Source organism: Neobacillus drentensis (genome assembly GCF_036965425.1).
Classification (GTDB): Bacteria; Bacillota; Bacilli; order Bacillales; family Cytobacillaceae; genus Neobacillus; species Neobacillus drentensis_F.
This window is the reverse complement of sequence record NZ_JBALPP010000017.1, coordinates 1-57,671: the sequence shown is the minus strand read 5'-3', so window position 1 is coordinate 57,671 and position 57,671 is coordinate 1. Positions and strand designations below refer to the sequence as shown.

At 40.5% G+C, this 57,671-nt stretch carries 54 protein-coding genes, 1 riboswitch and 1 other annotated feature (1 of these 56 running past the window's edge); of the genes, 12 read left to right on the top strand and 42 right to left on the bottom strand.

Annotated elements, in window-relative coordinates:
- Positions 1-140: the start of a phosphomethylpyrimidine synthase ThiC gene (gene thiC / locus V7161_RS04600; protein WP_335442637.1), read on the bottom strand. Its footprint begins 1,618 nt before the window's first position; only the first 140 of its 1,758 coding nucleotides appear in the window; its start codon is at positions 138-140; the stop codon falls past the left edge of the window.
- Positions 141-316: 176 nt separating this feature from the next.
- Positions 317-430: riboswitch (TPP riboswitch) on the bottom strand.
- A 164-nt stretch (positions 431-594) separates the two neighbouring features.
- Here thiC and V7161_RS04595 point away from each other — a divergent pair.
- Both V7161_RS04595 and V7161_RS04590 read left to right on the top strand, forming a co-directional pair.
- Complete coding sequence (locus tag V7161_RS04595; RefSeq protein ID WP_223590187.1) at positions 595-774, top strand: small acid-soluble spore protein H; 180 nt, start codon at positions 595-597, stop codon at positions 772-774.
- 327 nt (positions 775-1,101) lie between these two features.
- Positions 1,102-1,842, top strand: a complete 741-nt coding sequence (locus V7161_RS04590; RefSeq protein ID WP_335442635.1) for a spore coat protein — start codon at positions 1,102-1,104, stop codon at positions 1,840-1,842.
- A 68-nt stretch (positions 1,843-1,910) separates the two neighbouring features.
- Here the strand turns inward: V7161_RS04590 and V7161_RS04585 are convergent, their stop codons facing one another.
- From V7161_RS04585 to V7161_RS04570, 4 genes are all read right to left on the bottom strand, one after another.
- Positions 1,911-2,636, bottom strand: a complete 726-nt coding sequence (locus V7161_RS04585) for a TerC family protein (RefSeq protein WP_335442633.1) — start codon at positions 2,634-2,636, stop codon at positions 1,911-1,913.
- Between the two features lie 147 nt (positions 2,637-2,783).
- Positions 2,784-3,992: an MFS transporter gene (locus V7161_RS04580; RefSeq protein WP_335442632.1), complete on the bottom strand. Its 1,209-nt coding sequence runs from the start codon at positions 3,990-3,992 to the stop codon at positions 2,784-2,786.
- Between the two features lie 151 nt (positions 3,993-4,143).
- Positions 4,144-4,617, bottom strand: coding sequence for a hypothetical protein (locus tag V7161_RS04575; protein WP_335442631.1), 474 nt, complete (start codon positions 4,615-4,617; stop codon positions 4,144-4,146).
- 231 nt (positions 4,618-4,848) lie between these two features.
- Entirely contained in the window at positions 4,849-5,814 is a 966-nt protein-coding gene (locus tag V7161_RS04570) for a helix-turn-helix domain-containing protein (RefSeq protein ID WP_335442629.1), read from the bottom strand.
- Positions 5,815-5,997: 183 nt separating this feature from the next.
- Here V7161_RS04570 and V7161_RS04565 point away from each other — a divergent pair, with 183 nt between their 5' ends.
- Together V7161_RS04565 and V7161_RS04560 are read left to right on the top strand one after the other, a co-directional pair.
- Positions 5,998-7,305 carry a M20/M25/M40 family metallo-hydrolase gene (locus V7161_RS04565; RefSeq protein ID WP_335442627.1) on the top strand — a complete coding sequence of 436 codons (1,308 nt, stop codon included), beginning with the start codon at positions 5,998-6,000 and terminating at the stop codon, positions 7,303-7,305.
- Between the two features lie 83 nt (positions 7,306-7,388).
- Entirely contained in the window at positions 7,389-7,934 is a 546-nt protein-coding gene (locus V7161_RS04560; RefSeq protein ID WP_335442626.1) for a flavodoxin family protein, read from the top strand.
- Between the two features lie 42 nt (positions 7,935-7,976).
- Here V7161_RS04560 and V7161_RS04555 read toward each other — a convergent pair whose 3' ends face one another.
- From V7161_RS04555 to V7161_RS04545, 3 genes are read right to left on the bottom strand one after another with little or no spacing between them, the layout of a single operon-like run.
- Positions 7,977-8,303 carry an antibiotic biosynthesis monooxygenase family protein gene (locus V7161_RS04555; RefSeq protein WP_335442624.1) on the bottom strand — a complete coding sequence of 109 codons (327 nt, stop codon included), beginning with the start codon at positions 8,301-8,303 and terminating at the stop codon, positions 7,977-7,979.
- 28 nt (positions 8,304-8,331) lie between these two features.
- Positions 8,332-8,856 carry a DinB family protein gene (locus V7161_RS04550; RefSeq protein ID WP_335442623.1) on the bottom strand — a complete coding sequence of 175 codons (525 nt, stop codon included), beginning with the start codon at positions 8,854-8,856 and terminating at the stop codon, positions 8,332-8,334.
- Between the two features lie 59 nt (positions 8,857-8,915).
- Positions 8,916-11,279, bottom strand: coding sequence for a polyprenyl synthetase family protein (locus V7161_RS04545; RefSeq protein WP_335442621.1), 2,364 nt, complete (start codon positions 11,277-11,279; stop codon positions 8,916-8,918).
- Between the two features lie 148 nt (positions 11,280-11,427).
- On the opposite strand from V7161_RS04545, the gene V7161_RS04540 reads away from it, so the two are divergent.
- Positions 11,428-11,973, top strand: a complete 546-nt coding sequence (locus V7161_RS04540) for a GNAT family N-acetyltransferase (protein WP_335442619.1) — start codon at positions 11,428-11,430, stop codon at positions 11,971-11,973.
- 38 nt (positions 11,974-12,011) lie between these two features.
- On the opposite strand, the gene V7161_RS04535 is transcribed toward V7161_RS04540, so the two are convergent.
- Positions 12,012-12,800, bottom strand: a complete 789-nt coding sequence (locus V7161_RS04535; RefSeq protein WP_335442617.1) for a hypothetical protein — start codon at positions 12,798-12,800, stop codon at positions 12,012-12,014.
- Between the two features lie 297 nt (positions 12,801-13,097).
- Complete coding sequence (locus V7161_RS04530; RefSeq protein ID WP_335442615.1) at positions 13,098-13,967, bottom strand: cation diffusion facilitator family transporter; 870 nt, start codon at positions 13,965-13,967, stop codon at positions 13,098-13,100.
- Between the two features lie 245 nt (positions 13,968-14,212).
- Here V7161_RS04530 and V7161_RS04525 point away from each other — a divergent pair, with 245 nt between their 5' ends.
- Positions 14,213-14,653: a YaiI/YqxD family protein gene (locus tag V7161_RS04525; protein ID WP_335442613.1), complete on the top strand. Its 441-nt coding sequence runs from the start codon at positions 14,213-14,215 to the stop codon at positions 14,651-14,653.
- Positions 14,654-14,729: 76 nt separating this feature from the next.
- Here V7161_RS04525 and V7161_RS04520 read toward each other — a convergent pair whose 3' ends face one another.
- The 13 genes from V7161_RS04520 to V7161_RS04460 form a co-directional block, all read right to left on the bottom strand.
- The gene (locus V7161_RS04520; RefSeq protein WP_335442611.1) at positions 14,730-15,056 is read right to left on the bottom strand and encodes a YciI family protein; all 327 of its coding nucleotides are present in this window, start codon (positions 15,054-15,056) and stop codon (positions 14,730-14,732) included.
- A gap of 81 nt (positions 15,057-15,137) precedes the next feature.
- On the bottom strand, positions 15,138-15,527 hold the full coding sequence (locus tag V7161_RS04515; protein WP_335442610.1) for a cupredoxin domain-containing protein: 390 nt from the start codon (positions 15,525-15,527) through the stop codon (positions 15,138-15,140).
- Positions 15,528-15,690: 163 nt separating this feature from the next.
- Positions 15,691-16,518, bottom strand: coding sequence for an enoyl-CoA hydratase-related protein (locus V7161_RS04510; RefSeq protein WP_335442608.1), 828 nt, complete (start codon positions 16,516-16,518; stop codon positions 15,691-15,693).
- A gap of 38 nt (positions 16,519-16,556) precedes the next feature.
- Positions 16,557-17,732, bottom strand: coding sequence for an acetyl-CoA C-acetyltransferase (locus V7161_RS04505; protein ID WP_335442607.1), 1,176 nt, complete (start codon positions 17,730-17,732; stop codon positions 16,557-16,559).
- 104 nt (positions 17,733-17,836) lie between these two features.
- Positions 17,837-19,567: a CocE/NonD family hydrolase gene (locus V7161_RS04500; RefSeq protein ID WP_335442605.1), complete on the bottom strand. Its 1,731-nt coding sequence runs from the start codon at positions 19,565-19,567 to the stop codon at positions 17,837-17,839.
- Positions 19,568-19,577: 10 nt separating this feature from the next.
- Positions 19,578-21,008, bottom strand: a complete 1,431-nt coding sequence (locus V7161_RS04495) for an amidase (protein WP_335442604.1) — start codon at positions 21,006-21,008, stop codon at positions 19,578-19,580.
- Positions 21,009-21,183: 175 nt separating this feature from the next.
- Positions 21,184-22,368, bottom strand: coding sequence for a M20 family metallopeptidase (locus V7161_RS04490; RefSeq protein ID WP_335442602.1), 1,185 nt, complete (start codon positions 22,366-22,368; stop codon positions 21,184-21,186).
- 68 nt (positions 22,369-22,436) lie between these two features.
- Positions 22,437-23,474, bottom strand: a complete 1,038-nt coding sequence (locus tag V7161_RS04485; RefSeq protein ID WP_335442601.1) for an alpha/beta fold hydrolase — start codon at positions 23,472-23,474, stop codon at positions 22,437-22,439.
- 20 nt (positions 23,475-23,494) lie between these two features.
- Positions 23,495-24,046 (bottom strand): polyhydroxyalkanoate biosynthesis repressor PhaR, encoded by a 552-nt coding sequence (locus V7161_RS04480; RefSeq protein ID WP_335442599.1) that lies wholly within the window; start codon positions 24,044-24,046, stop codon positions 23,495-23,497.
- Positions 24,047-24,094: 48 nt separating this feature from the next.
- Positions 24,095-25,420, bottom strand: a complete 1,326-nt coding sequence (locus V7161_RS04475) for an MFS transporter (RefSeq protein WP_335442597.1) — start codon at positions 25,418-25,420, stop codon at positions 24,095-24,097.
- A 30-nt stretch (positions 25,421-25,450) separates the two neighbouring features.
- Positions 25,451-27,040 carry a class I adenylate-forming enzyme family protein gene (locus tag V7161_RS04470; RefSeq protein ID WP_335442595.1) on the bottom strand — a complete coding sequence of 530 codons (1,590 nt, stop codon included), beginning with the start codon at positions 27,038-27,040 and terminating at the stop codon, positions 25,451-25,453.
- 25 nt (positions 27,041-27,065) lie between these two features.
- The gene (locus tag V7161_RS04465; protein ID WP_335442594.1) at positions 27,066-27,830 is read right to left on the bottom strand and encodes an SDR family NAD(P)-dependent oxidoreductase; all 765 of its coding nucleotides are present in this window, start codon (positions 27,828-27,830) and stop codon (positions 27,066-27,068) included.
- A gap of 253 nt (positions 27,831-28,083) precedes the next feature.
- Positions 28,084-29,520 (bottom strand): sigma-54 interaction domain-containing protein, encoded by a 1,437-nt coding sequence (locus tag V7161_RS04460; RefSeq protein WP_335442593.1) that lies wholly within the window; start codon positions 29,518-29,520, stop codon positions 28,084-28,086.
- Between the two features lie 262 nt (positions 29,521-29,782).
- On the opposite strand from V7161_RS04460, the gene V7161_RS04455 reads away from it, so the two are divergent.
- Positions 29,783-30,610: a GNAT family N-acetyltransferase gene (locus V7161_RS04455; RefSeq protein ID WP_335442591.1), complete on the top strand. Its 828-nt coding sequence runs from the start codon at positions 29,783-29,785 to the stop codon at positions 30,608-30,610.
- 251 nt (positions 30,611-30,861) lie between these two features.
- On the top strand, positions 30,862-31,503 hold the full coding sequence (locus V7161_RS04450) for a cell wall hydrolase (protein ID WP_335442589.1): 642 nt from the start codon (positions 30,862-30,864) through the stop codon (positions 31,501-31,503).
- 47 nt (positions 31,504-31,550) lie between these two features.
- On the opposite strand, the gene V7161_RS04445 is transcribed toward V7161_RS04450, so the two are convergent.
- The 5 genes from V7161_RS04445 to V7161_RS04425 form a co-directional block, all read right to left on the bottom strand.
- Positions 31,551-31,919 (bottom strand): hypothetical protein, encoded by a 369-nt coding sequence (locus V7161_RS04445; protein ID WP_335442588.1) that lies wholly within the window; start codon positions 31,917-31,919, stop codon positions 31,551-31,553.
- Positions 31,920-32,112: 193 nt separating this feature from the next.
- Entirely contained in the window at positions 32,113-33,108 is a 996-nt protein-coding gene (locus V7161_RS04440) for an HD-GYP domain-containing protein (RefSeq protein WP_335442587.1), read from the bottom strand.
- A gap of 168 nt (positions 33,109-33,276) precedes the next feature.
- Entirely contained in the window at positions 33,277-34,980 is a 1,704-nt protein-coding gene (locus tag V7161_RS04435) for a 2-isopropylmalate synthase (protein ID WP_335442585.1), read from the bottom strand.
- Positions 34,981-35,030: 50 nt separating this feature from the next.
- Positions 35,031-35,251, bottom strand: a binding site (T-box leader).
- A gap of 162 nt (positions 35,252-35,413) precedes the next feature.
- Positions 35,414-36,184, bottom strand: coding sequence for a cyclase family protein (locus V7161_RS04430; RefSeq protein WP_335442583.1), 771 nt, complete (start codon positions 36,182-36,184; stop codon positions 35,414-35,416).
- A 309-nt stretch (positions 36,185-36,493) separates the two neighbouring features.
- The gene (locus tag V7161_RS04425; protein ID WP_335442582.1) at positions 36,494-37,438 is read right to left on the bottom strand and encodes a phosphotriesterase family protein; all 945 of its coding nucleotides are present in this window, start codon (positions 37,436-37,438) and stop codon (positions 36,494-36,496) included.
- A gap of 196 nt (positions 37,439-37,634) precedes the next feature.
- On the opposite strand from V7161_RS04425, the gene V7161_RS04420 reads away from it, so the two are divergent.
- Entirely contained in the window at positions 37,635-38,861 is a 1,227-nt protein-coding gene (locus tag V7161_RS04420; RefSeq protein WP_335442580.1) for a multidrug effflux MFS transporter, read from the top strand.
- 51 nt (positions 38,862-38,912) lie between these two features.
- On the opposite strand, the gene V7161_RS04415 is transcribed toward V7161_RS04420, so the two are convergent.
- The 14 genes from V7161_RS04415 to V7161_RS04350 all read right to left on the bottom strand — a co-directional run bounded on the left by V7161_RS04415 (position 38,913) and on the right by V7161_RS04350 (position 56,414).
- Entirely contained in the window at positions 38,913-40,607 is a 1,695-nt protein-coding gene (locus tag V7161_RS04415) for an L-lactate permease (protein ID WP_335442578.1), read from the bottom strand.
- 372 nt (positions 40,608-40,979) lie between these two features.
- The gene (locus tag V7161_RS04410) at positions 40,980-41,756 is read right to left on the bottom strand and encodes an IclR family transcriptional regulator (protein WP_335442576.1); all 777 of its coding nucleotides are present in this window, start codon (positions 41,754-41,756) and stop codon (positions 40,980-40,982) included.
- 77 nt (positions 41,757-41,833) lie between these two features.
- Positions 41,834-42,610 carry a fumarylacetoacetate hydrolase family protein gene (locus V7161_RS04405; protein ID WP_335442574.1) on the bottom strand — a complete coding sequence of 259 codons (777 nt, stop codon included), beginning with the start codon at positions 42,608-42,610 and terminating at the stop codon, positions 41,834-41,836.
- Between the two features lie 91 nt (positions 42,611-42,701).
- The gene (locus tag V7161_RS04400; protein ID WP_335442746.1) at positions 42,702-44,882 is read right to left on the bottom strand and encodes a malate synthase G; all 2,181 of its coding nucleotides are present in this window, start codon (positions 44,880-44,882) and stop codon (positions 42,702-42,704) included.
- A 454-nt stretch (positions 44,883-45,336) separates the two neighbouring features.
- Complete coding sequence (locus V7161_RS04395; protein ID WP_335442572.1) at positions 45,337-46,791, bottom strand: FAD-linked oxidase C-terminal domain-containing protein; 1,455 nt, start codon at positions 46,789-46,791, stop codon at positions 45,337-45,339.
- Positions 46,791-48,143 (bottom strand): (Fe-S)-binding protein, encoded by a 1,353-nt coding sequence (locus V7161_RS04390; protein ID WP_335442744.1) that lies wholly within the window; start codon positions 48,141-48,143, stop codon positions 46,791-46,793. The genes V7161_RS04395 and V7161_RS04390 overlap by 1 nt, the downstream gene beginning before the upstream one ends.
- A gap of 2 nt (positions 48,144-48,145) precedes the next feature.
- Complete coding sequence (locus V7161_RS04385) at positions 48,146-49,465, bottom strand: FAD-binding oxidoreductase (RefSeq protein ID WP_335442570.1); 1,320 nt, start codon at positions 49,463-49,465, stop codon at positions 48,146-48,148.
- 71 nt (positions 49,466-49,536) lie between these two features.
- Positions 49,537-50,241 carry a FadR/GntR family transcriptional regulator gene (locus V7161_RS04380; RefSeq protein ID WP_335442568.1) on the bottom strand — a complete coding sequence of 235 codons (705 nt, stop codon included), beginning with the start codon at positions 50,239-50,241 and terminating at the stop codon, positions 49,537-49,539.
- 142 nt (positions 50,242-50,383) lie between these two features.
- Positions 50,384-51,277, bottom strand: a complete 894-nt coding sequence (locus tag V7161_RS04375; protein WP_335442566.1) for an NAD(P)-dependent oxidoreductase — start codon at positions 51,275-51,277, stop codon at positions 50,384-50,386.
- A 4-nt stretch (positions 51,278-51,281) separates the two neighbouring features.
- Positions 51,282-52,061, bottom strand: a complete 780-nt coding sequence (locus tag V7161_RS04370) for a hydroxypyruvate isomerase family protein (protein ID WP_335442564.1) — start codon at positions 52,059-52,061, stop codon at positions 51,282-51,284.
- 22 nt (positions 52,062-52,083) lie between these two features.
- Positions 52,084-52,854 (bottom strand): sulfite exporter TauE/SafE family protein, encoded by a 771-nt coding sequence (locus V7161_RS04365; protein ID WP_335442562.1) that lies wholly within the window; start codon positions 52,852-52,854, stop codon positions 52,084-52,086.
- An 11-nt stretch (positions 52,855-52,865) separates the two neighbouring features.
- Entirely contained in the window at positions 52,866-53,912 is a 1,047-nt protein-coding gene (locus V7161_RS04360) for a beta-carotene 15,15'-monooxygenase (protein WP_335442560.1), read from the bottom strand.
- 149 nt (positions 53,913-54,061) lie between these two features.
- The gene (locus tag V7161_RS04355; protein ID WP_335442558.1) at positions 54,062-55,615 is read right to left on the bottom strand and encodes a class I adenylate-forming enzyme family protein; all 1,554 of its coding nucleotides are present in this window, start codon (positions 55,613-55,615) and stop codon (positions 54,062-54,064) included.
- A gap of 31 nt (positions 55,616-55,646) precedes the next feature.
- Positions 55,647-56,414, bottom strand: a complete 768-nt coding sequence (locus V7161_RS04350) for a crotonase/enoyl-CoA hydratase family protein (protein WP_335442556.1) — start codon at positions 56,412-56,414, stop codon at positions 55,647-55,649.
- 259 nt (positions 56,415-56,673) lie between these two features.
- Here V7161_RS04350 and V7161_RS04345 point away from each other — a divergent pair, with 259 nt between their 5' ends.
- From V7161_RS04345 to V7161_RS04335, 3 genes are read left to right on the top strand one after another with little or no spacing between them, the layout of a single operon-like run.
- Complete coding sequence (locus V7161_RS04345) at positions 56,674-56,829, top strand: hypothetical protein (RefSeq protein ID WP_335442555.1); 156 nt, start codon at positions 56,674-56,676, stop codon at positions 56,827-56,829.
- 49 nt (positions 56,830-56,878) lie between these two features.
- Positions 56,879-57,079 (top strand): heavy-metal-associated domain-containing protein, encoded by a 201-nt coding sequence (locus tag V7161_RS04340; RefSeq protein WP_335442743.1) that lies wholly within the window; start codon positions 56,879-56,881, stop codon positions 57,077-57,079.
- A 56-nt stretch (positions 57,080-57,135) separates the two neighbouring features.
- Positions 57,136-57,492: a hypothetical protein gene (locus tag V7161_RS04335; RefSeq protein WP_335442742.1), complete on the top strand. Its 357-nt coding sequence runs from the start codon at positions 57,136-57,138 to the stop codon at positions 57,490-57,492.
- Positions 57,493-57,671: the final 179 nt, after the last annotated feature.

Below are 57,671 nucleotides of genomic sequence, written 5' to 3'. Positions count from 1 at the left end.
CCATATGTAGTAACCGTTCGTGTCAACCGGATTTCTCTCATCGGGACTTTAATGTCAGATCTCGATCCCTCAAGATAAACTTTTCTGCTCCCGGTAAATGGTGATTGTAATTCGATGTTTACGTTTGCTTCCTTTTGCATTGTAACTTCCTCCTAAAAATGATAGATTTTGCAATCTAGAAGTTACAGCATAGTCCATTATATGTTGAGTCCATAGACAGACATATAAATAGATGACAATAAAAAAAGGCTCTGTTTGAAAACAGAACCTGATTAAACGTCAAAAAGTAGCGGCGCAAAATCGAGAAACTCGAGTGACGCCTTCGAAACTACTTCCCTACGCTGGTATGATCCAGATCAGGTTCAAAGGGTCAAAGGATTTTATGCATCCTTCTCTCAGTCCGAGCCATCGGACCCCCCTAGTAGAACTAACAACAATGTATTGTTATATAACTTACATATAATTAATAACATAATTTTAACCGTAAATAAAGCTTTTTACATTAATCAACAATATTTTGTTCCATGCAATAAGAATAAACCCTTCGTTTATGACAAATACTTTTGTAGTAAAAAACGAAAGGAGGTTACTCATATGGATGCACAACGCGCACAGGAAATATGTAATTCACCACAAATGGAAAACGTGACCTATAACGGTACCCGTATATATATTGAGCATGTGGATCAACAAAGTGGAAAAGCAACCATCCATCCGCTGGACGAACCAAACAATAAACAAAGTGTTTCTGTTACCAACCTAGTAGAACAATGATGAAACGAAAAGCAGTAAAAAGGTTTACTGCTTTTTTATTTACCTCCCCAACATTCCTATTAGATTCTCGCCTAACACCTTCATTTTTTTCAACCTCAAGCTGAACGATTACCTGTAAAAAATTTTTTAAAAGCCGATTTGAAAGCAGGATACAAGCACAAACAAAGTATGTCCATCTGGGTCCTGGTCTTGTATCATACTCTATCATCTGCCTATTTTCTCTTAATCTTAAAAAAAAAGGCTAATTTATTAGGACAACGTCATTGCGTGACACATATAGATGCAGTGTTAATATAATTTATAAAATTTACAGGGGGAAAACTTATTATGCATAATGACATCATGAAATACTTTATTGGGAAAGTAATAAAGGTCAATCGAGGCGGCTCTGAATCCAGAATTGGCAAGTTAATGCATGCCAGTGAGGATCATCTTGCTCTTTTCACGGAAGACGACGGTCTCGTTTATTACAATACCCAGCATATTAAAAGCTTTACCGATAATATGAAGGGCCAAATGGAATTTAACATCGTGGTTCCAAATGATATTCAATATAAAAAAGCAGATAACTTCTATAGCTTACTGGAATCATTGAAATTTCAATGGGTCAAAATTAATCGCGGGGGCCCGGAGAAGCTTGAAGGCGTATTAAGTGACATCCATCATGATTATGTATCCTTGATTAACAAAGAGGAAATCGTCCGGCTATCAATGTTCCATATCAAAAATATTAGCTATGGCCTTAAAGTTGAAAATGCCCAAGATCAAAAATCGAATAACCAGGCTTCAAATCAATCGAAGCAATCTAACAAACAAGAGGTTTACCGATCCTCAAAATCAGAGAAACAAAACCTCTCTCAATATGAAGCCGAAAAACAATCATATAAATCAGATTCCGATAGGAAGAAATCACGTCAACGTGTTCAGTATCAAGAGGAACCTTTAACATTTGAGGAGCCTTATGCAGAGGAAGTTATGATGGAAAGAGCGGATGATGATGATGTATCTTTATCTGAATTACTGTCCTCAATGGAGAAGTATTTACGAAAGGTCGCTAAGAAGGAGTAACAACTATACCAATTGATTAACAAATCAATTAAAAGCAGGGTAATTGCTACCCTGCTCCATTTTTGAAATTAGATCGTTCTTTCCGAATTGCCACGGAAAAAATGAACGATAAAGGTTCCCATAAATACTGCTATTAAAATACTAAAGAAAATTAATTCATCGAGATGGAATCCGAAAGCAGCAGCAATCATTTTAATGGCAATAATCGCTATTAAAATAAAGGCTGTCGTTTCCAATTCCGGTACTTTTTCAATTAAGGTTAGGAATAATTGAGCGACACCACGCATCATTAAGATTCCTAACATACCTCCTAATAAGAGCACCCAAACATGATTCGAGACACCGAATGCGGCAATAATACTGTCAAAGCTAAAGGCAATGTCCATAAGCTCAACGGTTATCACGGTTCTCCAAAAGCCCATTCTTCTTCCCTGGATTTCGCCATCATCTTCATTTTTCTTAATAAAATTTTGAAAAACCATCCAAAGGAGATAATGACCGCAGACAATTTTGATCCAAGCAATATTAATTAAGGAGACTCCTAACCCTATCGCGATAACACGAAAAAAATAAGCACCAAAGATCCCATAGAATAGAGCTTTCTTTCGCTGATGTTTTGGCAGATGCTTCACCATAACGGCTAAGACTAAGGCGTTATCAGCCGAAAGCAGCCCCTCCAAAATGATAAGAGTTCCAATAATCCCCCAGCTTGCTGGATTAGAAAAGACCGATTTTAATGCATCTAGTGATAAAAAGGTATGATAACTATTAAATATTTCATGTAAGAAACCCATCCGCTTGTCCTTCTCCTTTATGTCTAGTTATTTTCAAAAAAAATTTGGACTTATAATCTAAATGTATGTCCACCCATTGATTATATGAACCAAAAAAAATCCCCGGATCCATAAAATGGACCCAGGGATTTTTTAATAAATTACGTACTATTTACTTGATACAGCCTTTCTTTTCAGGGTACTATTCAGCTCATTGCTATTCCAATAAGCCATTACCATTGCAACTAATAATAAAAGACCCGTTAACATAAATACACTTTGTACAGGGAAAATGCCTCCTATTAATCCACCGATCAACGGTCCCGTCACCCCGCCTATTTGGGTAGCTGTTTGGTTTAAACCGAAGGCTCTTCCACGGAAATCCTCTGTTGTAGACTTCACAACCAAGCCATTTAAAGCTGGGAAAACCGCACAGAAGAAGATTCCAGACACAAAGCGGATCAGCGAAAATCCCCATAAATGAGTGAATAGAACCTGGCCGATGGTGAAAATTCCGCCACCGAGCAGTCCTATGAAAAGAACTTTCTGAAATCCAACTTTATCTGCCCATTTTCCCCATAAAGGAGCAAACAGCGCACTTGCAATCCCAGGCAGGGAGAAGACAATTCCTGCCAGTAATGAAGTGTTATCGGCAGAACCGCTCAGTTTGACGATATACAAGGGCAACACCGGTTCTATCGTCAGCACCGAACAGGCAGTAATGACGGTTAAAATTAAAACAAGCATGAAAGGACGGTTCTCCAAGGCTGTTTTAAAATCATTTTTGACAGAGCCGCGCTTCTTGCTTGGTTTAAAATTTTCCTCTGTTACTAAAAAAATGATTAAGATAGTCGCGAAAAATACAATAATCCCTGCGCTTGCAAATGACCAGCGGTTTCCTACTAATTCAGCCATTCCCCCGCCGAGCAATGGTCCGACAATTCCTCCAGATGCCGAGGCGGAAGAAATCATCGAAAGTGCATATCCCACTTTTTCATTAGGCGTGTTGGTTCCAATTAAAGCAATCGCACCAGGAATGAACCCACTTAATAACCCCTGAAGGATGCGCAGCACCAAGATTTCATATGGATTTGTGACAAAAGCCATTAACGTATATATCACAAACAAGGCAAATCCGGCTCGAATGATCATCGGTTTTCTTCCATATTTATCTGCCACACTCCCCCAGAACGGCGAGGCAAGGGCACCGGCAAAAAAGGCCGAACCGAATAACAGACCTGACCACATTTCAGTGTGATCGTGTACTCCGATTTGAAGTAAAAAAATCGGCAAAAAAGGTATGACCATGGAAAAACTTGCTGATGTGAAAAAAACTCCGATCCAGAGCACCCACAAATTTCGTTTCCACCTTAGCATGCTGTTCCATCTCCCAAAAAGATATATTTTTCCAATGTGCAAATTTAATATTGTTATAATATCACAAAGATCATTTATTTTCATTCCCGAAATATTTGATTTTGGAAATAAAAATACCCCGAGTGCATGATTACACTTGGGGCTACATTGATTATTCATTATTTCTAATCATGTCATTCACTGTTGTTTTCATAGAATGGATGACTGTTTTTTTGTACTTCACTGCCAAAATGAGGACCCTTATTTGTTGGGATCTTGATAATTCATGGAAACGGGGCTCTTGCTTCAAAAAGGATCGAACAATAGACCAGCTTTTTGGCATTAAGGGAAAATCATCCAGAGGTTGTTTCTTTCGGATACGGTAATACCAGGAGGCGATTCCAGGGGATGTGCTTTTATCAACGATACATGGTGCATAGATACTTTTTGTATGTTTCCGAAGATTTTCAAATCTGTCGTGCCCGCTCACAATGATATAACTGTCGTCTTTCCGATTTTTTCTAACAACCAAAACAAACATGCAGTCCCACATAAACCTTTGAAGCCTCTTGATGTGCTCAGTTATTTTCATTGATAAATCGGGTTTGATCTTGTTCAAGGGTATATACTGTACCGTGAACTTCATTAGCATCCCCTCCTTACAAATGGAAGCAACTTCGGTAACCTCAAAATCATTATATGTAGGAACTGGGCTCATGTTTCATTAAGGTTGAATCTTTAATGAAAAGTCGTCGATTGGGTCTTTCATTTACCGTGAGAGTTCACTTTTATCCTTATGGGGCAATGAACCGCCTTTTCATTTACCGTATGAACTCATTTCCACATGAATGGGTAAATGAATTTCCCTTTAAGCTTTTTAGCCTTCTTCCGGCAGTATATCCCCTGCCCGGCAAATCATACAAAAACCAATTCCTTCTGCAAGCTTTCTCGCTCTTCTGTCTCTATTGGTGTCTGGATTTCGAACGTGCACGGTCTCGATGATTTTATCCCAAAAAGGGATTCGCCTTTGCATTCTGTTAATGGTTTGCCTAAGGAGGTCAGGGTCAATCTCTTGTCCTAATCCCTCAAAAAATCGGTCCTCGATATCCTCGCCAGTCAGGGGCCTTCCTCCAGCCTTCAAAGTAAAGTACAAGATCCTAAATGCAGTCGGCTCGAGCGAGATCGGTTGATGCTTACCAAAATAAAGATGAACGCCATCATCCATGCTGCATAAAACAACCTGTTTAGCATCCCAATTATTTTCAAGAATCAATTGGACTTTTTCGTCCGAAATGAATTCTTCCTTTTCGTCAGCAATTTTTCGATAGAATCTGTTATCGAACATTTCGCCAATTGCCTCCAGCATTTCACCGCGATATCGGCCAACCAGCTTTTCATCAAAATCTATGTACGGATTTTCGTTGCTGGCCTCCAATTCAGTTAATGCCTGCCTGGCAATAAAAATCCCGCAATTCGCCATAAACATATTGGCGATCATCTCTTGGGATTCATTTAATCCTTCTGAATCAGAACCTGCTAACGCCCGCTCAAAATGGAATAGAGCATCCGTATACATTTTCTTTCGATATAATAAGTGCGCCAGCCGGTAATTCGCCACGGGATGATCTTTCTGAAGGATGACAGCAGCCTTTAAATACCGCTCTGCCACTATAGGGTCAGGCTCGGCATTCATTTTAAAATGTTCTCCAAACCTTACATACAAAGTAATCAAAGCCTTTTGAGCGAATTCAACCGCCTCTCGATCACGCCTGTCCTTCGCTTCTCTTAATTTCGCTTTCATTTTCTTTTCTTCCTCGTAAATCCATAAAAGCTCGTGTTCCATCTCTACTACCTCTCCCTAGTTAACTGTGACAGGGTGTCACAACGGAATTTATATAATCAAGTTGTTCCACTAGAGTAATAGGAATTCTCGAAAACACAACAAAATTCCTTCTTTCTAGCGTGACGGGGTGTCACAACGAAAAATGTACAATCCATTTATCATAACAAAAGGAGATGGTTTTGAATGAAAAATCAAGAAATTTTATTAGCGAGACATGGACTTATGAAAAAGGATTTAGCAGGAATAAAGGATACCTTTGGGGCCAAGCTTTTATCTGAAACTTTGAATCTAATGGTTAAATACGGTCAATCCCTGGATACCCTTCCGGAAAAAGAATTTATCACTCTTTTAAAGGAAGCATCAAGGATTGTTGAAGGCCCTGGAAGAGAAATGTTAATCAACCCTCTTTATTCAGATCTTCCGCTCACCATGATGGATCCCTATATACGTGGAATGGTCCGCTGGATGAATGAACTGGGTATCTATTCGATTTGCAGCTGTGATGGTCATGGAAATGGCCGAGCAAGAATCGACCTTTTAAAGCACCTTTCTTATTCACAGATGAAGCTGATTAAGACGGCTGCACCTGAAGGGATCCGGTTAAAAATAGAAAGAAAATCAGTTTTTCTCTACTACAAACGGATTGAAAGTTTATTAGATTTTGCTGAAAACTTATATAGAGTATTTAAATCACCGGAGTACCTTAAAGACCTTGAAGCGGTTCACTTCAAACACCAGGTTATCGAACTGTTGAATATCCCTGGAGTCAGCCAGGATGAAAGGAAAATCAGGCTGTATCTTAAAAACCGATTATCGCAGCTCACGGATTACATGTACGTCGATCGAAAAGGAAATTTGCTCGCTTATAAATACTGCGGAGACGGACCAACCATCCTTTTATCGGCGCATATGGATACAGTGGAGGAAATCGCATTGGACCGGGAAATCATTGAGGAAGGAACGATTTTAACAAGCTCTAAAGGCATTTTAGGAGCTGATGACCGCGCCGGAATAGCTGTTATTTTAGAACTTCTGGCTAACATTCAGCAAACGCATTTCAACGGTACCGTTAAAATTGCTTTTACCGTGGAAGAGGAAATTGGCTGTATTGGGTCCCAAAATATAGACCGGGATTTCCTTGAAGCTGTGGATGGAGCGATTGTCATTGACCGGAGGGGGGAACGGGATATTGTCACTTCCTTCGCCAATATTGTCCCCTTCTGCCCGGATGAATACGGACAGCTTTTTGAAAAAGCAGGACAGCTGGCAGGCATGGAGGATTGGAAAATGACACCGGGCGGATTAAGCGATGCCAAAGTATTTGCGGAATTCGGCATCCCTTCTGTTAACCTTTCAGCAGGATATTACCATGAACACACCGATGGGGAATCCTTGAATTATAAAGCGGTATTTGAAACCTATCAATTGGTGATGTCCGTTCTCCACAATCAATTAATCAAAAGTGTTGAAATGCCTCTATTTAAAAATTAATGAAAATCAACATTCTCGATTTTTCCTTCCTGATACGATATAGTTATCTAACAAGTTATTGGATTTGAAAGGAGAAATACAGGATGTCTATCGCAGTAATTTATGGGGGAACCCGCCCAAATGGCAATTCTGAACTCTTGACGGATCATGCCGTGCAAGGAATAGCAGCCGAGAAAGTTTATCTTAAAGATTATATTATTAAGCCAATCGAAGATATGCGGCACTCCCCAGAAGGATTTCAGGACAGAAATGATGATTATAACTCCATCATTGATCGGATTCTGCCGCATGATATCATTATTTTCTCTACACCCATTTATTGGTATAGCATGTCAGGAACGATGAAAAATTTTATTGATCGCTGGTCCCAGACACTTAGGGACGCCCGCTATCCTGATTTTAAAAAGACCCTGTCATCCAAAAAAGCTTATGTGATTGCTGTTGGCGGCGATAATCCTTACATTAAGGGCCTGCCTATGATTCAACAATTTAAGTATATCTTTGATTTTATGGGGATTGAGTTTGGCGGATACATTCTTGGGAAGGGATCCCAGCCTGGTGATGTATTACAAGACAAAGAGGCATTCTTCGCTGCTTCCCAATTAAATAATGGTTTAAAAAATCTATAAATTTTACGGGCTGATTTCCAAAGGAATTCAGCCCGTTTTTGATTACATTTCAAAAAAGCTATGTCTTTCCACTTTACAAACACGGAGAGAAAAATTTTTATACCATTCGCTTTTCCCTCTTGCCTGTGCAGCTTTGTGTTCAACATCGTCCTTCCAGCTCTTGAGGGCTTCCAGCGAGTCCCAATATGAAACCGTGATGCCTAGGTCCGAATCACGAGCGCTTTCCACACCTAAAAACCCTTCATGCTTGGAAGCTAATTCGAGCATTCTATCTGCCATTTTCCCGTAACCATTATCGCCTTCTGTCCGCTGTGAAGCAAAGATCACAGCGTAATATGGCGGCTCTGGAGTTTTTGCAATTCGGCTCATTTTCAGTCCACCACTCCTGTTAATAAATTTACTTTTTCAATATGCCTAAGTACTCTTTCCACGGACCAACTTCAGTTCTGTATCCTTTTGCCAAAACCCGTACAATTTGGGCAATGTGAGTTAAATCATGTACAACCCATGTAGAAAGCAATTCTCTTACTTTCACAAAACCAAGATCAGGGTGTGACCCTGTCAATTCAAGATGTATATCAGAATTAATTAACCCCAGGAGTTTTTGTATATTTTGTGTTCTCAATGTTTTAAATTCAAGCAACTTTTGTTCAATGTTCCTTTCGAAGTTTTCATTTATGTGTGAAAAACGATCAAAAGGCGGGAAGGATTTATTTGATCCTTCCTGAAGAATAAATTCCAATCTTGGCACCCAATTTATCTTTTCTGCCTCAATAAGATGCTCAATTACTTCAGAAACATTCCAGGTTCCTTCTCCTTCATCGCATTGCAGCCAAACATCAGATAAACCAGATAAAAAATTCTCCAAAGTTGGAGGAGTACGCTCCAGAACTTCAATAGCTTCTTTCATATTAAAATTCATTTAACCGTTCCCTTCATAGATTAATCCCATGGGACACTTAACAATTAATCTCTTTCGAATTAATGGTCCCTGTTCACAATATAATTCAACAAATGTTTCAAAAAAGAAGTTTTAAGCGGAACTTCCTGCAACACTTCCATCGCCAAACAATAATGGTCCCACATCGCTTTTTTCGCGCCATCCATTCCTAAGATCGATACAAAAGTGGAATGGTTATTTTCTGCATCTTTGCCAATGGGTTTTCCGAGTAAATCCAGCTCTCCTTCAACATCCAGCAAGTCATCCTTAATCTGAAAGGCAATGCCGGCATGACGGGCAAATTTTTTCAATGCTTTCATTTCATGCTCCTTAGCTTTCGTAAGTATGGCAGGCATGATAAGAGAAGCTTCGAATGCAATCCCGGTTTTGTAAAAGCTCATCAAATTCAATTGTTCGAGCGTTAGTGGTTTCCCTCTTGAATCCAAGTCCATTGCCTGGCCCTTACACATATCGGCTGTCATTTGCGCCGAATATCGAATCAAGTTCAGCACTGTTTCCGAATCAAACTGGTTTAGGGATGCTTGTTCCTCGATCGCCTTTTGGGTCAGAAAGAGACCGGTTAATTCAGCTATCGCATTGTTATATACCATGTGCAGCGTTTGACGGCCCCTGCGGATGGCGGCATTATCCTGTGCAGGCAGATCGTCAAAGATAAGAGACGCCGTATGCATATATTCTAAGGATTTCAAAAGGGGCACGATGGCAGAAGAATATAATCCATATTCGTTGACACCCATGACCCAAGTCATAATGGGTCTTAAACGCTTGCCATCCCCTTCAAGACTATAATTGGCGGCATCAGTGATGGGATCTTTCGGTAATGAATCATGTTCAGGTTTAGCAATATACAAGATGTTGTTGACCTGATTGCGGACAGTTTCGATCGTATCTAAAAAATCTTCCTGCTCTTTTCGTTCATTTTTCAACATGGTCATCATATGGTCCCGAAGCAGTTTATCAAAGAAATCGACGTCATCCGCTTTACGGACCATTTTTTGAATTACACGATTGAAATTCGGAAAGCCAGAAGCGAATAGCTCCATCACTTTTTTGTATTCTTCGCTCCCCTTCCGTTCTTTAAATCGCTTTAACCCGTTAATCGCCCGATCTAAAATCACCTCACAGGTCTTGGAGTCTGAATGATACACGTTATGTATTAAATGGGAAATGACTGCCCAGTATAATTCAAACGGATTGATAAGGTCGGGTCGCTTATCATGATATTTCATGAAGTAAGTATAGGGAGTTACTGCCCCTTCTTCCATGTCCTCAACCATATCGGCAAAATCATCTGCAAGCTGGTTGTATATGCCGTAAAAGAATGTCCGGCTTTCAAAGCCTGCATCCTCAGGAGCACTGATCACGGAACGGACAATCAATCGGGAAGAAGACGATTTTAAGATGATCGGGACATAAAGTTCTTCATTGGTGTACCTGTCATAAGATAAATTCTTTTCACGATCTACTTCCTGGGAATGAAAAAACACAAAGGCCTGCTCGAAAAAATGGATTCTATTATCTGGCCGCTGGTGTGCCTTTATTGCCTCAAAAGCATCGCGGAGTTCTGAATGAATAAAACGGATCAATTCTGCGTTATCTCCCGACCATTCCCCCAATTCCGGCACATTGCCTGTGATAAGAGTGGTCCGAATCAAATTGGAATATTGCTTTTTTTCATCTGTAGACAAAACTTTGGCATCGAGAAGGTCGTCAATGAAGGGGTAGGTCAGGCCATATGCATATCCAAGCCTAATCGCATGATCGAGTCTGATCGTACGTTCTGCCGGCGATAGTTTATCATCCATTTCTTCAAACTCGTGCATCAGCACCCCAGCAATAATTTTAATAAGCTTTCGCTGGGCATTTTCAGCATCCAACCCATCTGGAATATTGGAGGATACAATCTTAAGTTTATTTATCAGCCAGATAATGGCAGATTCAATGCCTTCTTTCTGAGCCCAGCGGTACAACCCGGCCATGCTGAACATCTCGGTATTGTCTTCCTTTTTGGTCAGATGACTCTTTAAATTGTCAACGACACTTCTAACTCTTTTCTTTGTTTCGGGTGAGTCCAGGGCTTTGCCGAGATCACGCATGTAAAGATAGGAAATGCTCCGGTCTAAATAACGGTCTAGTTTGCCTGTGTAATGGAGCCATTGGATATAATTGTGGTACCCACTGGGACCCGTTTTTTTACGTGAAAATAAGGATAGGAATGAATGGTGATGGATATGGGTTTGTTTCCAGGATTGGATGTCATTTATTAGGGTCGGGACAAAGGTTTTTTCTGAGACCAGAACATATAGCGTATTAAAATAACGAGCAGCCTTCTCTTCTGCACGCTGATAACATTCCTCTGCATTAATCATTAGCTCCATATTCATACTATATGATCCCTCAACTTATTGTACTAAATTCTAAATCTACAATTATATTTATTTATTCAAAATCAATTATTATTATACTATACGAACCCATTGTGATTCTTTATTATTTAGTAAGGAAGGAAAATTATGTTTGGAGGACGTCTAAATGATTGCTAATCAAAAAGAATTTAATATTAATAATTTAAGATATATTGTACGTTCGGCAATTGAATCCGATGCCCAAAATTTATCTGAGATTCGATTACAGATTGATGGCGAAACAGAAAATTTAGACCGCGAACCAGGTGAGGCCTACATAGATGAAGCAGGTTTTAAACAGGTCATTAAAGATGATACCGAAAGTATAAATAACCTGTTTTTAGTGGCTGAAGCAAATGACAGAATCGTAGGTTTTTCTAGGCTTGAAGGAAGTAAACTGAAAAGAACCTCTCATAAAGTCGAATTTGGAATTTGTGTATTAAAAGAATATTGGGGATATGGGATCGGTAAAAACCTTTTAATGGAGTCGATTCATGGGGCAGACTCTAATAATATTAAAAAAATTACACTGAACGTTCTCGAAACCAATGAAAAAGCGATCGAGCTTTATAAAAAATATGGGTTTGAAGTGGAAGGTGTATTGAAAAAAGATAAAATTCTATCTGATGGGAATTACTATAACACCATCGTGATGGGAAGGTTTAACGGATAAGATACGAAACGCTCGGCAGTTTAAACCAAGCGTTTCAATCATTCTTCAAAACTATTTCTATAAAGATCGTAGTCTGTTTTAATGAAATGAAAGGCCGCCGCGCTTCCTCCTTGATCAGGATGAGTAATTTTTAATAATTTTTTAAATCCGGCTAAAACCTCTTTTTGCCCTGCCGTTTTTGAAAGTCCTAACTTTTGACGATAATCAAGTGTTTTAGGCGGTACTAGAGTTTGAGTTTTTTCAACTTCTTTTTTGCCCGCTTTCGAAAGCTCTTCTCTTAATTTTAATAATTCATTCCTTAATTCCGTGTTTTCTTTCAGTACTTTTCTGGTTTCTGTTTGTAATTCATTTATTTCATTTTTTAGGCTGCTATTTTCTCTGTTTAATTTGTCCCGTTGCTGAATCAACGTTTTTATGGAAGTTTGATGAAGTTCTTCGATTCCTTTAAGTTGGTCATCCTGAACTTTTATTTTTACTTGCAAATCACGGATGGCCTTATCCTGATCTGAGGATCGAGCTACATGCTGTGAAATGGTTTCCTTTGATAGGTAATCTGTTATCTGGTCTCTATTACCAACCCTCTGTATCTTGCCTTCGTTTAGCCAGCGTTGAACAACGTGGAGACCAGCACTAGCGGAAACACCTGCATCTTTTAACAGGTTAATAGCTTGATCGGTATCATCTAGAATGTATTCGGATTTCCGAGGTCCTATTTTTCCCTCGTATTTAATTTTTCGCTCCCGCAGCCAGCGCTTCACCGTTTGAATGCTAATATCGTCTGGAACTCCTGCGTTTTTTAACAACTCAAAAGCTTGATCAGTATTCACATTGAACCTCCTATCCCTCTTTTTCAAAGGCTATTTTCGCAAAGATTGTTGTTCTTCGTAAAAAGTTCATCAACCCGTTTAACAAGATGCTTCGTGGCATCTTTTCGTAAGAACATTTGCTAAAATTGCCTACAAACTTAGTAAATGCACTTAATTAAGCCCCAAAGCAACAAAGTTTACGAAAAGAGCCTTGTCTAAAAAGACAGGCTAACATAATAGTAATAGAGTCCCTTCACAATGTGAATGGCTAATTAAGACTATTCGATGTTTGGTTCATTTGGATTAATTTTATCGAATTTAACTTGGCTCTACATGGACATGAACATCATATACACCATGGTCATCCATCATGATTTTTTCAACATAGGTAGCTATATCATGAGCTTCTTTAATACCGAGCGTAGAATTAACAAGAATTACAACATCTATTACTTCATTATTCCCATAGTTTCTTCCTTTAATTTCTTTTACTCCTTTTACGCCATCCAATTCTTTGATGACATTGTTATATAGGTGGATTTTATCTTCATCGAAACCGTCCGATAGTTCAAGTGAAGCTTCTCTAAAGATGTCCCATGCGGTTTTACATATTAATAGTCCTACAACAATAGCAGTTATGCTATCCAGCCAAGGCATATTTAATTGTGAACCCAAAATACCTATAGCCGTTCCTATACTTACCCAAGCATCGGAAATATTATCTTTTGCAGCTGCCATTACGGCTTTGCTATTAATCTTAAGTGCTAATTTCTTGTTGTAAAGATAAACAAAATACATGACTAGCGATGAAAAAACACCTACATACGCTGCCATAATATCCGGTGATTCTTTTGTCCCTTGAAAAATGGAGGTACCCGCCTCAATTAACACTTCAAGACCCACCGCAGCCATAATAAAGGAAGCAACCATTGACGCAATCGTTTCACTCTTGCGATGTCCGTACCGATGGTTTTTATCAGGTGGTCTTTGAGAAATCTTGAGTCCAATAAGTACAGCAATAGATGCGATGATATCGGTTGTATTGTTCAGACCATCTGCTTCTAATGCATCGGAATCGCTTATGTATCCAATTACTAGTTTTAAGATTGATAGACATATATAGGCAATAATACTAATGATGGCTCCACGTTCACCTAATTTAAGGTCATTATACTTTTCCTGTTCCATCCTAGATCCTCCCCTTGTAGCACTAGATTAGGATAACAGCTAAAATACAGGTGGGTCTAGAGCAATCTTTTTGCCTCGTTTTATATTAATAAGGGACAGGCAAATATGTTGCACAAGCGAAAATTTCACTTGATGAATACACTGCTATTAGGAATACAATTTTGTATAATTTTTCCTACTATCGTTTGACAAAAGCGAAATCTGCCCTTATCATCAACACGTACATATTTATGGGAGAGATTTAGATGAAAATTTATGTTGATGCAGATGCATGTCCGGTAAAAGATATTATTATCTATGAAGGTACTAAGGCTGAAATCCCTGTTATCCTTGTAACTAGCTTTTCTCATTTTTCAAATGCGAATCAACCATCTGGTGTGGAAACCATTTATGTAGATTCTGGAGCAGATGCGGCGGATTATCGGATTATGAAGTTAGCAGATAAAGCTGATATCATCATTACGCAGGATTATGGTCTTGCCTCCCTAGGTTTAGCAAAAGGGTGTACGGTCCTTCACCATAAAGGGTATAGCTATACAAATGAAAACATCGACCAATTGTTACAAACCCGGTATTTGAGTGCAATGGCTCGAAAAAGCGGTAAACGAACAAAGGGTCCAAAACCATTTACAGCAGAGGATAGGGAGAAATTTAGGGAGCTTTTTATAAGAGCGATTTCACGTTAAATTAACCCTTTAGAAAAGGAAAAGCTGCCAACATGACAGCCTTGAACTACCGCTAAAGCTCCCTTTAATAAGGATGTTATTTGGGTAATGTTGCCATCATCGGATAAAATTCCACGGTCATTACTCCTGCCATAACGGCGGGATCTTCTGCGATAAGTTTTGGAACTTGATCTTCATTCTCAACTTCAATGATTGCGAGTCCATGGGGTTCTTTAGGATTTAGAACCGGTCCGAAAACCAAAGCAATCCCTTGATTCTGTTTTTCCGTCCAATAGGAGATGTGTTGGAGCATGATGTTCCGTTCCTCTTCGGTCATGTCCTGATGAAAAGTTGCTCTTGGCGGAGTAGACTTTAACATGAAGTGTCTTTTTCCCTTATTATTACTTGAAATATTGTTCGACAATTTGTATCCCCCCACTTGAATTACATAAATAGGCAAAATCCATTGCCTATTAAACAAGCAAGGCCCTACTGGCCTTGCTTGTTATTGAACTATTACTTTTCCAACCATTCCTTTTTGGAAATGGTACCGACATATCAAGTCATATGTACCGGGGTTTGTTGGTTTCACGATAATGGTTTTTTCTTTTCCTGGCTGGATTTCAGCGTCAATTCCTAGTTTTTCCACTGTGAAGGTGTGTTCCTTCTTACCTTCATTTTTCAATATCAACGTTGTTGATTTTCCATTGAAAAGTGTGATGACTTTTGGATTAAAGTAATCATCGTTCATCTTGACCTGAATCGCTTTCACGGTCTCCGTTGGCTGAGTTTTAGCACTGGATTCGGCAAATACGCCGAGTGTGCCTATAGTTGTCACAAACACAACCATTGCAATCAAAGCGACTAATCCTGTTAACCACTTTTTTACAGACATTCGCAATCCCTCCTTTCCTTAACACTATTTTTTTCTAATTCATAAAAAATTATTAATATGAAGCGTAAAACTACTATCTTTAACTATGGGAATGTACCCAGATGGTGATGTTCAATATAAACCCCCTTAACCAATAAGATTAAGGGGGAAATGTAATACTATGTTATTTTTCTCTACTTCTATCATGAAAGAAATCAGGTACATCATTGCTTTTCAGTGGAAAGTGTGGAGACCGCTTTTCAAGAAACGATTGGACACCTTCCCTCGCATCAGCGTTGTTTCCCGCCCACCAGAGAAACTTTGATTCAGCAAGATGAGAGGCACCTGGAGAATTTTCACTTAGCATGTTCCACAAAAGCTGACGGACAAATCGGTTCGATGTCGCAGCTGTTTCACCTATAATCATCTGAGCAATTTCATAGGCTTTTTCCAGCACATCGTCCACTTCATACTGGACCAGGCCAGACGCTAAGGCTTCAGACGTTGGTATGTAGCGGCCCGTATACATCCATTCAAGCGCCTTTCCAATACCGACAAGCCGAGGCAGAAACCAACCCGAACAGGCTTCAGGACCGATGCCGCGTTTGGCGAAAACAAAGCCGATTTTCGCATCTTTTTTGACAATCCGTATATCCATAGCAAGTGTCATCGTTAGACCAATTCCTACTGCAGGACCATTAATAGCGGCAATGATTGGTTTTTTCAAGCTGTGCACTGCCATACTGACCTGCCCGCCGCCGTCCCGATAGTCATCGATGGATTCTGTAGAGGAGAACGTCTCCCCTCCATTGCCTAAATCCATTCCCGCACAAAATGCTTTACCTTCGCCTGTTACGACAATCACCCGAACTTCATCATCCAGATCCGCCTTTTTGTATACGTCTACCAGCTCCTCGACCATGAGAGACGTGAACGCATTCATTCGCTCCGGCCGGTTTAAAAAAATAGTTAAAATGCCATTGTTACGTTCGGTTTTAATGGAATCGTACAAAAATTCTTACTCCCTTCTAATTCCTGGATTACAACCGTTTAAGCGTGCTCAATCACCATCGCGATCCCTTGGCCCCCGCCGATGCATAAGCTTACGACAGCAAACCGTCCATTCCGTCTTCTCAATTCATAAGCAGCAGATAATAAAACTCTTGCCCCGCTCGCGCCAACAGGGTGCCCTAAGGCAATCGCTCCGCCGTTCACATTGGTTTTGTTCCGATCGAGTCCGAGCGCTTTTTCAACAGCTAAATATTGAGCGGCGAATGCCTCATTTACTTCAAAAAGGTCGATGTCATCAATCGTTAGTTTTGCTTTGTTAAGCGCCTGTTTAATTGCTGGAACAGGTCCGATGCCCATGATGGTCGGATCTACTCCAGACACGGCCCAAGATACAATGCGGGCAATCGGTTTTAGATTGTTTTTTTGTACAGATTCTTTCCCTGCAACGACCAGTGATGCCGCTCCGTCATTGATTCCTGAGGCATTTCCGGCTGTAACGGTGCCATCTTTTTTAAACGAAGGCTTGAGCTTGGATAATGCTTCCAAGTTCGCATCTGGCTTGATATGTTCGTCTTCCCGGATAAGCAGGCTGCCTTTTCTTGTTTTGACTTCGACTCCGACAATTTCTTCTTCAAAGGCAGGAACGGCTCTGGCAGCTCTTTGGTTTGATTCTACAGTGAAAGCATCTTGTTCTTCCCTTGAGATTTCATACATTTCAGCAAGTTTTTCAGCGGTTAGACCCATTCCACAGCCTGTGTACTGGTCCGTTAATGTTTCTAACAGCATATCATCAAATGCTAAATTCCCCATTTTCGCACCGCCGAAGCGTTGTGTGAAATTGGCATAAGGAGATTGCGACATATTTTCCGCACCGCCTGCGAGGACGACGTTAGCATCCCCGACTAAAATATGCTGGGCAGCCGAAACCACAGCTTGAAGTCCTGAGCCGCATAATCGGTTCAACGTTAGGGCCGGCACTTCCTGGGGGACACCGCTTTTTAGGCCAATATGCCTCGAAATGTAGGCCGCATTTTTTTCTGTGTGAATAACGTTCCCGTAAATGACATGGTCGATTTGTGTTGGGTCGACCTTCGAGCGGCGCAGGGCTTCTACAGCACTTGCTTTTCCGAGCTCCGTTGCACCTGTTTGAGCGAAAGAACCGCCAAACTTTGTAAAGGCTGTTCTTGCGCCATCAATCAAATATACTTCTGTCATTTTCCTTCACTCCTTTTTTTGTTAGCATTCTAGTAAAAAATAAGTAAAATTATCTGGTAAGCTATTAAAAAATATAATTTGAATGGGCCGGCTAAAAATCCTCGTTATTTTCTTGGAATGACCGGCAATAAAATATGCGATGGATATTTTTCACTATGAAAGATTCGTTGTTCTGCGGATATTAACTCTTTACTGTTTTTACCTGATTCACCCGTATTGGTATTCCGGTCAAATCGAGGGAAATTGCTGCTTGAAATCTCAAGTCTTATCCGATGCCCTTTTTTAAATAGATTACTGGTTGCCAATAAGTCGATTTCATAGCAATATACCTCATTTGGCGTTAGAAGTGATGGCTGCTGATTTTTGTCCCTGTTTTTGGCACGGATAATGCCATCTACAATGTTATAGGCCTTTCCATTAGGGTGAACATCTACTAACTTTGCCGTAAAGTCGGTATCGACAGCAGAACTTGATGCGTATAAAATCACCTTCACAGGTCCAGTTACTTCTAGGTCTTCCTCTAATACCTCACTCGTGTAGACTAATACATCTTCCCTCGTTTCAAGGAATTGCTGGTCGATTGGTCCGCGCGGGTAATTCATTGGCATTAAATGGTTGCCGCCTAGTGTTGGCACAGGATTTTCCGGGTCATAGATATAACGATCGTAAAACTCCTCTTGCGGCCGTTTGATCGATAAGGCCCCATCCCCGGCTTTTGTATTGGCTTTCCCATTACTGTTAAAATAAAAAGGTGTATAAACGGTTCGTTGTAATGGCCACTCCTGCTCATTCCTCCATTTATTTTCTCCCATCACAAAAATTTTCACAGGAGCCTCTTCCTCAATCCCGTTTTCGATTCCTTTTAACCAACGATCAAACCATTTTAGCTGCAGGCTAGTTAAATCTATTTTATAATCCAGCATCAGGCTGGATGCACTTAGGCCAAAATTCAAATCCCCGACTGTAGGGGAAAAACCTGCATGGGCCCATGGTCCAATCATCAATTTTGTATTCTTTTTGTGTTTTAATTTTTCGAAGTGTTCGAGGTCCTGACCTAATAAAAGATCATACCAGCCTGCAATTCCGAATACAGGAACATTCAGCTTTTCTGATTTTTCTTGGACACTAATATCCAGGTGGTATTCATCTTTCGTATCATGTTCCAAAATATCGTGAAAAAAGGAGGCAAAACCGTCTCCAAGTTTGAGCCATTCGCTATCTTGAATAGGCAATTGATTAAATCCAGCCTCATCAATATGGTCGATGGAATGAACGAGTGTCATAAATTCTTTAATGAAGTCCTCTTTCCCTTGCTTTGCCTTGATGACGGCATTGGGGCCAATTGTTGCTAATGTCCATGAAATGATTAGTCCAAGTTCCAGCGCTCCTCCCCGGTACATAAACACATCGGTTCCCCAGGTGATTGGAAAGATTGCTTTCAAATGCGGCGGCTGCATGACGGCCGCCTGAAATTGTGTCATTCCCTTGTATGACAAGCCGTACATCCCTACATTTCCATCTGAGTAAGGTAAGGAGGCTGCCCATTCTACTGAATCGTAGCCATCGTTATATTCATTTTTATAAATATAAAAAGGGTCCCCTTCTGAATCAAAGCGTCCACGGACATCCTGAATAATGACGACATAGCCTTGATGGGCTGCCGCAATGGGATCCAGGACCATTGTGGTTAGAGGGAGAAATGTTCGATTGTAGGGCGTCCGTTGCAGGAGGACAGGATATTTTCCTTCTCCTTCTGGGCGAAACACATCTGCATACAAGGTGGTGCCATCTCTCATAACAGCAGGGACATTTTTTTCATGAATAATTTTACTCATAAAAACCTCCTTATTTCTTTATAAAGGTTGGGGTCGGTTCAATATAGGTTTGGAATGATTTCTCATAAGCTCTGCAAGCTTGTAACACAAGCTCGTCAGCAAACCGGTTTCCAGCTGCTTGCAACCCTACCGGAAGCCCAGATTTTGTCAGTCCGACTGGCAATGAAGCCGCAGGATGTCCTGTTAGGTTATAGATTTGGGTCAGCATCCAGCCTGTAGCTGGGTTCACACTTTTCCCATTAATCATGGAAGGTCCTTGGATGTGATGTTCAAAGGCGGTTACAGCGTTCGTTGGGGAAAGTATTAGATCGTAATTGTTCAAGATTGCTTGGATTTTTTTCCAGACAATGGTGCGTTTTAGTTCAAGAGTTTTATAGTCTATGGCGCTAAACTTCCTGCCTATTTCGATCATCTTTGCCATTCCTTCAGAAAAGCTTGCAGGGTTACGATCAAAAAGCTCGCCATATCCTGAGGCAAATTTGACACACCACATTCCGGAAAACGTTCGGACGAGGTCTTTTAAACTTATACCGAAATCGAATTCCACCTCTTCCACATGAGCACCAAGTTCTGTAAAATTCTGAACTGCTTTATCAATGACTTGGGCAACATCTTCAGAAACTTCATATAATCCAAAATTCCGGGTATAGGCAATTTTTAATCCCTTCATGTCTACCTTAAGATCTGTGAAATCTTCTTTTACTACTGGGAACGAACTAGGATGAGTGGGATCAAATCCTTGCATGACAGAGAATAACAAGGCCGCATCTTCAACCGTCCTTGCCATTGGCCCATTATGTAGGTACGGATGTTCAGACCCAAAGAAATTACTGCGATCTCCATCATTCGGAACGACACCATATGTTGGTTTAAAGCCAAAAATTCCCGTAAACGCAGCCGGTATCCGAATGGAACCGCCCCCGTCGCTTCCTTCCGCAAATGGAGCCATTTTAGCGGCAACCGCTGCGGCAGAACCACCGCTTGATCCCCCAGGAGTTAATTGGTCATTCCACGGATTTTTTGTCACACCAAACAGAGGATTGTCTGTAGTGCCTTTATGTCCGAATTCAGGCGTATTCGTTTTCCCTAAGACAATGGCTCCGGCTGCTTTCACTCTTTGTAAAAAAAGAGGATCATAGTCTGGCACATAATCTTTAAAAAGCGGTGAGCCATATGTGGTTAACATCCCTTTTGTAGGGGTTAGGTCTTTAATCGCAATGGGGATACCGTGAAGTTTACCCAGCTTCTCCCCTTTCATGAGGGACTCTTCCGCTTTTTTTGCTTCTTCCATGGCTTGTTCATTGACTGTTACAAAAGCATTCCATTTTGAGTTCTGTTTGTCGATTCGCTCTAAAAAAGCGCTTACAACTTCTACCGGGGATAGTTTCTTTTCTTTGATTAATGTTCCTAATTCGGTTGCTGTGAGATCGGTTACTGACAAGATTTTCACCCTCTTAAACAATTTGGATTTAATATATGGACCTCCACCTTCATTTTTATTATACATGAAAGGAAAATTATGTGAATTAAATTGCATTTATATTCCGAATATTAGATATATTAGAAAAAACAATTCCCTTTATTAAAGAAAATAATAGGAATTGTTTTTTCATAATTTAGTTTTCCGCCAAATAATCAATGGCGAGTGCCATAAAATAACGAATAGATTCAATAAACTTATCAATCTCCACATACTCATTTGGCTGATGAGCGAGTGTTGGTTTTCCAGGACCAAAGATAATGGCAGGGACCTGCAAATGCGGGCAATAAACTGATGCGTCGGTATAATAATTGACACCTAAAGGCTTTAAATCCAGGTCAAGATGATTTTTCCCCGTTGCAATCGCCAGTTGAACAAAATCATCCGATACAGCAGTACCAACCGATTCCATACTATTAATTACCGTTAGTTCATAAGTTGCTTCTGATTTGGCTGCAACCGTTTTGATCAAATTCTCAATGTCTATTAATATACGTTCATTATTTTGTCCGGGAACGGTTCGAATATCTAGCGTCATCTTACATTGATCAGGCACCACATTGGTTTTTACGCCGCCTTCAATCGTTCCGATATTCATCGTCGGATGGCCCAATACTGGATGTGGTGTGTATTCAAATTGATAGGTTTTTAAACTATTGATAAATTCATTAATCGTTAAAATCGCATTGATACCCTGATCTGGCATGGAACCATGTGCGGTTTTTCCGTAAGTGGTTATCTCCAGCCATAAACAGCCTTTATGTGCATGAAAAATTTGGTTTTCACTAGGTTCCGATACAACTAAGGCTGTGGCTTTGTCGATTTGCCCCTTCTCGACTACTTTTTTTGCACCGAAGCCATCCACCTCTTCTCCCGCTGTTCCAACAAACTGAAGCTTCCCTCTAAGTTTCACGCCTGCCTGCTCTAAATACTTCATAGCAAGCACCATAGCGGCTACTCCGCCCTTCATGTCAGTTGTACCTCGGCCATATACTTTGTTGTCCACTACTTCGCCAGAAAACGGGTCATGCTCCCACTCGATCTTACCAGGAGGAACTGTATCGAAATGACCACTGTAAACTAAATATTTTTCCTCCGTGGTCCCATTTGGGTAGGTTACAAATAGATTGGCTCGGTTGTTCCCGAGATCATCTAATTCAACTTGTAGATTGCTAGACTTTAAATACGCTTGTATTACCTCAGCGACCCTTTTTTCATTTCCTTGTGGATTCACACTATCCACTTGAATCAGTGACTGTAAAAATTGAATAGCTTCCTTCTCGTTAATAACATCAAAAATAGCTGTTTGCAAAATAGACATAACAATACTACCTCCCTCTAATCAAGGACACAGCCTGTCTCAACAGGCAGTATCCAAATTAATCAGCATTACTTTGAATGGCTGCCAAGCCATTTTTCAAGGATTCCATTTAACTTTCCGGTCATGGCTAAGGAAACATGTCCTGCATCCACACTTAAGTATGTTTTATCTTTACTTGACACTAAATCCATTAATGGCTTGCTCTGGCCTTCAGGAATGAGGTTATCGTTTTTCGAGCTGACAACGAGGAGATTGGCCTTGATATTCGCTAAATCCACTTTTTGGCCATGAATCGTAAACTCACCTTTTACCAGTTTGTTTTCCTTAAAAAGATCAATGGTTAATTGCCGGAAAGCTCCGCCTGTTAAGGGAACATGTCCTTTTGTCCATGTGTTCATACGGCGCCACTTTTCCACAAAACGCTTGTCATTAGCGCGGGTTAAAAGTGTAACATAGGGACTATTGTAGATGGGAGAGGTTACGGACCTGAACATCGCCTCTACGTAAGAAGGTGGAATAACCCCAAATACATCGATTATACGGTCTAGATTGAACTCACCATCCTTTAGTCCTTCCTCCCATTGATCTGGCAGTGCAGCAACACTAAAATCAATTGGAACGGTGGCAACAATCAGATTCCGAATTGGTTCTTCAGCAATCGCCGCATACATGGCTGCGAAGGTTCCGCCAAGGCAATATCCAATAACGGAAACTTCCTCCGCACCAGAGTGCCTTAGGGCACGTTGAACCGCTTTTTTAATATATACTGCAATATAATCTTCAATATTAATATCCTTATCTTCATCACCAGCAATGCCCCAGTCTAGTAAATAGACATCATAGCCCATGTTGACCAGGCCTTCAATGACACTGGACCCAGGGGCAAAATCAAGAATAGTAGGCTTGTTAAACAAGGAATAAATCATAAAAACAGGTATATCATATTTTTTCTCTACAGCAGCATAATGCCATAAAGTTGCTTTATTTTTTTTCCAAATCGCTTTTCTTGGGATATGATTGGTACTAGGCTCTGGACCATTAACGGAATTAACGAATTCCCGCCAGCGCTCTACTTCTTTCTCGATATCAATAATAGTTGATGCCAACCTGACTCTCCTCCTAGCATTTACTTAGTTAAAACTAATTCCCGTTCGTGTTTTTGGGTGCTTTCTGCCATCAGTAGTTTAAGACTGACAATCTCTTCATTTAAACTATTCATTACAGCTAGTTCCCTTTTTATCTCTTGAAGTCCGCTAAAGATTTCTCTAACTGTTTCCGATTCTTTTTTCTGTTCCGTTTTTAGCTGTTTCATTTGCTTCAGCATCTCACTAGTGATTTTTGCAATACTACTGTTTTCATTTTTGGAAGCTTCGATGGAATCCTGTAAATTCCAAATCAGTTCCTCCAGGGCATCAAGCTTTTCTTCTGTTTGGATCGTAAGTTTTGCTGAATTGGTTATATCTTTTTTTGTCGGTAGATTTAACAGATTGGCTGCTTCCTGTTGGTTTTTTTGAAGCATTTCTAGAAAACGTGCCTGGATATCTGAACTAATGGAAGCGATTTTGACTGCTTCACGATTGTTTGTCCAGGATTGAATCATCTCATTCGTTTGTTTTTCCCATTGGAGCATATAGGTTTGCCACGTTTTATATGGATCAAATGTATGTTGGTCTGCCATTGTCTTTCCCCCTGCGCGACTTTTTAAGTTGAAAATTTTTAAAAGAGTTTAACTAACGGATTTCGCATTGTCGATTGTGTTGGCGGAATCCTTTGTTACTTTCTTTTCCTTTAGAATGATCGAACAAAGTGCCGCTACTGCCGAAACAATGGCAAAAAAGATGAATACTCGGCTGAAATTCTGTGTTCCATTTGCCCCTACTGTAACTAAGTAACCAGCTATTAGCGGAGAAATAAAGGAACCTAATTGACCAATTCCATTTGCTAATCCTGTCGCACTACCGACAATTTCCTTTGGGTAACGCTTTGGTAAATAGGCATAAATAGAACCAAAGTTTAAGTTTACAAAGAATCCAACCAGCAATAGGAGTGTAAGTAAAAGACCGGTATTTCCTTTTTCTACTGAACCAAGCATCCATAGAACAGGAATACTTCCGATATAACCGATTAATGCAACCGGCTTCATCCGATGAACCACATTATCCATCAGCCAGCCGCCAAGCATCATGGCAAAGAACGCAACGATATAGGGAGCAGAGGCGAAAAAGCCCATTTCCTTAATATTCAACCCGTGCTGTGTAACCAGGAATGAAGTTAACCATGTGGAAGTTCCCCAATATACGGCTAACTGACAAAATAGACATAATGTAAAAACATAAAAATTAACATCTTTTAGGAAAACGCCATAGGCTTTTCTTTTCTCTTCCTTCGACAGTCTCTTAGGAGCAACGTTTGCTTCCTCGATATCTTGATCCTTACTCAATTTTCCTTTTTCAATCATTTCTTTTGGAGAATCTGCTACAAACTTCCATAATAAAAAGATACCGATTACCCCAGGGATAGCGAGTACATAGAAAACCGGTCTCCAAGCACCGCCAAAAAAGTAAACGGAAATACTTGTGACAATGACAGGAACGATGGCAGGAGCTACTGCCCAAGAGGTGGCGAAAAAGGAAACCGCTCTACCTCTTTCTTTAAAGGGAAACCAGTTATTGATTGCACGAATGGCAGGAGCAAAATGATGACCTTCTCCAAGCCCTAAACCAATTCGAAGAGCAATAAACTGAGCAAAGTTTTTGACCACACCTGTTACAGCTGTAACGAAAGTGAACACGATAATGGCGATATACATTACCCGTTTCGAGCCAATTTTATCGGCAAGGAAACCCGCACTGATTTGAGCTGCTGCATAGGCAAAGAAAAAGACCGAAGCCAGCTGGCCTACTTCAACTGGTGTTAAATGTAAATCCTTTTGAATGAATGGTAAAAACGTTAAGACAGCCATCCGGTCAAAATAGTTAATAATATAGACTAACCAAAGTATGACTAGAACCCAATAACGGTATCCCCAAGCTTTTTTCATAATCGCTGACATATTCCTCTTCCTTTCGTTCGAAAAAATTTTTTATTTGGTCTGAAGGTTCCTTAATACGTTCTTTAAAACCTTTCCACCCGGATTTCGAGGCAGCTCTGAAACAAAATCGATTAGTTTAGGAACCTTATAATTTGCTAATCTCTCAGCCACAAAATCTTTTATTTCTTTCTCCTCAAGGATTTCCCCTTCCTTCGGGACAATCACGGCTTTGACAACTTCTCCAAAAAGTTCATCTGGAACGCCTACAACGGCCGCTTCCAATACCTTTGGATGATTATAAAGGACATTCTCTACCTCGATGGAGAATATTTTTTCACCGCCGCGGTTAATTAAATCTTTTTTGCGGTCGACGATATACACAAAACTTTCCTTGTCGATTTTGGCCATATCGCCTGAACGCCAGAATCCATTTAGAAAGGAAGCTTGGTTGGCGGTCTCATTGTTCCAGTATCCTTCAACAATCATCGGGCCCTTAATTAATAATTCACCCACTTCACCATGCGCACATGGCTCATCCTCCTCGTTGACAACCATCATTTCACCAACTGGAACGGGCAACCCGACCGAACTCGTTTTTTCTTCGTTATAAAGTCTAGGCATGATGGTAGCCGGTGAAGAAGTTTCTGTCGCACCATACGCATTTTGCAAATACGCATTCGGAAAATACTTTTTCAATTTATAAATAGTTTCCGAAGACATTGGAGCGCCACCGTAGGCGATACAATTTACGTTTGGATAACTGTATAATGAAAAATTCGGATGTGACATCATCATAATGTAAATGGTTGGAACGTTAAATAAAAAGGATACCTTTTCCTCAGCGGTTAACTGAATGAATTCTTCCGTTTTGTATCTCCTCATAATAACGGATGTCCCGCCCACTCTTACCATGTGAAAAAGCTGGCCGATTAAGCCTGTCACATGGAAAAGCGGTACAGCGATTAATGTTTTTGCTTCATGATTGGTGTGTAACACCATTTCATAATTCATCGAGCTGTGGATGGCCCCTAAATGACTGCCTACTGCGCCTTTGGGAAGTCCAGTTGTTCCAGAGGTATACATAATAAATAACGGATCATCCTCTAATACCTCAATGTCCTCGACAGATGAGGTCTGTTCTAAAATTTCATAAGGCAAGTAGTCTTTTCGTTTTGGGATTTGGTTGCCTACTAAGAAGAAATATTGAACACCTGGGATAGAATCCTCATCTCTCATGGCTTCAACCTTATGTAAGAATTCATCATCAACAAACAAAATTTTGCTGCCCGATTGTTCCAGCATAAAGGTAAGTTCTTTTTCTTTTAATCTTGTGTTTAGCGGCACCACAATGGCCCCTAATTTGGCACATGCGAAGACCAGCAGGCTAAATTCGATGCTGTTCCCTAATAAAAGAGCGATTCGGTCTCCTTTTTTCACACCCATGGATTTTTGCAAATGTCCGGCAATCTTTTCCACACGATCCTTCATCACTTTATAGGTTAGCCGTATTTGATCCATGACAAGAGCTTCTTGGTCTGGATAATTTTGCACAGACTCTTCAAGCATCGAGAAGAGGTTTTTGGGACGATTTTGGAACACCTTTACTTCACGGTTAAAGTGGATTTCTTTGACGATATTCATATTTAAACCTCCTAAATCAAAAGCATTATCGTGCTGTGTAGCCTCCATCAACATGCAGTACCTGGCCAGTTACATATTTAGAAGTATCAGATGCCAAGAAAACGACGGGTCCTACAAGGTCGGAAGTTTCCCCGATTCGTTTAATCATGGTAGAACTAATGATTTTTTCCGATCTTTCTGGATCAGATAGCCACTCCTTCGTCATTGGGGTGATGATATAACCTGGTCCAATAGAGTTAACCGTAATGTTATGGGGAGCTAATTCCTCCGCCCAAACCTTAGTTAATTGGTTAATGCCTCCTTTACTGGCCGCATAGGATGTTTGAAACTGCATGCCGATTGTTCCGAGAATCGAGGAGATGTTAATGATTTTTCCATAGTTTTGTTTAATCATCTGCTTCGCGCACGCTTGCCCTACTAGAAAAAGTCCTTTGAGATTGACATTAAAAACTGTATCCCAATCACTTTCTTCTACTTCTACCAGCGGTTTGCGGATATTCATCCCGGCATTGTTGACTAAAATATCAAGCGAGCCGAATTGCTCCACAATTTGATGGACCAATTGTTCTACCTGGTCTTTTTTGGTCACATCACAAGGAATATAAGTAGCATCAATATTCTTTTCCTTTAGTTGTGAAACAGCGATTTCCCCTTCCGCTGCTCCACGGCTGGAAATGACCAGTGTTGCACCATAATGCCCCAACGCCTCTGCCATTCCATAACCGATTCCTTTACTGCCTCCTGTGACGAGGGCCACTTTTCCTTTGAGATCAAACGTTGGTATGTTCATACCCTTTTACACCTTCCGATCTTTGCTTATGCAATTTTTGAAATATATAAAAATGATTTCATATATTCTAATTGCAATAATCGTGCCAATTTTCGATAAAAATAGAAAATATGTAATTTTTCGACATTTTTATACAAAACTACTGAAAAATTTCATGATTCCTACTACTTTTAAGTTAAAAATTTCTAATCGTACAAAAGAAAAAAGCCAGCGAATGACTGCCGGCTTGTTAAAAACTTGATTCCTTTTTTCATCACATGGTTAAACCCAGCTTTTGCATTTTTTTTACGAGGGCTGATTGACTGATACCTAAAGCCTCCGCAGCACGGCGGGTGGTCTTCGATACTTCCATTTGCTCTTTAATGATTTTACGTTCCACCTTTGCCAGGGTTTCTTTCAGCTTTCCGCCTTCAGAGTTTTTAGAATCCCTGCTTGGAATCATATAGGGAGGTAAATCCTTTATGGATATTTCTTCTTGATCCGTCGTTACTGTTAGCCTTTCGATAAAATTTTCAAGCTCTCTTATATTCCCAGGCCAGCGATACTCTTCAAAATATTGAAGGATTTCAGGATGGAAGCGTTTATTTAAATGGGTCTTTTTATTGGTTTTATTTAAAAAGTAGTAGGCAAGAGGAACGATGTCAACTTTCCTTTCTCTTAATGGAGGAACCTTGATGGGTACAATGTTGAGCCGGTAATAAAGGTCCCTTCTAAAGTCATTTTTATCGACCATTTCCTCCAAATTCATATGAGTGGCTGAAATGACCCGGACATCAATTTTAATGCTTTTTGTACCGCCGACACGCATGATTTCAAATTCCTGAAGGACGCGCAATAGCTTTACCTGAAGATCGATGGGCATATCTCCAATCTCATCCAAAAATATCGTTCCCCCATTTGCTAGCTCAAACAAACCTTTCTTTCCCTGACTGTTTGCCCCTGTAAAGGCTCCTTTTTCGTAGCCAAATAATTCAGATTCCAGCAAATGACTTGGGATCGCACCACAATTTACTTTTATCAATGGTTTGGCCGCACGGTCGCTTTCCTGGTGCAAGTAATTGACAATCACTTCTTTCCCGACACCGGATTCTCCTAATATAAGCACTCCGGAATCCACCTTTGCCACCTTTCTGGCAAGATGGAAAACCCTCATGATTTCCTGGCTTTGCGCGACAATTCCATCAAGATGCATATGTATTAATTCTCTTTTTCGTAATTCTTCTATTTCATTCATATAGGTTTCGGTCATTTTTTTGGATTGATAAAGTTCGGTTTTTATCGCATTTAATTCCGAAATATCTCTTACGTTTGTTACAACGTATATGATTTCACCATTCCGATCAAATACAGGACTTCCAGTAACCAATAGTTCCTTCCCTCTCACCGATTGTATAATCGTTTGGGGTGTTTTCTTTTCTAACACTTTTACGGTGACTGATTCCGACACGATTCCCTCTTTTACTACGGTTGTCATGTTCTTCCCCAGCAATTCTTCACTTTTTACACCCGTAGTTCGTGAATACGCCGCATTCACCATTATGCCTACACCATGTTTATCTGCCACGTAAATGCCATCGTAACTGGACTGAAAAATCGATACTAATATGTTTTCAATATCGTTCTTTGTAACACTATCAAGTTTCGTGATCTCTGATAAGAAAAAATCAGCATTTGGATGTCCCGTTTTCATTTCATGGTCCCCCTGATGGAATAGTTAAGTGAATTCGTAATGGTTGATTACATTTAGAATCGAAATTTACGGTTGATTCTAATTGGAATCATTTTATATATATAATTCGATAAAAACTTTTAACTTCCTTTGAATTTTTCTGTTTTTTGAAAAAATTAGGAAGAGATGACTAGTAAGGACTCGATTACTCTATTGATAAAGCAGGAATATTCAAGATTAGAAAGGAATAGGTATAGTTGGACAATGAACAGGGGTGAATGAAATGCTGACGAAAGAACAACTTTTAGAAATCAAAGCACTACAAGAGATTTGTGAGAAAGATGGAGGATTTCAGCTGAAGCTGAATTTTGATATGTTAGAGAACCGTACCGAAAATCGTAAGGAAGATTTCTTCCATTATGAAGACGAAAAGCTTGTCGGTTTCCTTGGAAGCTATGGATTTGGAAATAAAGTAGAGCTTTGCGGGATGGTCCATCCGGATTATCGTAGAAGAGGGATTTTTTCAAGCTTACTGGAAATGGGACTTGCGGAGGCTAAAAAACATAATGCCACGACGATTTTGTTAAATGCTCCATCAGGATCGGAACCTGCAAAAGAATTTTTAAATACCATTCCTTGTACTTATTCTTTTTCAGAATATCAAATGAAATGGCAGAAAACCGAATTATCCGAAGATCCAGCTGTTACCTTAAGGCCGTCGGTATCAGAAGCGGATTGGGAAGCTGAAATACAACTGGAGGTCTCTTGCTTTGGATTCAGTGAAAAAGAAGCTCGGGAGTTTAACCAGACAATCCGCGAGAACAGCGGAGAAGAAAATCTTATCATTGAAGCAGATGGAAAAACGGCTGGGAAAATACGCGTTTCTGAATCAGATGCCGAAGCATGGATTTATGGTTTCGCGGTTTTTCCCGAACTTCAGGGTAAAGGAATCGGCAGAAAAGCCTTATCAAAAGTAGTTTTACAAGAAGTTAAGAAAGGATTCTCTATTTTCCTCGAAGTGGAAGCCAAAAATGCCCATGCCCTTAGGCTCTATGAATCATGTGGATTTAGAAGCTACCATTCACAGGATTATTACGAATATTTAAATTAGGTGCTATAGGATGAAAATGCTGCATGCTATTTTTAGCTGCAGTTTTTTTATTTCGAAAGGTTTGGCAGGATATTCCTCTATTTCGTACCATTTCCTAGATTATGACAGGAATCTAGGCTCAATGTCATATTTCCCTCTTTCCTGTAATGTTGTACATCAAACTATAAAGATTTGTAACCGTACCGTTCTGTAATACAGGTATATTTTCATGTTAGTGTTATATCAGACAAAAATTCCGGGAGGTAGCACACATGAAAAACACTTATGTTAAGACAATCATTGTAGCTTGTGTAGCTACATTTACCTTTTTCATACAGCAAAATAGTAAGGCTGAGGCGATTACCGAAAATCGAATAATAAATGAAGAGAATCTTTATCTGCCTGGACAGGCCAATTCGACTAATGCGGATCCACAAGAAAATAATAACGCTAAAATAGAGATTATTAAGAAAGAGTCAGGCGTACAAAAGGTAGATAAGAAAGCTGAAACGGTTAAACAAGAACCTGAAAAGCCGGCTGTTTCCATTTCTAATGAAGAGAAAGATTTATTTGCACGATTAGTCGAAGCGGAAGCAAAAGGCGAATCCTATGAAGGAAAACTAGCCGTTGCCACAGTCGTATTAAACCGCGTTGATTCTCCTCAATTTCCAAACACCGTTACGGGTGTTATTAAACAAGTCGTAGGCGATGTCTATGCCTTTTCACCAGTCCAAAACGGTGAAATAAATAACCCGGCATCAGATGACTCGAAGCGAGCGGTTGAAGAAGCTCTAACAAGAACAGACCGTTTAAGTGATTCCCTATATTTTTATAATCCCAAAATTACATCCGATAAGTGGATTCGAACACGTACCGTTGTGAAAACCATTGGGCATCATGTATTCGCAAAATAATGAATTGTTTTCAGCCTGTAAACTACTGTTTACAGGCATTTTTATTTTTAAACAACTGTTAGATTATCCTGAAGGCTAAAAGCACCAATTAGGCTCTTTAAAGTGTGAACTCTAGCCGTTAGTAGGAATAGGTCATTGTTATTATTATGAACAAATTCATCAATTATATTGATCCCTTTTTGAAATTGATCGACCAAATAATGAGTATACTTCTCATTCCAGTCGAATTGATTGATTCGATAAAGTTCATCCGCAATAATTTGGAATTTAAAGTCCTCTATAATCAATTTAACCTGATACAATTTATCGGTATTAAATCGAAAGCTGTTTTTAATTTGATAACTTTTATCGACCAATTGGATAAAGTTATTAATATTTTCTGCCAGCATATTCGCTTTTTGCATCTCGAAGTTCATTTCCCCATCTCCTCATTAACCAAAATCTAAACCAATACATGAAGAGTGTATGCAAACCATTACTCTTTGTTCATAATTAAAAAAATCTACAATTCCCTTTAACAGACCCCCAAAAATAATGATGCGCAAATACAATACATAGAAAAAGCGTCTCTACAATAATGTAGAAACGCTGATTGATTGATGACATACTTTACCCAAATTGTTCATTTAAGTTTAATCTCATCTCTTTTTCATCTAATTGATCCGAAGTATGCATAAATATCTTTGTTCCTTGCCTTTTCAATATTTTTAAAAAGACCTCTGCAATCAAAGGGTCAAATTGTAATCCTTTATTAGCTTTAATTTCATTATAAACATATTCTAAATTTAATTTATTTCGATAAACCCTTTTAGACGTCATGGCATCGAACGTGTCAGCCACTGCAATAATACGGGCAGTCAACGGGATCTCTTCTCCTTTTTTACCAAAAGGATATCCTTTCCCATCAAATCGTTCATGGTGATAGAGAACCATATCCAATACGCCATTTTCTCTAAACGAAGAAATATGTTCGATTGTTTTAAAACCTTTCACAGGATGCTTTTTAATGATGTCGTATTCCTCACTGGTTAATTGTGAACTTTTTAATAAGATATGTTCAGGAACTCCTATCTTTCCAATATCATGAAGTAATCCGCCAATATAAACAGCTTCACAATCTTTATGAGATAATTTCAACTCTTTTGCAATCATCAATGCATACTTAGCTACCTTTTCAGAGTGACTACCAGTATATGGATCTCTTGAATCCAGGGATTTTGCAAGCGATAAAATGACTTCTAATTTATTTCGATTCGATTTTCGATAATTTTTTGTTAAATGAACTGAGATTAATGTGATTAACATGTACACGAATGCAAGGATAGCAAAATTTACTATGTTACTGGTTGGCTCTTGGGTAAGGTACAATCGAAAAAAAACGATAACTGTTGAAAAGAAAACTAAAAACAACTTAGATTTATCCCAAAATCCGATCCCTAAAAATATGGGGGCAATCAGATAAAGGGGAAACAATTCAATATTCTTAGAGAGGGTCATGTGATAATTAATAAATGGTACAAGAAATAATATGATAAAAAATCCATAGCGAAATGGACTGGCATTTTCCAATGAAATATTTAGTTTCCAAGGCACTTTTGGAATCATGATGTCTCCCTTGAAATTTAGACTTAGTGAAAGACTAGATTTAATATTTTTGTTATATCAATATAATGTTAAGTCTATTTTAATACAAATTACTTTATTTTTATAGATACCAAAAAAAGTAAATAAACAAAAAGGCCTGCTTTTCGCAACAGGCCTTTTTATCTTTTTTTATTTTTTTGAAATTGAATATCTGCCTTCAATTGCTAGCTGTTCGCTGGAAATCATGTTATTAATGGCACTAAATAAAGCTTTTACTGAGGACGTCATAATATCAGCGTCTATTCCGCAGCCCCAATAAACGGTACCATTCTCGGCAGTAACTCCAACATACGATACAGCGTTAGATTGTGAGCCTATTTCGAGTGCATGCTCCTTATAGACTAAGTCTTTATAATGGATGCCCAGTTTGGTTTGAACAACGTTGCTGATTGCATCCAGTTTTCCATTACCCGTGCCGATAAACTCATGAACATCGTTGTCAATCCGTAAGGAAACAATTGTTTCGTATTGTTCGTTTTGTGTCGATCTGTATTTGATAAATTCTACAGGGGTTTGGATATTCACATACTTTTCCTTGAATATTTCAAGAATTTCATTCGGCATAAGCTCCTTGTGCAGGCGGTCTGATACATTTTTCACGCTATATCCAAAGCTTTCACGCATTTTAGCAGGAAGATCAAACCCATAATGCTGCTCCAGGATATACCCTATGCCGCCCTTGCCGGATTGGCTGTTAATGCGGATGATATCCCCTTCATACTCTCTGCCAATATCCATTGGATCAATTAATAGATATGGTACGGTCCAATACTGCCGCTCTCCATTTTCACGCCATTTCATTCCTTTGGCAATGGCATCCTGATGGGAGCCTGAGAAGGCCGTAAAGACAAGTTCACCAGCATATGGGTGTCTTTCATGCACCCTCATTCTCGTCAATTTCTCATATTTTGCCATGATTTCACGGATATTTTCAAAATGAAGCTTCGGGTCAACCCCATGGGAAAACATATTGATGGCAAGTGTGACGATGTCGACGTTGCCTGTTCTTTCCCCATTTCCAAACAGTGTTCCTTCGACTCTCTGTGCCCCTGCAAGCATTCCCAACTCTGCATCAGCGACACCTGTTCCTCTGTCATTATGTGGATGAAGTGACAGGATTACATTTTCCCGGTAGTGTAAATGATCACTCATAAATTCAATCTGGCTTGCGTACACATGTGGCATGGACATGGACACCGTCGCTGGTAGGTTGATAATCACCTTGTTGTCAGCTGTAGGCTGCCAAATATCTAGAACCCGGTTGCATATTTCAAGCGCGAACTCCATTTCTGTCCCTGTGAAGCTTTCCGGAGAATATTGAAACTGGAAGTTCCCTTCCGTTTCCGCCGCATATTTTTGCAGCAATTTCGCACCGGTTACCGCAAGGTCGATGATTTCTTCTTGCGGCTTTCTAAATACCTGCTCCCGCTGTGCTACAGATGTTGAATTGTAAAGGTGGACTACTGCCTTGTTCACTCCGCGTAGGGCTTCAAAGGTTTTTTCAATAATATGGTCTCTTGATTGTGTTAAAACTTGGACCGTAACATCCTCCGGAATCAAATCCTGCTCAATCAAAGTACGTAAAAAAGCAAATTCCGTTTCGGATGCAGCAGGAAAGCCAACTTCGATTTCCTTGAAGCCCACTTCAACAAGCATTTGAAAATATTCCAGCTTTTCTTCAAGGCTCATTGGAATGACCAGTGCCTGATTTCCATCTCTTAGATCCACGCTGCACCAGGTCGGGGCTTCTGTTATGTATTCTTTTTGTGTCCATTTCATGCTTTTCACCGGGGGCATAAAATATCCTCTTGTATACTTTTCAACATTTTTCATCGTCACGGCCACCTTTTCATTTTTTTAAAAATAAAAAAGCCCATCATCTCATAAGAGACGACAGGCTTTGCCTACGTGGTACCACTCTTTTTGATTCGAATAAGAACTACACGAATCCACTTTATGACTTGATGACGGCGGTCAACCGTTAAGGCCTACCTATCAGCCTTACCACTCCTGGGCGAGTTGGGGAATTTATTGACTGTCTTTCACCAGCCGACAGCTCTCTTAGCAATAAATATTCCTTAATACTCCCAATCATTGTGTTTAATTTTGAATTTTTCGATTTTTCTTATTCTATAATGGTTTTTGATAATAATCAAGGGGAAATTTTCAAAAAACGAATCGTTTATTTATTTAAAAAGAAAATTGCTTTTGGTTGTAGCGGACTTGGACCTTACTATGTAACACTGTCGTGTCCGTTTAGCGCTCCCTACTCAAATATAGCCACAGGCCTCGCCCATCCTGCACTGGCGCCTTTTATTTTTATCGGAAATACAGCTACTTTAAAGCCATATCTTTGTGGTAGTAATTCCAGGTTTGCTAATTTTTCTATTTGACAGTACTCTGCCTCCTTTCCAACATAATGAGCCGCCCAAAGAACACCTTCGCGCGGGTTATTTTTATAATCTGCAGCTTGTTTGTGAAGCGGAATATCCCATCCCCAGCCATCCGTTCCCATTACCTTAATCCCTTTTTGAATCAGCCATCTGGTTGCTTCCGCGGAAACACCTGCATGGACAGCCGCATAATTTTCTTGATAATATTTTTTATCTGCATCTGTTCGGACCAGGACAATATCGTAAGGCTGCAATTGGTATTCCACTTCTCCCAGTTGTTTTTCAAAATCACTAATCACAATCTCGTACCCTGGCGGTTTCTGACTAAAATCAAAAAGAACTCCATTTCCATAGAACCATTCAAGTGGAAGCTCATCAATCGTTCGGGAGGGATTACCCGCAGTAGTGGCAGCATAATGCCATGGTGCATCCACATGTGTACCCGTATGTGTGGTTAAAGTAACTGTTTCGACAGCCCAAGCAGCACTGTCAGGAAAATCACTAGGTTTCAGGCCTAAAACTTGAGCGGCCTGCTTTGCTCCCTGCTGATGCGATTCATAGATAATCTCCGGTGGAAAGGGCTCTTTTGCTTTATTGTCCATTGGCACACTTAGGTCAATAATTCGTAGATTTGATCGATTCATTTTATAAAACCCCTTTTTTAAAATTCGAGAATCTATAAAATTTACGATGATTTGCCGTTTGTTATTCCGGAATTATGGGACAACAAAAAAACGCTAAACTCAATGACAAGAGTTTAGCGTTTAGTGCTTTTCATGTTATGTAATAGCCCACACAATTTCACTCGTTATGGCTGCTGCGTCCCCGCCCTGACCAAGTTCTTAGCTTCCTTGTTGGCCTAAGAAGTTCCGTTAAGAACTTACACAAGTAATATACCATGTATCCAAATTGGAAGATAGCTGTAAATTTTGGTAGTTCAAAAGTCCTGAGTGCTATTTCCCTTCAAACCAACGGCGGGCATTATCAACCATCATGACGTTAATTTGTTCCTCCGTTACCCCATTCCTTTGCAATTCCGGGATAATCTCTTCAAGAATAAAACTCATCGTCCATTTAGGGTTCATTTTCTCAGCTGTACCTTCTGGATACCAATCAAGGGTACAACAATAATCTTGTGATAAGAACATGCGGTCTGCATAGCCTTGTTTGGCAAGCTCGATAACGGTCGTGTTTCGATCCTCGATAGTACACTCCCTATTTATCCCATAGCGGTCCATACCAATAAATGCACCATGATCAAGAACCTTTAGTATGTACTCCATGTTATCGGTATCTCCAGTATGACCAATAAGTACCCTTTTTGGATCCACTCCCTCTTCAAGAAGGATATCAAGTTGCTTTAAGCCGGTCTCGCTTTTAGGATGTGAATGAGTCATAATCGGTACACCTGTTCGTTTATGTGCTCGTGCCGCTGCACGAATGACTTTTTCAACATCCCGAGTAATCCCTTGTGCATCGGTGGCACATTTTAAAAAGCCAGCCTTAATGGAGGTGTTTTGAATTCCCACTTCAATATCACGGACAAATAAATCCGCCATATAATCAATATTACGATTTTGAAAGTGCGGCGGGATATAGTGATAGGAGTAGATTCCGGTTGCAGCAATGATTTGAACCCCTGTTTCGCGGGCGACCCTTTCAATAAAGCGGATGTCTCGGCCAAGCTCCATCACAGTGGGATCACAGATGGTTTTCACACCAACCTCTTTGACTTTTTTTACTTGCTCGACTGCTTTAGCGAATTCTTTCTCTTCATCATACAAATGTGGAAACTGAACATAGACAGATTCAGAACGAACACGCATATGTTCGTGAACCAAGGTCACCCCTAATTCAGATGAATCAACTTGTCCAGTCACAGAATGGATCAGTGTCATTTAAAACTCCCCCTTTCATTGATTAACAATATTAAGAATTATCTGATAATAATAGTACCAATTCTCATCTCATATGGTCAATTTTTTTATTAGTTATAAAATCATTTAAATTCCTTAATCTAGAAAAATCTGTTAACATAGATAAATCTTACGTAACTAAATTGAATTTACATAAATGGAAGGAATGATTTGCTTAATGGGGGATTTAATAGAAAAGCCAGCGAATAAACAGGAGGTGCTTTCACGTTCCCAACGGATATGGATGGCGATTGTCCTCGGTTCACTTGCCGCATTTGGTCCTTTATCCATTGATATGTATTTGCCGGCACTGCCAAATATCGCAAAAGATTTCCATACGAACGCTTCGTCTGTGCAGCTCAGCTTGTCGTTTTTCGTAATCGGCTTAGCATCAGGACAGCTATTGACGGGTCCGATCAGTGATGTAACTGGACGCCGTAAACCACTTTTGGTTGGCTTAATCATTTACTTTATCGTATCCCTATTATGTGTATTTAGCCCTTCCATCTGGGGGTTAATTATATTGCGGCTTATTCAGGGCTTTGCCGGATCAGCAGGAATTGTAATCTCAAGGGCGATTGTCAGAGACTTATATTCTGGCAGCGAATTAACCAAGTTTTTTTCACTGCTCGCATTAGTGAACGGGCTTGCGCCTATCCTCGCTCCGATTATTGGTGCACAGCTACTTAAAGCCTTTCCCTGGCAAGGTGTCTTTATTGTTTTAAGTATCATTGGACTCATAATGTTTTTTGTCATTCTTTTTGGTGTCCGAGAAACGCTGCCTGAAGAAAAGCGTTCGGCTGGTGGCATTAAGAATACATTTTATCCTTTTTTAAAACTGATATCGGATCGAAGCTTTATGGGATATGCTTTAGCACAAGGATTAGTCTTTGCCGGTATGTTTGCTTATATTTCCGGTTCTCCCTTTGTCATTCAGGATATTTATGGGGCCTCTCCGCAAATGTTTAGCCTGATTTTTGCCATCAATGCAATCGGAATCATGATCAATAGCCAAACGGCTGGGAGATTGGCCGGAAGAATCCCTGAAACGAAACTGTTCAAAATTGGTTTGGGAATGTCCTCAATCGCTGGTATCGTGTTGCTGCTTCTTTTATTTTTACAAGCAAAGTTAATCTTCGTTTTGATTCCCTTATTTTTCGTTGTATCTAGTGTAGGTATGGTGAATACTGCAGGATTTTCCCTTGCCATGCAATCACAAGGGAAAAATGCTGGAAGTGCTTCTGCCTTACTGGGTGTTACATCCTTTGCCTTTGGCGGAATAGCGGCTCCTTTAGTTGGAATCGGTGGCGGACAGACAGCCATACCAATGGGGATTGTGATTGTTTGTGCTGGATGTGGAGCAGTACTTTCATATAGGATTCTAGTTAAAAGAAATAGGTTGTAAAATAGCAAAAGAGCCTAATCCCATTGGGCTCTTTTGCTATTTTAGTAAATATTAAGGAACCATCCAACCTAATAAACTACTATTTTGCAGGAAGGTCATGATACAGACGATAACAACTAGTACGATACTATGCTTAACGGTGAATCGGAACAGGTCGGCTTCTTTTCCTGCCAGACCAACGGCTGCACAGGCTACTGCAATCGATTGCGGTGAAATCATTTTCCCGGTTACCCCGCCGGAAGAGTTCGCAGCGACGGCCAATACCGGGTCCATGCCAAGATTCAGAGCGGTAACTTTTTGCATCGCCCCGAACAAAAGGTTCGACGAAGTATCTGAACCTGTGATAAATACCCCTAACCATCCGAGGATTGGTGAGAAAAAGGCGAATAGAGAACCTGTTTTTGCCAGTGTCATTCCCAGTGTTGTACTCATCCCTGAGGCGTTTGTCACATAAGCAAACCCTACCACCGATGCAATTGTAATGATTGGATACTTTAGTTCATTCAGCGTTTCCCCAAAAGTTGCTACCCATTCCTTCCATGAAATTTTAACAATAAACTTCGTGACAAAAGCAGCAATAAGCACCGAAGTACCGGCAGCACCTATAATTTCAAGTTTATAAATGGCCGCGACTGGCGCACCGGCAGAATTAATGACTTTATTATTTAAAAATGGAACCTCAGGAAGAAGAGTTAAGGCATGACCCAGAGTGTTAACCGCTTTCAAAATCGCGTTTGTTCCTTCATAATGACCAGTCAAAGCCAGCTTGACAGTTGGAATTCCCCAAATCGTAATAAAGGCAGTTAAAACAAGGAATGGTGACCAGGCTTTAAAAATTTGGCCTCCTGAATATTTTACATGCCTATTTTGTAGTGAGCGAGCGGTAACAGCAGAAGCCATTTCCTCTTCGGCTTTAAAGCGGAAAATCGTTTTCGGTTTCCAGAATTTTAAGAAGATGGCTAAGGCAAATAAAGAAACCAATGCAGATAAAATATCGGGAAGTTCCGGTCCAAGGAAGTTGGAGCTCAAGTATTGAGTAACTGCAAATGTGATTCCCGTGATTAAAATGGCCGGTAATATCTCCATTGCTTTTCTAAAGCCAGCCATGATGACAACTAAATAAAACGGAACGAATAAAGATAAGAATGGCAATTGCCGGCCGACCATTTTGGAAATTTCGATCGCAGAAATTCCAGTAGGCCCTTCAACCGCAATAATTGGGGTACCGATGGCCCCGAAAGCAACTGGTGCAGTATTGGCAATTAAACAAAGGCCCGCAGCGTAAAGTGGATTAAATCCCAGACCGACCAGAAGTGCAGCCGAAATGGCAACTGGAGCGCCAAACCCAGCAGCCCCTTCAAGGAAAGCTCCGAATGAAAACGCTACCAAAAGAGCTTGAAGACGTCTATCCTCCGTGAGTGAAACGACCGAATTACGGATAATATCGAATTGGCCTGTCTTAACAGTTAATTTATAGAGGAAAACCGATGTAATGATGATCCAGCCGATTGGCAAAATTCCATATACTGCCCCCTGTGTGGCAGACATAACCGCCATCCCGGCAGGCATCTTAAATGCAACGACTGCTAAGATTAAGGCAATGAGGAGTGTTGTTAATCCGGCTACATAGCCCTTCATACGCTTAATGGCTAAAGCCCAGAAAAAATATAAGATTGGTATAAGTGCTAACAAAGCGGACAGCGCGAGACTATCTCCTACCGCTGTAAAATTTTGTGTAAAAGTCATAGTTTATCCCCCATCATATAAAATAATTTGTTCCCTCATCAGAACCATTGTTCTGATGGAAAAGATGAATAGGATCTATGATGACTGATAAATATGTAAGTGACCTGAGAAGCGGCACCTCAATCAATACATTTTTCAATTTGAAACTTAACACCCCCTATTGTTTCTTATTGCGAAACAGTGTTTTTAATTTGTGGCATAGGAAGAAACATTGTTATAGAACCATAATATGTTTGGAAAATAACAGCATTTAATCCATCTTCATTATACAACTTTTAACCTTATTTTCAATATTTTTTGAATATTATATTTATTGGGAAATAAAAAAACATTTGACCAATATACCGTTTATTGGCCAAATGTTTTCTTTTCTTACATCATTCTGCTTTCAAAACCAAGCCGCGCTGAAATTTGTTTACCAGTGTGAATCATTCGAGCTTGGAGCTGTTTTAGCCTCTCCTCTGTCATTCGCATCGTCGGCCCCGAGATACTGACGGCTGCAATGGCTTTCCCTAAGTGGTCAAAGATGGGTGCAGCAATGCACGTGATGCCATATTCATTTTCTTCTAAGTCCAGTGCATAGCCATTCCGCTTTACATCCGCCAATTCTCGGATAAATTCCTCTTTATTCGTAATGGTTTTATCTGTGTGCATCGGCATGCCTTTACGCTCAAGGATATCCAGTACAACATGCGAAGGAAGATAAGCAAGGATCGCTTTGCCAACTGAAGTACAATGCATGGGAGCCCTTTTTCCTACTTTGGAATGCATCCTAAGTGTCTCATTGCCTTCTAATTTTTCAATATAAACTACTTCTCCTTGATCATAAACGACAAGATGGATGACTTCATTGGTCTCGCTTTCCAATTCCTGCAGGAAAGGCTTTGCCTCTGTCCTTAAATCAATGGATTCTAGCAGTTTTGAACTTACTTCTAAGAATTTATATCCAAGCTTATAGCGGCCGGTATCTTCATCTTGCTCAACATAACCATATTGGACAAGTGTTGACAGGATCCGGTAAACAGAGCTTTTATTGATATCTATTTGATTGGCAATCTCTGTAACACCAAGGCCGCCCTTTTTTAAGCTAACCAAAGTAATGATATCCAATGCCCGGCTTACAGATTTAACCATATTCTCTCTTTCCACAATTGCTCACCTCGAAATGCTGTCCATAATAGCATACATTATAGCATAAATTTTTTACCGGTCATTGGCTGGCAGGATTAAGATTTAGCGTGCTCCTTTGCCAATACAAAGCTATTGCGTAATGTACCGATTTCTTTAATCTCACATTCGATAATATCCCCGGCACCGACAAACTCAGCACCAACAGGACTTCCCGTCAGGATGACATCTCCCGGCTTAAGTGTCATCACTTTTGTCAAATATGATACCATTCTTCGGATTGGAATAATCATTAACTCATTTGCACTATTTTGCTTCTCCACACCATTCAATTTTGCCTCGACCTTCACCGCAAATGGATCCAATTCTGTTTCAATCACTGGCCCCAGCGGCGTGAAGGTATCAAACGATTTTCCAATTGTCCAATGACCATCTTGATGGAAAAATTGTGGCGCAGTTACATCGTTCCCAATGGTGTATCCGAATACATAGTCCAGCACTTCGGATTCAGGAACATTTTTCGCTTCTTTGCCAATCACGATCGCCAACTCGGATTCGAACTTTACTTGTTCGATTCCTATTGGAATGACGATTTCTTCCTCAGGTCCAATAACAGATGAGGTTGGTTTAAAGAAGAAAACAGGAATTTCCGGAAGTTCCGCGGGCAGGTCCTCCCGTTTTGATACATAGTTTGCGCCAATTCCAATGATTTGGTTAGGCTGTAGAGGTGCTAGAAGATTCACATCAGCCAATGAAAATATGTTTCCTGTATACTCCCAATCTCCAAAAATATCTCCTTTAATTTCCTGGATCGTGTTTTCTGTCAACACTCCGGAATACACGGTTGAACCTTGGGTAAATCTAGTAAATTTCATTGTCATACTCCCCTCTTAAGTAACGTTTTTTATGTAACTCTTAGTGAACATCCCAAGGCATTCTAGTGTTTAGAATGCCTTGGGTTTCTTATTATTGTTTGACCGCGAACTTTGCCTTCGCTTCAATCCGTCTGCGGTGAAGAATTGGCTCGGTGTAGCCATTTGGCTGGTCATAGCCTTCAAAAATCAAATCGCAGGCAGCTTGGAACGCAACGGAATCCTCATAGTTCGGAGCCATATTTCGATACAAGGAATCTCCGGCATTCTGCTCATCTACCACTTTGGCCATGCGCTTTAATGTTTCAAGAATCTGCTCTTTTGAACAAATGCCGTGATGAAGCCAGTTTGCCAAATGCTGGCTGGAAATCCTTAAGGTTGCGCGGTCTTCCATTAATCCCACGTCATTGATATCTAATACCTTCGAGCAGCCAACCCCTTGGTCAACCCAGCGGACCACATAGCCTAAAAGTGTTTGGCAGTTGTTGTTGAGTTCTGATTGAATATCCTCAGGTGTCCAAGAAGGGTTTTTCTGAACTGGGAATTGCAGGATATCTTCACGGAAGTCAGTAGTCTGATTAAGCATTTGGTTTTGTACTTCTCTGACATCGACTTGATGGTAATGCAACGCGTGCAGGGTCGCAGCCGTTGGCGATGGCACCCAAGCTGTATTGGCTCCTGTTTTTACGTGACCAATTTTTTGCTTCAGCATTTCCGCCATTAAATCAGGCATTGCCCACATTCCTTTGCCGATTTGCGCCACACCTTTAAAACCAGTGGAAAGCCCAGCATTGACATTGGATTGTTCATAGCTCTGGAGCCATTGGGATGATTTCATATCATTTTTGCGAATCATCGGACCCGCTTCCATCGAAGAGTGAATTTCATCGCCTGTTCTGTCAAGGAATCCGGTATTAATAAAGACAATCCGTTCTTTTACTTGCTTAATGCAAGCCTTTAAGTTCAGACTTGTTCTGCGTTCTTCATCCATTACCCCGATTTTAAGGGTATTACGTTCGAGACCAAGCAGATCTTCCACGCGGTCAAATAGTTGATTCGCAAAGGCGACCTCTTCTGAACCATGCATTTTAGGTTTTACGATATAGACTGAACCCTTCTCCGTGTTTTGGAATGGACCATTCCCTAAAAGAGTATGTTTAGCGATAAGGCTTGTAAGCACAGCATCCAAAATTCCTTCTTGGATTTCCTCACCGTTTTGATCAAGAATCGCGCTATTGGTCATCAAATGCCCTACATTTCGGACAAATAACAAAGATCGGCCCTTTAATGTAATCTCTCCGCCATCAGGAGATTGGTAGCGGCGGTCCGGATTGAGCGTGCGCGTCATCGTTTTATTGCCCTTTTCAAATGTAGCGGAGAGGGTTCCGTTCATAAGGCCTAACCAGTTTCGATAAACCAGCACTTTGTCTTCCGCATCTACTGCAGCTACAGAATCTTCGCAGTCCATGATGGTCGTAATCGCGGATTCAACGAACACATCCTTTACACCCGCCTCATCGTTTTTTCCAATTGGATGGTTCCGGTCGATTTGAATTTCAAAATGAAGTCCGTTATTTTTTAACAAGATCGCGGATGGGTCATCCGGAGTCCCTTGAAACCCAAGAAACTTTGCTTCGTCTAATAGGCCCGTTGTAGCACCATTACTTAGGGTCACATTTAGAGCGCCATTTGCTACTGTGTAGGATACAGCATCCCTATGAGACGCATCTTTTAATGAAGCTGATTGATCAAGAAAATTTCTGGCAAACTCAATTACTTTTGCACCGCGGACAGGATTGTAGCCGCCTGCGCGTGTGGCGCCGTCCTCTTCACTGATGGCATCTGTTCCGTACAGGGCATCATACAGGCTTCCCCAGCGGGCGTTGGCTGCATTGATGGCATAGCGGGCATTATTGACTGGTACAACCAGCTGCGGGCCAGCTTGAACGGTGATTTCGTCATCCACATTTGTAGTTCCAATCTCGAAATCTTCTACTCCCGGTTCAAGGTAACCAATTTCCGTTAAAAAGGATTGATAGGCTTCAAAATCAAAATTACCCTTATTTTCGCGGTGCCATGTATTCAGCTTGTTTTGAATTTCATCACGAGTAGCGAGCAGCTCCTTGTTTTTCGGAGTTAATTCGCTGATCAACGCTTCAAAACCGGACCAAAATTGCTCAGCATTCACACCAGTTCCCGGAAGGGCTTCCGAATTGATAAATTCATAGAGTTCCTGAGCTACCTGAAGTTTTCCTTTGTTAACATAGTTTGTCATCATACGTTCCTCCTTTGATTTCTTTAAAAACAGTAATCTCGTAAAAAAATATGATTGGACTTCGGTCTTGTTTGTTATTACGAAACGCTGTTTCATTATTCGTTAAAAAAATAATAGCATGATTATCCATTTTATTTCAATAATTTTTAGAAAATATAGATATTATTTTTTTGATTGGGGATTATGATCGATAATGAGCCCTCCTAATACCCATCCGCAAGTAAAAAAGCGGCTCGAGGTAATTAGGAGGAGCTCCTAATGCCCGTGTGCAGAAAAAATCGCGGTCTACGGTTATTAGAAAGAGCTCCTAATACCCGTCAGTAAGTAAAAAGGCGGCTCAAGGTAATTAGGAGGAGCTCCTAATTACCATCAGCAGAAAAAAGCGGACCCTACGGTAATTAGGATTTGTCCTCAATAGCCCTTCATGCTGACTGGTTCCACGACACATCTGTCCTCATGAACTTCTTTCTTTCATTTCCTTTTTGATTTCCACACATCGCCCCGGCATCGGGAATAGTTTTCCTGCATTTAATAGATTATCAGGATTGAAAACCCCGCGAATATCGGTTTGTGCGATAATTTCCTCATCCGTAAAGACGAAGCGCATTTCCTCTCTTTTCTCGATACCGACCCCATGCTCACCGGTGATGGTGCCACCTACATCCGCACAAACTTGAAGGCAGGCGCTGCCAGCTTCTAAAGCCTTTTCACTTTGACCAGGAATCCTGGCATCGAAAAGAACTAACGGGTGAAGGTTCCCGTCCCCTGCATGGAAAATATTCGCGATGCGGAGACAGGATTCTTCGCTAATTTTATTAATACGGCTTAAAACTTCAGGCAGTCTGCTCCGAGGAATGACGCCGTCCTGTACTAGGTAATCTGGAGAAATCGCACCCATGGCACCGAATCCAGTTTTCCGGTTCGCCCACCATCTGCTGCGTTCCTCCTCATCCTTTGCCGCTCTGACCTCACGGACGTTTCTTTTTTTGCAAACGTCCAGAATTTGATTGATTTGCTCATCCAATCCCGCTGCAATCCCGTCTACTTCAATTAGGAGCACAGCCTCAATATCCTTTGGGTGTCCCACTGGGAATGCGGCCGCTTCTACCCCTTCAATCGCCGTTTTGTCCATCATTTCCAGTGCAGCAGGAACAATCCCGGCCGAAATAATATCCGAAACTGCCTGACTGCCGTCCTCAACTGTATCAAAATAGGCCAGCACCGTTTTCTTTGCTTCCGGGTTTTTCAGAATGCGGACTGTTATTTTCGTTACAATCCCCAAGGTCCCCTCAGAACCAGTCAGCAGACCTAGCAAATCATAGCCCGGTTCATCCGGGATGCCGTTTGCTCCAATTTCAACAATTTCGCCATTTGGCAAAACCACCTCAAGCCCAAGGATATGGTTAGTGGTCACTCCGTATTTAAGACAGTGAGCACCGCCGGCATTTTCCGCGACGTTTCCTCCAATTGTACAGCAATACTGACTCGAAGGATCGGGAGCATAATAATAGCCTTTATCGGAAATGGAATTCGTCAGCTTCAAATTGACGAAGCCCGGCTGGACGACAGCACGACGATTCTCAAAGTCGACACTAAGAAGCTTTTTCATACGCACCAGACTAATGATCACTTCACCATTTAAAGGGATGGCTCCGCCGCTTAGCCCTGTTCCTGCTCCCCGGGCGAGAAATGGGAGTTGATTTTCGGCGCAATATTTAACAAGAGCTGCTACTACCTCGGTGTTTTTCGGAAAAACAACCGCCTTAGGCAAGTGCTTGTGTAAGGTAAACCCATCACAATCATAGGCGATAAGATCTTCCTTATGGTAAATGATCGAACCGGCATCGCCGACGATGTTTGCAAGATTCAAAATATGCCGATCTTTTGATTTGATTCCCTTTACCGCCATTACAGCTCCCCCTGTCCGTCTTCTTTTTGATAAGCCCAATCGAGCAGCTGAACGGTGTGCACGATTTTTTGATTTCTGCCGTTCTTTTGTACGCCTATTGCCATCTGGAGCATACATCCAGGGTTGCCCATCGATATCATTTCGACATCTTCAGGAACATTTTGCATTTTGCTATCAAGCACAGCAGAAGCCATTTCCGGATTCGTAATATTGTAAATTCCTGCACTGCCGCAGCAGCGATCCGAATTTGGCATATGGACCATTTCTACGCCAGGAATATTGATCAATAATTCGCGCGGCTCTTGTCGGATTCCCTGTCCATGCGCCAGATGGCAGGCATCATGATACGTAATCCGAGTGTTTAATTCCGCTTTTGGAATGTCATATCCTGTATCATAAAGATGTTTTGAAATGTCTTCTATCTTGGCCGCGAACTCTTCTGCTTTTCCATGCCACTCAGGGTCTTCACGGAATAATTCCGGATATTCCTTGAGGGCACATCCACAGCCGGCTGCGTTAACAATAATCTTATCCGAATCCTTGAACGCCTCAATATTTTGTTTGGCCAGCTTTCTTCCGGTTTCACGGTCACCTGCATGGACATGCAGCGCCCCGCAGCAGGTTTGGTTCTTCGGAATGGTCACATCATTTCCGTTTCGGGTTAAGACATTAATCGTTGCTTCATTAATATCACTGAACATGACATCCATTACACAGCCGGTTAAGAAGGATACCTCTCGCTTGGTTCCTCCCTTCGCCTTAATGACATTAACATCTTTGTATTTTTTCCGGACTGGTTCTTTCACTTCCGGCATGATCGCTTCCATATCGACCAGGTGCTGCGGCATGATATTGATCAGCTTTGTCTTTCGGACTACCTTTTGAATGCCGCTTTTTTGATAAAATTTTAGCAGGCTCCCAAGTCCATTTAAACGTTTATGATGCGGGAACAATCCTTGCAGAAACACCTTGCTTACAGCACCTTTCAGACCTGTTAACGGCATGGCCTGGCGAATTTGTCCCCGTGCTTCCTCAATCAGTCCGCCGACTTCCACATCCGCCGGACAGGCCGTGGTACAAGCACGGCAGTCAAGACAAGCGAAAACAGGATCCATGAACTGTTCATTAACAGTGAGTTTTCCTTCCGCCACCGATTTAATCAAATGAACGCGTCCGCGGGGGGAATGCTGCTCCATTCCGGTAATCTCATACGTTGGGCACGATTCTAAACACATCCCGCAATGAACACAATCGGCCCATTTGCTTTCATCTGGATGATCCTTCATAAGATAATTACTTAAACCGGCGTAGCAAGCCGGATCTTTCCTTAAATCGGCTTCCTTTATACTCATCATTAAATCCCTCCCACAAAACGCTTAGGATTAAGAACTCTATTCGGGTCAACCTTGGATTTGATCCCGTCTAATAGGAAGAAATGCGATGGCTTTTGACCCCAAGTGTCAATTTCTTGTCTTAATGCAAAAGGCAGATGCTTCACAACGGTATAACCGCCCAGTTTTGTAACGGACTCCCTTGTTTGCTGAATAGCGGAAACGATATCCTCCTTTGCACCTATTAAGTTTACCTGGCATAAACCGTGGCCTAATCCTCCATGGGCTTCGACCTTCAAATTGTGAGTATCACTAAGGAGATGACTTTCTTTTATGACGGTGGTAACGTCCATGTTGATGACACCAATTTTCAATGAAGTCTGAGTTGAAGTGCTGCTATCTGTAGGGGAAATTGGAGTAAAGGAATAAAATTGGTTCCAAAAAGCTTGTGCATTCTGAGCTGTAAGAACTTTCGATTCTGTATGGGCTAGCTGAAGGCTTTGGATAAATTTTTCTTGATACCGAACAGATGTTTCGACATCCTCGAGTCCAATAGCTATCGTGTTACAGCTTCGTCCTACCAATTTTTCTGACAAAGTTGGACTAAGCAGTTCAAGTGTTACTGGCTCCATCGTCGAATCAAGGAGCTTTGTAGCAAACCTCCTGATTTCATCCATCTTTCCTTCTGGGAATGATAGTAAAATCAAGCTCTCATACTTAGGAAGCGGACGCAGTTTTACTGTTACTTCAGATATGACGCCTAACGTACCCATTGAGCCGATAAATACTTTGTTCATGTCATAACCTGCTACGTTTTTTACGACCCTTCCGCCGGATCGAATCACTTTACCATCTGGGTATACGATTCTTAATCCAATGACAACGTCTCTTGAAGAGCCATACCCCAGCCGTTTGGGACCGCTGTCATTGGCTGCGACAATGCCTCCCATTGTTGCAGATGTCGGGCAGTAGGGGTCAAGTGAAATTTTTTGATTGTATTGCGCCAAATACTCCTGTAATTCTTTAAATTTGGTTCCTGCCTTTACGGTTAACGTCATGTCGCCCACTACGTGCTCCACAATGCCTGTATAGTTCGACAGAGAAAGTAAAATATCGGCAGATTCGATCAAGCCGCCGAACCCTCTTTTGGTTCCGCTCCCTTCTACAAATACCTTTTTACCATGTTCATTGGCGAACTGAAGAATAGCAGCGATTTCTTCCTCTGTTTGAGGAAGGACCTTAACCAGGCCGCTATTGCCAAGCGGATGATTATTCTTCTCTTCGATAATTCGATCAGATGGTAAAATAACGTTTAACTCTGCAAAAAGTTCTGCAGTAATCAATACCAACACCTCCATTGTTTCGTAATACGCAACAGCGTTCCGGATTTTAAGCAAAAAAATACTATATTCATTTATCGGCCAAATGTTTGCTGGATAACATGACTGTTTAAAAGCTCTTTTTCAACAAAATCCAAGTGCTCCATCATATTTTGTTTCGCTAGCTGAGGTTCCCCTTGCTTAATTGATTCATAGATATCTAGATGCTGTTTTTCTATCATCTTGGCAGTAGCTGGATTTTCCTCAATGTAGTGGTGAAAATCAATCATGGCATTCTTCATCGTTGCAGAGATAAAGTGCAGAAGCTGTTTAATAATTTCATTGCCTGCCGCATCTGCAATTGCCTTATGTAAAAGATAATCCGATTCCCACCCTTTAATAGATTGATTGGAAAAAATCTCTTCCATTACATTTAAATCTGCCTCAGAACGATGGACGGCTGCCATCTCTGCAATTCCAGGTTCCAGGATTTTCCGAACTTGAAAAAGCTCACTAATATCTTTATGACTGGTCAGCAGCAAATGACTGTTAAACAGCCTGGTTGAATCAAATTCAAGAATAAAGGTACCTTCTCCCCGCTTTACATCGACAATCCCTTTGCCTTTTAATTTGGTAATGGCATCACGGACCGCGGATCGGCCGACACCAAATAACTCGCAAAGTTCCCTGACCGAAGGAAGCTTATCACCAGCCAGAAACGTTCCAGAATGGATCATTTCCTCAATTTGTTCGGCAATGGAATCAGAAACCTTCAGAACCGGGATTTTTTTAATTTGCACAGATCTCCTCCCCCTTGCTTTCAGATATCACATATCTGATAAGTAAAACCACTACCTATATTAAAGCACTTCAAAAGTGAAAATTCAATTAATTTTCTGAACTTACTATTTGTTTTAAAAATTCAATCATTCCATTCTATAGTTAACGTGTTTTCTTTACGATTACCCCGCATTTTTCTTCTATCGGCTGAATCACGACCGACATATCTAATTCCTGAAGACCTTCCTCGATTGCTCTGCCAAATGCCTGCTCTGCCAGTTGACCAGTGAATTGGTCCATTCCTGCCTTTTGTAATAACTGGTTTGCCAAACGGACATCTTTATGTACATATTTCACGGCCCCGCCAGGTTGAAATTGACGGTCGAACACATATTGTTCCATATGCCTCCGTAAAATCCGGCTGTCCCCATAGCTGACCTTTAGTATTTTAAACAGCTGTTCCGAATCAAGGCCAAATGCAGATCCTGTTACCATTGCTTCCGAGGCCGCGAGCGAATGGACAGCAACAAGATATTGATTGAGTAGCTTAGCAATGCTCCCAGACCCGGACGGACCTAGATACTCTACCGTTTCTCCCAGAACGCTCAGGATAGGATTAATTTTTTCAAATGCCTGCTTTTCTCCTCCAACCATAATGGTTAAGGTTCCATTTTCCACCCCTTCAGGTCCTCCGCTTACAGGTGAATCGAGATAAGCAATTCCTTTTTCATTTGCGTGACCAAAGATTGTGTTGCTAGTTTCTGCCCCAACTGAAGTAAAATCGATACAAATGGTACCAGGTTGAGCATTTTCGAGGAGACCGGAAGTTCCTAGATAAACTTCTCCTACATCCTCAGGCATCGATAAACAAGTACAAAGGATATCACTAGAAATTGCAAGCGAGGAAATCGATTCTGCTATGAATGCCCCATATTCCTCCAGTCCCTTTACCTTTTCCTTGGTACGGTTATATACGGCTACTTGGTAACCATGGTCTAGAAGCTGTTTCACCATCCGTGAACCCATCACGCCAGTTCCAACAAATCCAATCTTCATTTTATTATCCTCCTATTCCAATCAACGATTTCCATTCGAAGCTTTCATCACTTTTTCCACTTGGGGTATATTCCAGGCCGATGTAACCGTCATATGAATGATCTAAAAATTGCAAAATCTCTTGATAGTCCATTTCCCCTGCGCCAGGCTGGTGCCGCCCTGGAACATCAGCTATCTGTATATGGTCAATTATATCAGCAAATTGTTGATAGATTGATAGAGTGTTTCCATGAATTCTTTGTATATGGTAAAAATCAAATTGAAGCTTTATATTTGGCAAAGCTACTGCTTCTAGAATCTCAGCTGCCTGATAGATATCATTTAAAAAATAGCCAGGCATATCATATGGATTAATGGGTTCAATCAAGACCGTCAAACCATGCTTGGCCATTTCCTTACCAGCATAATAGAGGTTATGGGTATACACGTCCCTTGCTGTATCTTTATCACTTTCAGCAACGATGCCAGCCATGCAGTGGATCCTAGGAACATCCAATGCAGCTGCATACTTTATTCCCTCATTTACTGAAAACCTAAATTCCTGGATTCTGCTAGCATCGGTTGCCAAGCCCCGATCTCCCTTTTCCCAATTCCCAGGCGGCAAATTGAAGAGCACCATCGATAATTGATGTTGGTGAAGCTTCTTCTGGATTTCCTCAATTGAATGTACAAAAGGAAATTGGCATTCAACATAAGAAAATCCATGATTTTGGGCTTTATTAAACCGATTCGAAAAAGGGTCCTCCGTAAAAATGGTTGAAAGATTAACAGAAAATTTACTCATCCATACCTCCATAATCCAAGGGCTAAGCCCTAATATTTAGCATTACGAGCATATATAACGAAGAAAGGATCGTAATAATGGCGATCATCATCTTCAATTGAGGTATAGGCACCTTATTGGCAAGACGGACCCCCATAATAATCCCAACAATTGTCCCTAGTAAACTACCAATAATTAATATAGGGCTATTTCCCATATTTGAATGGGAAAAATAACCTAATATAGAAGGAATAGCAATAACGATGGAGTTCAAGAGGCTGACTCCCACTGCTGTCCTTATATTAAGCCCAAGGCCAGCCAATACCGGTACTAGTAAGATAGGGCCTCCTGCTCCAGTTAAGGCACAAATGGCCGCTGTAATAAACCCTAGTAGAATGACTAGTAAAGAATGATCTAACATTTTTGATTGACTTTTTTCCATTACTGGATCTTTAGTTCTCTTTAGCAAGATGGATAATCCGGCTAATAACACAAATATATAGAGAAGGAGTTTTGACAAATAGTCAGAAATTAATACATTTATTTGGACTCCCAAAAATGACCCTGGCAGACTGCCAATACTCAAATATAGTGCCAGTTTAAAATTCATATTTTTAGATTTCCAATAGGAAATAGTTCCGATGATGCCAGAGACAGCAAAAGATAAGAAGCTTAATGCAAGGGAATCGTGAACAGGAATTTTAAAAAATCCTACATAAATTAATGGAAGGAGAAATCCGGAAATTCCGGACATACCCAATAAAACACCGACAATCATGTTCAAACCTATAACAAAACTAATAAAGAATGACATTTATCAGACCCTCAATTTAATTCGTATTTTTTCCTTAGAACCTCTTTAAATTGATTCGGATCATCTACTTTTATCGCTACTTGCGAAAATTCTTTTTTCATCCCCATGATTAAAGTAGCTTCGACAGGCTTCTTTAATTTTAAAATGACATCGGGATGGACTTCTTCAAAATCGCGGGCAATGAAATCGATTGTATCTTTTGATCGCTTTTGTATTATATGTTGTGGTTCATCGTTGATTTCTTCAACCTCGGACCACTTTATTTCCATTCGCTTTAACAGGCCTAATGAAATGTACATCTTCTCCTCCGTAACTACCAAAGGATTAAGGCTTAAGGCTTGAATATCACCTATAAAGAAAAAAACGGTATAAATGTTGATTACGAGTATAGCAATCGACAAGATCATAGACTTTTCATGAAATAACCAATGTAGGCCAGCCATTTCAATGACCGTCGCATGAATCAACATAACTCGAATGGCCGTCCAGCTTGATTTTTGATGCAATGTAAACATGTTTTTGTCTTGTTGGGGTTTCTTTTTCCAGGCTGCAAATGCATAGAAGAACATAAGCATTTCTGAACAAATGATTCGAATAATGGGATAGGATTTAACTTGATTTTCTACTGCGTTTGAAAATGAATAAAGAACTGGCAGAGGACTGCTCTTCACAGAACGAACAATGGAGGGCAAAAATTTAAACAATGAAAAAAGCACCAAAATCTCCAACAAGAAAAGACTGCCTTCAACAGCGAAACCCAGCCATGTTACAGATTTAAAGGGTGTTAAATACTCCTTTGGAATAAAGAAACTCACAAATATTAGGCCGCCGGCAATCCCAAAAATCAGGTTTTTCCAGTTTAATTTACGTTTCCAGGCCAGAAATAAAATCGGAGAAATCAACGCTAAATCAATCATGGATGCGACAACGACTAAATTAGGTCGATCAGGCAGCAATTGAACTCCCAATGTTGTATGGTACAGACTATAATTTGCACTCAAAACTAACAAAAGTAAGATCGGCAAAACATTTCGGCTGGAGGTCCTTTTGAAAACCATATTACCCCGCCCTTCTATTTTTCTTTAATTATACCATAAATTTCCTATAGGGATGTTTTTTCAGAATACATAGATTGGTAAAGAGAAAGAAAAAAATTATGACAAACTGAAGGCAGGTTTTACCCTGCCATTTTATCACCCCTTCGATTTTAAATTTTCCGGCCTTTCCCTGCCCAATGCGGTTCTCTTAACAGACGACGTACAACTTTTCCAACTGGGCTTTTAGGCAATGCATCAAGAAACTCTACTGAAAAAGGCTTTTTATACGAAGCCAGCTTTTCTTTGCAAAATTGTATCAATTCCTCTTCAGAAGCCGTTTGTTCAGGTTTTAGAACAACATAGGCTTTAATAGCTTCTCCCCACTTTTCATCCGGGACTCCAACCACAGCAGCTTCCATTAAAGCTGGGTGTTGATAGAGCACTTCTTCCACTTCACGCGGATAAACGTTAAATCCACCGGAAATGATCATATCGGATTTGCGGTCCACAAGGAACAGGTATCCTTTTTCATCGAAGTATCCCATGTCCCGTGTGTAAATCCACCCGTCTATAATTGTTTCTTGGGTTAATTCAGTAGATTTCCAGTAACCTGTCATCCCTTGATTCGATTTCACAAGGATTTCACCGATTACTCCTACTGGTACTTCTTCACCAGTTTGATCTACTATTTTAATAGAAGCTGTTGGTACGGGACGGCCGCATGATAACAATCGATTTTCAGCTTCTTCTCCCTCACCGGTATGTTCTTTTTTATTTAAAATCGAAAGAAATAGAGGTGCTTCTGTTTGGCCATAGTATTGGAGGAATTTTGGACCCCATAAAGCAAGTCCTCGTTTCAAAGCCTCACGTGGCATTGGTGAAGCTCCGTAAATAATATTCCTGATAGATTCAAAGGAATACTGTTCTACATTTGGGTGGTGTAAAAGCATCACAATCATGGTAGGGACTAGATTTAAGGTTGTTGGTTTTTCATTGTGAATGGTTTGGAGGTATTGTTCGGGATCGAAGCTTGGCAGGATGAAATTGGCTGCTCCGGAAATCCAATGTGGAAGCACTAAGGCTCCTGATGCATGAGTTAAAGGAGCTGCGTGAAGCATCGTATCCCCTTCTTGAATTTCTATTGAGGTTAAAATGTTATTGCAAATGGCGGCCCAGATTTCCTGTGTATGGACGGCTGCTTTGAGGGTTCCCGTCGTTCCGGAAGTATATTGAATGTTGGCCAGATCCGACTCGAGAACTTTTACGGCTGGTTCATCATCAGAAACCCCTTGAATAAATTCATTCATATTAAGCATCCACGGTTCCTTTGTGGTTCCATTCATTTGGCAATAAAAGTGGAGATTGTCACAGTGTAGTTTGATTTGCTCTGCCCGTGCGCTGAACTCTTCTGTATATAATAGAGCCTTTGCTTCAGTTTCCTTAATCATATGAATATGTTCTTTCTCTGAAAGCCTCGTATTTAACGGAACCTTAATAATCCCAGTTAGTAAAAGGGCAAAATCAATTTCAACGCTTTGCAAGGAGTTGGCCAATAAAAAAGCCACTCGATCTCCCTTTTTCAGTCCAAGGTTTAACAAGGAATTTGCCAAACGATTACTATTTTTAAATACCTGGTTGAAGGTTAATTTTTCTCCTTGAAAAATAACGCTTGTATGATTTGGATAAAATCTGGCACCTCTTTTTATTAATTCCACAGCATTCATTTTTCATTTCTCCCTCCAAATGTGTTCAAAATTAAAATCTGCCATGCTTTCCTTGTCCGTTTGAAAAACGTGTCGCTCCTTCATGGGTTTCTCCGCTGTTGATGACATTCAGTCCTAAAAGAAATTCCAACTGCATCGCTTTATCAAAGTCCTGATCAAATCCACGATAAACGGCCTGTCGGTCACTTAGCATGCAAGCCTGAGGAAACTCGGAGATTTCTGCAGCTAGTTTTTCTGCTTCTTCTTTGGCAGTACCTGGTTCAACAATGCGGTTTGCCAGACCAATTATCAATGCCTCTTCCGCTTTGACGGGACGGCCAGTTAAAATCAGATCCAACGCACGACTCATTCCAATCAGCCGGGGCAGCCTCTGAGTCCCACCATCCACAAGCGGAACACCGAAGCGGCGGCAAAAAACACCAAATACCGCATCCCGTTCCATCACACGGAGGTCACACCAGATGGCTAGTTCCAATCCTCCGGCAACAGCGTAACCTGAAACTGCCGCAATAACTGGTTTTGATAAGTGCATTCGGCTGGGACCCATCGGACCATCCTTTGACATGTTCAGATTCATTTCATTCCCATTTCCAACAGAAAGGGCTTTCAAATCTGCCCCAGCACAAAAAGTCCCGCCTGATCCATGCAAGACGGCAACCCGTAAAGTTTCATCCTTTTCAAACTCACGAAAAGCTTCTGCAAGCTCTTTAGCAGTCCTTCGGTCAACCGCGTTTTTAACCTCAGGCCGATGAATGGTAATTGTGCAGACCTTCCCATTTCTCTCAATCAGTACAGTCATTTTTGCAACCTCCTTTTATGCCTTTTGGGCTTTTCATTTTCCTTCCTGGCATCAATAACCATTATAAAACAACGTCCAAGTCGAAACTTGTCCGTTTCTACTGTCATAAAAATAAAAAAGCTATCAATAAGATAGCATGGGTGTAAAACTCCAAATCCTTTTATGAAGTTAGTCAATTTTTAAAACTTGTTACATTTTTATCTGCAAAAAAGGCAAAATTAAAAGGTGCAAAATTATAAGATAGGAAGGATGAAGACAGATGGCGAAAACCACAAATACTCAATCAGCTAACAAAGATACTAATTTAGATCAAGCAAGTATAACCAATAGCTTAGATAATGACAACGCTTTTAGCGAAAATGGATTAGAAAATAACCGATTACTAAACAAGGCTGTAAATGAAAAAAAGCAATAAATCTAGTTAATACGTAGAATATTTGGAAGGATGATCCCCATTGGCAGACATGACTGTTAATTTAAATGTAGCAGGTAAAGATCAGTCAATTCAGACGCTGGAAACGATTCTATTCGGAATGGATGGCATTGAAAGGGCATTAGTAGACACTGAAGATGGAGAAGTAAAAATAGAGTACAATGAGAATGAACTTTCCCAGGAAAAAATTAGGAATACTATATTACAAAATGGGTACTTGCTTAAAGAATAAAAGTTTACGCGAATAATAAGGAAGAAGGATTTTTCGTGGAAGATAATATTATTGATATGTTAAACGAAAATATTAAAGGTAAAGTTGAAGAAGAAATAAAAGGCATGACCTTTACAAAAAACTTCCGCTCACCAACTGCAGAAGAATGGTACATTTTTTTGCCAAGTTTTATGGATCCTGTAACTGGCGGAGCTGCTGGAAAAACAATTATTCACTACAACCTTTATGATACGAAACATATCTTTATTAACACCACTATCATTTTTGATGATCCCAATTTACACAAAAGGGAATTACACCAACTTGTTTATGCGATTTCAGACGAGATTGTGAACCGTCTTGTCGGATATGCAGATACCCTTTTATCTGTTCACTCCGGAGAAAATTCTTTTAATGCGGAGTTTAAGCAATGACATTTAAAAGAAACTCGTCAATTTCATGTTGTTATCTACTAGTTACCTCAAATATTATCAATAGACATTGATTTATGGTTTTGACGTTTTTTTACTTTTGAAACTTTACAGTCCAAACTCCATTAAATGTCAAAAAGGACAATCCTTTCGGATTGTCCTTTTCTTGTGCCTGGCAACGT

Bases quoted from the DNA above. Each gene is read 5' to 3' on its own strand.
- V7161_RS04595 (WP_223590187.1), top strand. From the start codon at position 595: ATGGATGCACAACGCGCACAGGAAATATGTAATTCACCACAAATGGAA.
- V7161_RS04590 (WP_335442635.1), top strand. From the start codon at position 1,102: ATGCATAATGACATCATGAAATACTTTATTGGGAAAGTAATAAAGGTC.
- V7161_RS04585 (WP_335442633.1), bottom strand. From the start codon at position 2,636: ATGGGTTTCTTACATGAAATATTTAATAGTTATCATACCTTTTTATCA.
- V7161_RS04580 (WP_335442632.1), bottom strand. From the start codon at position 3,992: ATGCTAAGGTGGAAACGAAATTTGTGGGTGCTCTGGATCGGAGTTTTT.
- V7161_RS04575 (WP_335442631.1), bottom strand. From the start codon at position 4,617: ATGAAGTTCACGGTACAGTATATACCCTTGAACAAGATCAAACCCGAT.
- V7161_RS04570 (WP_335442629.1), bottom strand. From the start codon at position 5,814: ATGGAACACGAGCTTTTATGGATTTACGAGGAAGAAAAGAAAATGAAA.
- V7161_RS04565 (WP_335442627.1), top strand. From the start codon at position 5,998: ATGAAAAATCAAGAAATTTTATTAGCGAGACATGGACTTATGAAAAAG.
- V7161_RS04560 (WP_335442626.1), top strand. From the start codon at position 7,389: ATGTCTATCGCAGTAATTTATGGGGGAACCCGCCCAAATGGCAATTCT.
- V7161_RS04555 (WP_335442624.1), bottom strand. From the start codon at position 8,303: ATGAGCCGAATTGCAAAAACTCCAGAGCCGCCATATTACGCTGTGATC.
- V7161_RS04550 (WP_335442623.1), bottom strand. From the start codon at position 8,856: ATGAATTTTAATATGAAAGAAGCTATTGAAGTTCTGGAGCGTACTCCT.
- V7161_RS04545 (WP_335442621.1), bottom strand. From the start codon at position 11,279: ATGAATATGGAGCTAATGATTAATGCAGAGGAATGTTATCAGCGTGCA.
- V7161_RS04540 (WP_335442619.1), top strand. From the start codon at position 11,428: ATGATTGCTAATCAAAAAGAATTTAATATTAATAATTTAAGATATATT.
- V7161_RS04530 (WP_335442615.1), bottom strand. From the start codon at position 13,967: ATGGAACAGGAAAAGTATAATGACCTTAAATTAGGTGAACGTGGAGCC.
- V7161_RS04525 (WP_335442613.1), top strand. From the start codon at position 14,213: ATGAAAATTTATGTTGATGCAGATGCATGTCCGGTAAAAGATATTATT.
- V7161_RS04515 (WP_335442610.1), bottom strand. From the start codon at position 15,527: ATGTCTGTAAAAAAGTGGTTAACAGGATTAGTCGCTTTGATTGCAATG.
- V7161_RS04505 (WP_335442607.1), bottom strand. From the start codon at position 17,732: ATGACAGAAGTATATTTGATTGATGGCGCAAGAACAGCCTTTACAAAG.
- V7161_RS04500 (WP_335442605.1), bottom strand. From the start codon at position 19,567: ATGAGTAAAATTATTCATGAAAAAAATGTCCCTGCTGTTATGAGAGAT.
- V7161_RS04490 (WP_335442602.1), bottom strand. From the start codon at position 22,368: ATGTCTATTTTGCAAACAGCTATTTTTGATGTTATTAACGAGAAGGAA.
- V7161_RS04480 (WP_335442599.1), bottom strand. From the start codon at position 24,046: ATGGCAGACCAACATACATTTGATCCATATAAAACGTGGCAAACCTAT.
- V7161_RS04475 (WP_335442597.1), bottom strand. From the start codon at position 25,420: ATGTCAGCGATTATGAAAAAAGCTTGGGGATACCGTTATTGGGTTCTA.
- V7161_RS04470 (WP_335442595.1), bottom strand. From the start codon at position 27,040: ATGAATATCGTCAAAGAAATCCACTTTAACCGTGAAGTAAAGGTGTTC.
- V7161_RS04465 (WP_335442594.1), bottom strand. From the start codon at position 27,830: ATGAACATACCAACGTTTGATCTCAAAGGAAAAGTGGCCCTCGTCACA.
- V7161_RS04460 (WP_335442593.1), bottom strand. From the start codon at position 29,520: ATGAAAACGGGACATCCAAATGCTGATTTTTTCTTATCAGAGATCACG.
- V7161_RS04455 (WP_335442591.1), top strand. From the start codon at position 29,783: ATGCTGACGAAAGAACAACTTTTAGAAATCAAAGCACTACAAGAGATT.
- V7161_RS04450 (WP_335442589.1), top strand. From the start codon at position 30,862: ATGAAAAACACTTATGTTAAGACAATCATTGTAGCTTGTGTAGCTACA.
- V7161_RS04445 (WP_335442588.1), bottom strand. From the start codon at position 31,919: ATGAACTTCGAGATGCAAAAAGCGAATATGCTGGCAGAAAATATTAAT.
- V7161_RS04440 (WP_335442587.1), bottom strand. From the start codon at position 33,108: ATGATTCCAAAAGTGCCTTGGAAACTAAATATTTCATTGGAAAATGCC.
- V7161_RS04435 (WP_335442585.1), bottom strand. From the start codon at position 34,980: ATGAAAAATGTTGAAAAGTATACAAGAGGATATTTTATGCCCCCGGTG.
- V7161_RS04430 (WP_335442583.1), bottom strand. From the start codon at position 36,184: ATGAATCGATCAAATCTACGAATTATTGACCTAAGTGTGCCAATGGAC.
- V7161_RS04425 (WP_335442582.1), bottom strand. From the start codon at position 37,438: ATGACACTGATCCATTCTGTGACTGGACAAGTTGATTCATCTGAATTA.
- V7161_RS04420 (WP_335442580.1), top strand. From the start codon at position 37,635: ATGGGGGATTTAATAGAAAAGCCAGCGAATAAACAGGAGGTGCTTTCA.
- V7161_RS04415 (WP_335442578.1), bottom strand. From the start codon at position 40,607: ATGACTTTTACACAAAATTTTACAGCGGTAGGAGATAGTCTCGCGCTG.
- V7161_RS04405 (WP_335442574.1), bottom strand. From the start codon at position 42,610: ATGAAATTTACTAGATTTACCCAAGGTTCAACCGTGTATTCCGGAGTG.
- V7161_RS04400 (WP_335442746.1), bottom strand. From the start codon at position 44,882: ATGACAAACTATGTTAACAAAGGAAAACTTCAGGTAGCTCAGGAACTC.
- V7161_RS04395 (WP_335442572.1), bottom strand. From the start codon at position 46,791: ATGGCGGTAAAGGGAATCAAATCAAAAGATCGGCATATTTTGAATCTT.
- V7161_RS04390 (WP_335442744.1), bottom strand. From the start codon at position 48,143: ATGAGTATAAAGGAAGCCGATTTAAGGAAAGATCCGGCTTGCTACGCC.
- V7161_RS04375 (WP_335442566.1), bottom strand. From the start codon at position 51,277: ATGAAGATTGGATTTGTTGGAACTGGCGTGATGGGTTCACGGATGGTG.
- V7161_RS04370 (WP_335442564.1), bottom strand. From the start codon at position 52,061: ATGAGTAAATTTTCTGTTAATCTTTCAACCATTTTTACGGAGGACCCT.
- V7161_RS04365 (WP_335442562.1), bottom strand. From the start codon at position 52,854: ATGTCATTCTTTATTAGTTTTGTTATAGGTTTGAACATGATTGTCGGT.
- V7161_RS04360 (WP_335442560.1), bottom strand. From the start codon at position 53,912: ATGGTTTTCAAAAGGACCTCCAGCCGAAATGTTTTGCCGATCTTACTT.
- V7161_RS04355 (WP_335442558.1), bottom strand. From the start codon at position 55,615: ATGAATGCTGTGGAATTAATAAAAAGAGGTGCCAGATTTTATCCAAAT.
- V7161_RS04350 (WP_335442556.1), bottom strand. From the start codon at position 56,414: ATGACTGTACTGATTGAGAGAAATGGGAAGGTCTGCACAATTACCATT.
- V7161_RS04345 (WP_335442555.1), top strand. From the start codon at position 56,674: ATGGCGAAAACCACAAATACTCAATCAGCTAACAAAGATACTAATTTA.
- V7161_RS04340 (WP_335442743.1), top strand. From the start codon at position 56,879: ATGACTGTTAATTTAAATGTAGCAGGTAAAGATCAGTCAATTCAGACG.
- V7161_RS04335 (WP_335442742.1), top strand. From the start codon at position 57,136: ATGTTAAACGAAAATATTAAAGGTAAAGTTGAAGAAGAAATAAAAGGC.